The following is a 57,671-nucleotide window of genomic DNA, read 5'->3' as shown; positions in this document are numbered from 1 at the left end:
GGCTCGACCCGTCCGATTGGGCCGGTGCGCGCCGTGACCGCGCTGATCACCTCGGGCGGCAGGTCGGACCAGTGGCTGCGCATGGATCAATCCCCGTGGTGGGTGTCAGGCGTTCATCGGTGGCTGCGCGCAGTTCTCCGGGCAGCAGGACTCTCCGTCCATCCACCATTCCAGATCGACGCGGTACCCGGTGGCGCGCATCGCCGCCAGGCCGCGCTCGGACGCCCGCCCGGAACGGATGTCCTCGTCCATGATCGGCAGGTGGTGCATGAACCGGCCCGCGACCATGTCGCACACGGCCGCGAAGGTGCGAGTACGCATCATGGAGCGGTGCCAGATCTTGTCGACGGCGGGCGAGGGCGCGAACTTCACCCAGGCGCGGGCGTCGCCGCCGACTTCGGTCATGGTGTCTCCCCACGCCTTCATGAAGACCAGGAACTGCTCGACGCCGCGCTCGGCGTAGGGGCGGGTGACCTTGTCGAAGACCACCACGTCGTTCACCATCTGGTCGAACAGTTCGGGTGTGACGAGACCGCGTGGATCTTTGGCCGCGACGGCCAGGCCGAGAGCGAGAGTCATGTGCACCTCCGACGCGCGTTGTGGATCGGTTCTCGGCCCAGGCGCGCGCCTGCTGACCTGGGCCGAGGGCTTGGTTGGGAGGGGGAAGGGGCGGGATGCGCCCCGTCTCTTGCCGCCGAAGCCGGACGGCTGTACCTCTGGCTCCGCCGCGGAATCGGGTAGGGGGTGGATTCCGGTGATCTTGCCTGCGGTCTCTCAAGCGCGGATCACCGTCTCCTGACGGGCCACGTTGGTGATCTCTAGAGCTGTGGCCACTGCAGCGGTCGTGATGCCCTCATCGGCGTAGCTTCTGCAGTATTCGTCGGGTCCGGTACGCCAGGCCCGGCCCCAGCGCGTAGCCCGCAATGGCCCCGAAGAGAAGGCACACCGTTCCGAAGAGGACGAGCAGGAGCGTGATGTCGGCCAACTTGCTGCCCATCACGGACGGATGCTGTGGTGCGCCCCGACCGCGTGCGCGATCGTGTCGGCGGCAGCGGTCGGGGTGTTGGCGGCGCTGATCGTCCTGCCGGTGGCGGCCCAGGTGAACACCCATGCGCCAGCGATGAAGTCGGCGCCGATCTCGGTGAACTTGCCGGGCGACTCGGTGTTGATCACGTAGAGGACGGGCGTGCCGTCGCGCGCGACGATGCCGCACGATATTCCGCCGTGCTTGCGGACGGCCTCATCGAGGGCGGTCAGGAACGGGCGTCGTCCGCTCGTGGCCGTCAGGTGGTCGGTGGCCATCTTCGTGCTGCCTCCCGTCGAGGGCGTGCCTGGACTGCGATGGGGATGGGGCGGGCTTGGAGCCTGCTATGGGTGCATGCGGCACCAGACCCACTTGCCGCCGGCCGGGTCGGCGGTGACGCCGCATTTGGCGGACATGGCCTGGACGATGTGGAGGCCCCAGCCGCCGTTGTCGTCGAACGCCTCCGCGGACAGGTCGAGGTCGTCGAGGGTGAGTTCCTTGAGCGGCTTGGCCTTGGGCAGTTCGTGGTCGGCGTCCCAGACGGCGATGATGATCCCGTAGGCGTCCCGGCTGAGCTGGAGATGGATCTCCTTGTCCGGCGTCTGGCGGGCCGCGTTCGTGACGAGCTCCGACACGATGAGAAGTGCGCTGTCGAGAATGTGCGAGTAGTCCCATTTGCGGATTTGTGCGTCCGTGAAGGTGCGCGCTAGCCCGACTGCGGAAGGTGTGCCCGTAAGGGGCATGATCGGCTCTGCGGCCGCCGTCATCGCCATCGTCCTGTCCTTGCCTGGGATTCCGATTTCCTGTGACAAGGTTCACCGCAACGTTCTATGTTTTGCCTGTAGCCAGCCGATCTGTATACAGGGAGAGCGTCATGCCGATCGTTCGCGATCCACTCAATCCGAAGCTCTCCATGTGGCACTTTCTGGCCTTCTACCTGCGCTTTTGGCGTGAGAAGGCCGGGCTCTCGCTCACCCAATGTGGAGAGATCATGGGCGTGACGCGAGGTGCTGTATCCCACTTCGAGGCAGGGAGGCGCCGCCCGCACGACGACCACATGCGGGCGCTCGACAAGCACTATGGAACTGGTTGGCTTTTTCAGCTATTGCTCTGGTTTGCCCGAATGGCCCACGATCCCAACTGGGGAAGGCAGTTGGTCAAGTACGAGCAGGAGGCGAAGCTGATCAAGGCCTACCACGGTCAGGTGATTCCGCTTGCTCTCCAGACAGAGGACTACATGTGGGCATACGTCCAGGTGGGGAACCGGAAGGACTTCGAGGCGGAGATGGCCGAGCGTGTTGCTCGGAGGAAGTCCTTCTTTGACAGGGGGATGGACGTCGAGATGTGGGCCACGCTGGATGAGAGCGTCCTGGCACGTGAGGTTGGTAGTCCGAAGATCATGAAGGCGCAGTTGGAACACCTGCTTGCCATGGCCGACCTGCCCCAGGTGAGTCTCCGCATCGTCCCGTTCAGGTCGGGGGCGCACGTGGGAGTTGACGGATCGCTGCAGGTCCTCAGCCTGGAGAGCCGAGACATCGCCTATTCGGGTGCCCAGAACGGCGGGCGCCTGATCGAATCGCCTGGCGAGGTTCGGGAGCTGTCGGTTATGTTCGATCGTATCGGCGTGAAGGCCGCTTCTGAGGCCGCCTCGCGCGAGATCATCAACAGGTACCTGGAGCTGTTCTCATGATGGTGCAGTGGCGTAAGAGTTCTTACAGCGGCGGGGCGAATGATCAGCACTGCGTTGAGCTGGGACAACTTTCGCCGGGGGTTGGCGTGCGTGACAGCAAGGACCCGGGTGGAGGACACCTCATCTTGTCCGTCGTCCAGTTCGCCGGCCTGATCGAGCAGGTCAAGCGGCATTCTGCCCGCTGACCGTCCAGTCTTGGCTCCGGCCCGTCTCTTTCGTCCTCGCGCATGCGCGCGAAGCGCGGAATGCCTCCGATCCCGGACGGGCCCCTTGACCGACTACGCAGCGTCCCCTCGTCTCGGTACGTGTCGGACCTCCACACGGGAGGTTCGGACGCCTGTGCTCCGCCTGCCCATCACCCGGTCGTCATCCGGTGCGTCGGGTTGACGCTCCGCACGGCGGGCTGTCGCGCGCCGTCACCTGACTCCTGCGGGCCAGTTGCCCGAACTGGCGGGCACCTGGTCGTGCCCCTGTTCACTCATCCTCACGGGCCACCACGATTACGGCCCGCCTCTCCCTGCACCCGAATGCCCTTCCACGGGCGTGCCCGTTAGTAACGTCTAACTTGAGATAGCAGTTGGCGCTCGTGGTTTCGGATGCGAGGATTTCTACGGTGACCTCAATGGGAGCGGAGCAGATCATGACGAGGCCATGGGAGGCCGATCACGGCGCGGGGTTCCGGAGAAGGCTGGGCAAGCGGGCGGCTGAGGTAGGGGGCAGCCGCACCACGGGCGATTGTCCCGAAATCTGGGAACTGGACAACGGGGACATCGCCGTTATCGGCCGTGATGCCACCGGCGCTTACGCTGATCGCCTCCCGCCCGGTGTCACCATCGGGCCGGACGAGCGCCTTGTCGTCATCTCTGGGCGCATGCTTTCCGCAGCCAAGCCGGACATTCGCGATGCTTGACGGCGTCCGCGACGTTCCGGGGGAAAGGCTCGGGCATACGGATTACCACGCGGATCTCGCCCGCGAGTTGGGAACTCTGCGTGGGGTGCTCTGGAAACTCGAACGCTCCCAGGTGTTCCGCGAGCCGCGCGACGCCAGTTGGCAGGCGTTCATGGCGGGGGACTGGCACGGCGCTCTCGACCTCCTGGAGAAGGACCGCGAAGCCATCCGCGCCGAGGCTCGCGAGAACGCCGCCCAAGGGCTGGAGATTCGCCGCGTCCGCGTGGCCGAACTACCGGTCGGCCCCTACCTCCAGTGGGAATTGCACGCACTGAAACTTCTCGCGGACGAGGGCTTTGGGTTGACCGTCCTCACATCCGACCAGGTCGCCGTGCTGGAAACCCGCGCCCAACTGCCCGAAGTGGTGGTCGTCGGAGACCGGGTCCTCTACGAGGTCCAGTACGAGCCCGACTGGACGCCCTGCGGAGCCCGCCGCATCAGCGGCCCCGACGTGATTGCCGCGGCAGCGTCCGAGATCAACGCCCTCTACGAACGCGGCGAACCCTTTCTGGACTTCTTCGCACGAGAGGTCGTCCCGCTGCCGGCCCCGGCCGTCTGAGTTGACGTCCAGGAATGCCATCACCCCGCCCCGGCCGTCGCACGGCGAGGACGCTCACCATCATCTTCGGCGTGCTGGTAGTCGTTGGCGCCATCGGCGCATCCCCGTGGTTCCTGCGTGCGTTCGACGGGTCGACCACCCGGTGGGAACGGCTGAGCTTCATCGGCCAAACCTATGGGGCGGCCTCCGCACTGCTGGCCGTCCTCGCCCTGATCGGCATCGTCGCGACCCTCGCCCTCCAGGCCCATGACACGAGGATCGCCCGCGAGGAGGCCCGCCGCTCCGCGATCGCCGAGCTGCTGAAAATGGCCATGGACGACCCGGACTTGGACGAAGCATGGGGTCCCGTCCCAGAAGGCGAAGACCGCAGGAGCCGCCGGCAACTCCTCTACATCAACATGATCATCTCCGAGTGGCAGATGTCATTCCAGACCGGCGCCCTCAACGACAGACGCCTGCGCGCCGTGTCCCGGGAGATGTTCAGCGGACGCCCCGGCCGCACCTACTGGCAGTCCGCCCGCGAACTTCGTCTTGCCACGCCCCAGAACAAACGGATGCACCGCTTCCACCAGATCCTGGACGAGGAATACCGGCGGGCACCCGAACCTCCGCCCGAACGTCCAAGCCCCCGCCGCCGGTGGCGCCGAGCCGTCCTCGCCGCGGTGGCGGCCGCCCTGCTGACCGTCCCCTTGGCCGTCCGCACACTCCGCCGCCGAGTCACCCGCCGATAGCAACCGCCCTTGCTGCTAGGCCGCACACCCGTCCATGAGGCTCTGACCAGGGACCCGCCCGAACACGGAACTGGCCCGCCGCGCCGGGATGCGTCAGCCCGCCGTGTCCCGCATCGAATCGGGTGGTGGAGGGGTTCCGGCCCTGGCCGTGCTCAGCCGTGGGCATGCCCTCGGCCTGCGATTCCGGGTTATCGCCGGTGAGGGTGACACTGGCGCGGCGGAGACCGGACTCCTCGCCACCGTATGAGGACCCGGCCTGGCCGCTCGATCACCAGTTACAGGTGTCCAGGGTGCACACTCGCCCGCTCAGCGAGGGAGACCGGGCCGGTTGCGATGCGGCTTGGCTCACGAGCAGCGGTAGGGCCGCTGCTGGCGGTTGATAGATCAGGTAGTGCGAGTGTCGGTGCCGCGCAGGATGTGCTGGTCGCCGGACACAGCGGAGATCTGGATCGGGCCGCCGAGGGCTTTGCGGCGTTCGGCGAGCCGGTGGCCGTCGATGTAGGACTGGTGGCGTCCGTTGCACAGAGTTGTCAGGTCTGTGGGGTCTGAGGTGAGGATGGTGCCCGGGCCGGGGGCGGTGAGTGCGGTCGCGCGGAATGGCTTGGTCAGGCGCCCGCTGTCGAGGACGAGGGTGCCGCCAGGCGTGGCGGGAGCCGGGTCACGTGACGTCCGACCTGCCCTGTTCTCTGCGCGCCTGGTGGAGTTGGTCGCGCAGCGCTTGGATTTCCTCGGCCTTGAGGGGGCCGTGCTCGGCCTCGGCGGCGGTGATGAGTTCGTTGAGGTTGTCGCGTTCGGTCTGGCGGGTGTCGGCGGCCGCTGCGGGCTTTGGCCATGTCGCGCGGTTCGTGATCGAGGACTGCCCGGGTAGCTCGCTCATGCCGTTCATCCTGCCTCAAAATCGCCACCGACGTGGTGGATGGTGGGACGGGGGACGGCGGCGAAAGGGGAGAGGGCGAACCAGGTCGGGAGGGTGCGGCGGAGGTGGGCGGCCACGGATGTGACCAAGGCTCATCCCTGGGGTGGTGGGTAACGGTGGATCTCCGCTCGGTGCCCGGCCGAGCCGGCGAATTTGGCGTCGTCGGTGAGCAGGGGGACCCCTAGCAGTTCGGCAAGGGCGACGTACATGCCGTCGTAGGCGGTGAGGTTGTTGCGCAACTCCAGCACCCGCCGCTGCAGGGGCAGCATGGGATGGCGGACGATTTTGAGTTGGGCGTAACGCTCCAGCATGATCTGTGCCCGTGCTTCGGAGATGTGCACCTCCGGCTTACTAGTGATCACGTGCCCGCGTACCACGGAGGCGATTTCCACGTCGATCAGTGCGGGGGCGTGCAACTTGCGGGCCAGTCGCTGTCGGAGGAGGTCGTCACCTTTGACGTTGGCCAGCAGACGGAACACGATCGAGGCGTCGACGACCAGGCTCACCGGCGCCCCTCGCGCATGGTCTGGCGGACGAAGTCGGGGTCATAGGGCGCTGGTTCATCGGCTGCGATCTTTGCCATCACTTCATCAAGCGTCGGTGTGGCGGCCTCCTCGTTCAGGAGATCTCGCACGTAGGCCGTCAGTGACTTGCCCTCTTGCTCGGCCCGCGCCTTCAACGTCCGCTCGGTCTCATCGGGGACGTCCCGGATCTGCATGACTCCCATGCATGCATTCTAGCATGCAGACTGCATGCAGTGATGAAGGTGAAGTGTCATGGAGACACGGTGGAGGACGGCGGCGGCGGTCGGCGCTCGAAGGGGCGGACGTGGTGGCCAGCGACCTCACGCCGGAGCTGCTCCGCGCGGGGGAGGTGGGCGCGGCGGGGCGCGGTGCTGACGTGGCGGGGAGGCCGATGTCGAGGCGCTGCCGTTCGGGGACGGGGAGTTCGACGCGGTGCTGTCGCGCGTCGGGGTCACGTTCGCGCCGGATCATAAGGCGTCGGCCGGCGAGATGCTGCGGGTCTGCCAGCCGGGTGGGGCGGTCGGCTGATCAACCGGACACCGGAGGGCTTCATCGGGGGAGATGTTCGCCGTGATGAAGCCCTACGCCCCGCTACCTCGAACGGGGGTGCAGCCGCCGCCGCTGTGGGGACGTCCCGAGCACGTGCGGGAGCTGTTTTGCGGTTCGAGAGGCGGATGGTGAGGGTCGAGCGTTTCGGGAAGCTGGAGGAGTTCCGCGACTACTTCAAGGCCCGCAACGGCCCGGCCGTCGCCGTCTACTGACACATCGCCGACGCCCCGGAGAAGGTGGCCTCGCTGAAGTCTGCGCTGCCGATCTGCCCGCCGGGGCGATGTGGGGACGTCCGGGTTGGTCATGGAGTGGGAGTACCTGCTCGTTACCGCGCGGAAGCGCTGAGAAGCAGGAGTCCCCCGGTGCTCGAAGGCGCCGGGGGACTCCTGTTCTGGACGTCAGCCGCAGCTGGTGACCGATACCTCGTGGTTGGCGGGGAGGGCGGCGCGGTGGGCCTCGATCTTGGTGTTCAGGTTGGCGAGGGTGCGCGTGTAGTCGCGGCTGGCCAGCCAGAACTTGTAGATGATGACCAGTTCGAAGGCGAGCAGCCCGGCGGCGCTGACCGCGACGACGGGGATGATGGCGCCGGAGACGATCGCGGCGGCGATCGGGGCGATGATGAAGACGCCCATCTGGAACTCGATGCCGCTGATCAGGTGCGGGCGGATGCGGCCCGCCATCAGGACGTTGCGGATCCGCGCGTACCAGGGGAAGCGCTGGTTGAAGCCCTGCTGGAGGGTCGCGATGGTCGGGTCGTCGGCGACGACCCGGTCCTCCATGTCGGCGTCCGGGTCCTCGGCGAGGGCCTCGGCGGAACGGAGCTCCCCGCCGGTGTCGGACGGCTCGCCGTTGGCGCGGCGGGCGGCCTGTTCGAGTTCCTCGGCCTCCACGCGGGCCGCGTTCAGCGTCGAGCGCATCTGGGACCGGACCTTGTAGATCTCCAGCGCGTCCATGTAGCGGAGCATGTCGAGGAACACGACCGCAACGGCCGTCCAGATGTAGGCGACGTTGTCGGTGGCGGCGTACTGGCCGGCCATCAGGGCGATCGCGCAGGCCAGGACGCGGACGCGGTCGAAGATGTAGTCGAGCCAGGCGCCGAAGACCGAGCCGGTGCCCTTCAGGCGGGCGATCTTGCCGTCCATGCAGTCGAGCGTGAACGACAGGTGGTAGAGCAGCGCTCCGACGAGCAGCCACGGCCAGGACGCGACCGCGAAGCAGGCGCCGGCGGCGAGGCCGAGGATCAGGGCTCCGACGGTGAGCTGGTTCGGGGTCACGCGCGTCCGGTTGGCCGTGAACCTCACCAGCCGGGACGCGAGCGGATCGACCAGCAGGACGGTCCACCAGGCGTCACGCGCCTTGTACGTCCGTTGCCGAACGTCGTCGAGCGTGAAGTTCGCCATGGAGTTCCTTTCATCGTGAGGAGCGGTCCGATGTTATCGGCTGTCCGGTTCCGGTCTCCGGGAATGCGCCGCATCCGTGCCTCCGGACCGGACGTTGGAGATCATCATCCTCCGTCCGCTGGGCAGAGAGTGCGCGGCCGACGCGGGCAATGGCAAGGGCAAGCGCAAGGACGCCTGATCAGCCCGTCCGGCTGAAACCGAACCGCCGTTTGATCATGCCGGACAGCCGTCCCGGGACGACCTGAACCGCCAGGTTCCCGCCTCCCGTCCGATAGAACGAGGCGCGACCCACACCAGGCACCGCCGGGGACGAATCGGCCATCGGCACCCGGATGCGGGACGTTTCGCCGCCCACGGTCAGCTCCATCCAAATATCCCACCGCCCGGCGCCCAGCCTGCGCGGGTCGATGACGGCGGTGAACTCCAGCCGATCGGCCCGAGCGGACGTCTCCACCTCGCCGCGCCGCGAATCGTCCCCGCCCCGCCGGTCCAGCCCGATCGCGACCTGCACCAGCGCGGCCGCGGAAGGGGTCGCCGCCACATGACCGCTGACCCGCAGGCGGCCCGACTCGTCCCACCCGATGCCGTCGAACCTCAGCAGCCGCCGGAGACCGGCAGGCCCAGGCAGCAAAGTGAACGACAGATTCCCGTACTCGCGCGTGAAGAACGGCATCACAACCGCCGCGCCACCCAGCCCAGACGCAACGAACCGGGCGGCCGGGGTGGAGTCGATCCCCGGGAGGCGGTTCGCGCCGAGCCGCGCCTCCTTCACCAGATAGTCGCTGGCCACCTCGACATGCAGATCCCAAGTGCCGGACGGCAACGAGCCGGCGGCGATGCCCACGGTGAAGCCGGTCCCCCGCTCCACCTCAAGCCGATGCTCGTCACCCGACTTCTTCGACCGCAGCAGCACGGCGGCGACGCTCTGCTCGGACGCGTCCACCATCCCCAACTGCGCGGTTCCGGCGACCCGTAACCGGTCGCCGTCCCAGTCCAGCGCGGTGACGCGGCGCTGGACGCGCAGCCGGTCGGTGACGTCGAAGTACGCGTCGGGCACGGCGGCCGACGGATCACGAAACCCGGGGAACAGACTGAACGCACGGTCCTTGTCGACGATGACCGGCACGGGATCCGGCCCCAGCGCAGCCTCGATGATCTCCACCAGCAGCCGCCGATGGCCCCCCAGCACGCAGTGGGCGAGCAGTCGGTGCCGAGGCGGCATCCGCATCAGCACCGAGGAGGTCAAGTACTCCTCGCACAACGGCCGGACAGCCTCCCGCGTCTCCTCCCGCTCATCCTCGGACGCCGCGAGAAACCGCCCGTTGAACCGGTGCAGGACGTCCCGCTGGAAGTGCCGGACGAGCATCCGATCACGCACCTCGCCCGGCTCCCGATGCGACACCACCTGCTCCAGCAGCGGCCGGGCGGCCTCCGCGAAGTACGCGCCGGCGGGCGCGCCCCCACCCTGCATGATGCTGCTGCCGTCATCACGTTCGACCAGGTAGTAGCAGTCGTAATCGGCAAGCACGGAGACACCGGAGGCATGCAGAAACGCATGAGCGGCGAACACCTTGTCCTCACCCGAAAGCACGCCCTCCGGGAACCGGACCTTGTGCTCCACCACCATGTCCCGCCGGAACAACTTGTGCGCGGTCAGCGACCGGCCATAGACATCGGTCTTCGGGTCGTCCACCGAGATGCGCGGGATCGTCGTGTCGAACCGTGCGACACCCCGCCCGATCCCCACATAGTTGCCGATCACCACGTCCGTCCGCTGGTCATCGGCCATGGCGCACATCCGCTCCAGCGCCTCCGGCCCAAGGTGATCGTCGGCGTCCAGGAAGAACAGGTACTCCCCGGTGGCGCGCTCGATGCCCGTGTTGCGCGGCCCGCCCGGCCCACCCGAATTCGGCTGCCGCACGACAACGACGTCCGCCCGCCCTGCGGCGATCCGCTCCAACACCTCGCCGCCGCCATCGGTAGAGCCGTCGTCCACCGCGATGACCTCGACCCAACCACCACCGGCGAGCGTCTGCTCGAACACCGACCGCAAAGCCCGCCCCACCGACGAACGGCAGTTGTAGACCGGCACGATGACGCTGACCTTGGGCGAAGTCATCAGCGCCCTCAATCAGCCGGAGTGAAGAGGCGATCGACGGCCCGGGACGCGGCCTTGCCGTCGTCGAGCGGGCAGAACCGGCCGACGAAAGCCTCATACCGCGACTTGTGACCGGCGCAGACATCCTCAACATCCCGGATCGCGTCGATGAGATCGTCGGACGTCTCCACCAGCGGCCCCGGCGCCTCCGCCTCGAAGTCGAAGTAGAAGCCGCGGAGCCGGTCCCGGTAGTCGGCCAGGTCGTAGGTGAAGAACAGCATGGGACGCCCCGTGTTGGCGTAGTCGAACATCACCGACGAGTAGTCGCTGATCATCACATCCGAGATCAGGTACAGCTCGGTGATGTCGGGGTACTGGGATACGTCCCGGACGAACCCGTGCTCGTCCTCCTTGACCCCGTCCACGACGTTCGTGTGCAGCCGTATCAGCAGCACATGGTCGTCGCCCAGCGCAGCCCGCGCCCGCTCCACGTCGAGCCGCATGTCGAACTTGTAGCGGCCCCGGCTGTAGTACTGGTCGTCGCGCCACGTCGGCGCGTACAGCACCACCCGCTTGCCCTCCGGGATGCCGAGCCGCGCCCTGACCTGCTTCGCAACAGCGCCGGCCTCCGGGCTGTGCATCAGATCGTTGCGCGGATACCCCACTTCGAGCATCTCGCCCTTGAACGCGAACGCCCGCCGGAAGATCTCCGTGCTGAACGGGTTCGGCGACAGCAGATGGCTCCACTCCGGCAGGACCGGCCCGCCGCCGGTCTTCGCGTGCAGCGCCTTCTTCATCCCCGGCGCGTACGCGAAGTGCACCTCCTTGATGTCGCTGCCGATCTTCTTCAGCGGCGTGCCGTGCCACGTCTGCAGGACGACCTGGTCGGGGTGCCGCCGGAACGCGTCCCCGAGCCGGTGGTTCGTCACGATGTACCGGGACGTGGCGAGGGCCTCGTTCCACTCCCGGCCGTTCAGACGCACCGCCCTCAACCCGCTCGGCAGCTCCACCTGCGCGTCGTTGACGACCCACAACTGCTCCAGGTCCGCGCCGCGCCGCCGCAACTCCTGCTGGATGGACTTCGGGCTGTCGGAGTACTGCCGCCCGCTGAAGCACGAGAACAGCACGGCGTCGCGCAGCCCGTCCCGGTCGACGCGGCGGCGGGCCTCCTCCCGGTACTTCGTCCCGGCGCTCTTCTCCTCCGGGGTGACGTCGCCGGTCACCGACACGGCGAGGCGCCCGTCGCGGGCCTCCAGCGCGTAGCCGCGCCGTGCGACCTCCCGCGGTTCCGGCAGCGCCTGCTGCGCGTGCGCGGCCAGCGCCACGGCCAGCGCCCGCTCGCCCGGCGGACGGAACAGCGCGTCCCAGCGGCCCGGACGCAGCGGCAGCACACCCGCGACACCGGGCACCGCCGTGACCGGGACCTCCGCGCGCAGCACACCGGACGACGGGTCGGCGACCAGGTCGAACGCGTGCTCTTTACTGCGCCCCCGGCTGCGCAGCACCAGTTGCCCGCCGCCGTGGACGGGATGGGTCGCGGTCACCGACAACGACCCGTCCGGACGCCACGTGCAGTCGTCCACCGACAGCCGCGTCGTCGAGCGCCGAATCCGCAGGTAGCCGCTCGGGCCGCGCCCGGCGACGACCTCCAGCGCACCGAACATCCGGTCGACGTCGGCGACGCCTTCGGCGAGCACCAGCCGCCGCCCGCCGGCCGACACCGTCCAGTCGCGGGTGTCGTCGCTCTGCTCCGGCGGCATCGGCGGGCCTTCGAGGGCCATCGGCTCGACCCGCGCACTGAACCCGCCAGCCCCGCCGGACACACCGGCCGGCCCGCCGCCGGACCCGCCCGACCTGCTGGCCGACCCGCCCGACCCGCTGGTGACGGGTACCGTGAGGTGGTCGTCGCCGAGGGTGAGGACCAGCTCGTCCGGGGCCTCGCCCGTGCCCTCGATGACGAGCGCGTCGCCCTCCCAGCGCAGCGCGGTCGCCCGCCTGACGACCTTCTCGACCGTGATGACGAAGCGGCCGTCCTCGACTCGCGGGACGATCCGCACATCATCGGCGACGTACCGGTACGGGGGATGGGCACCGCTCCCCGAACCGCCGCCCCGCAGAGCCCCCCGCCGGAACACGCCCGCGTTCAGTACGGACGCGTCGACCGTCCAGTCGCCCTCGACCCAGGCCCCGTGGTGGCGGAGCCGTCCGGTGTCGAAGGCGACCTCGAACCCGGACCAGCCCGACTTCTTCCCCGGCGCGGGCGTCTGCCTCGCCCGCGCGACGATCTTCCGCCCGCCGGACCGCAACGTCATCGCCTTCACCGACGTCCAGCGGCGCCGCATGCTGACCGAGTTGATGTACGCCTCGCCGCTGACCAGCAGCGTCCCGTCCGACCAGCTCACCGCGTGTACCCGGCCCCGCAGCCGTACCTCGCTCCGCGCCCGGTAGACCTCGCGCGGGACGCCGACCGCGGCGTCCTTCCAGTACGGGTACACGACGTAGCGCCGCAGCGGGTCGCGGACGATCGACGGCGACGCCTTCCCGCGCTCGTACCGGACGACCTTCACCAGCTCCCTGGTGTGCCCGGCCGAAGCGAGATGCCATTTCAGCCGGGTCAGCGCGGGCGCCGCCGCCAGCACCTTCGCGGGTACCTCGGCGGCGTACGCGGCGGCCTGCGCGACGACCTGGTCGCGTTCCTCGGCGGGCACGTCGGGCAGCGCGTCCAGGAACACCTGCAGCTCGCCGGTCACGGCGAGGAACTGCAGGTGCCGCCGCGCGTCGGCGTGGCCGTGCTCGCCGAGCCAGGACGTGGCGAGGGTGACGGCGCCGAACCCGTCGGCGATCTCCTGCGCCTCCGTCGTCGTCCCGAACCGGGGCCCGCGGCGGTGCAGGACGACGTCGGGCAGCACGTCGACGCCCTCCGCCAGGTGCAGCGCCTGGACCGCCACCGGCAGGTCGTCGTGCCAGCCGACGTCGGGGAACTCCAGCTTGCGCGCCATCCAGAACGAGCGGCGGAACAGCTTCCCCGATACGCGGCGATCGCCGACGAGTTCCGGGCTGCGCCGGACGTCGGTGCCGGTCGCGGGCCCGGTGACCGCCGGGCGCGGCTTCCACCGCGACACCTGGCCGTCCCACCTGCGGACGGCCTCCCGGCCGAGCGCGATGTCCGACCCGGACCGCTCCAGCGAAGCCAGCAGGGTCGCGGCAGCGGAGGCCGGCAGCTCGTCGCCGCCGTTGACGAACAGCAGGAACTCGCCGCGGCTCTCCGCGACCCCGGCCTCGCGGGCCGCGCCCCGGCTGAGCGCGCCCCGCCGGACGATCCGGAACCGCTCGTCGGGGACGGTGGTCTCGGCGGCGGCACCGGCGCCGTCGTCCATCACCAGCACGTCGAGGCCGGTGTGCGTTTGCGCCGCGAGAGAGGCGAGGGTGTCGCCGAGCGACTCCCCGGCCCCGTGCGCGAGCACGATGACGCTGATCCCGCTGGCGGACAAGCGGCCCACTCCTTCGATCGCTTCGGGCCGGTCCGGCGGCGCCGCCGGGCCGGGGTGGACGGGACGGCGGTTCACTGCGGCGGATTCGGGATCTTCTCGCCGAGGAACACGCGGCGGACGGCGCGTTCGGCGGCCTCCCCGTCGTCCCACGGGCAGAACCGGCTCCGGAAGATCGCGAGGCTCTTCGCGGCCGCGTCGCCCCACGGCGCCCGGGAGGCGAACGCGTCGACCAGTTCCTCCTCGGTCGTCGCGACGACGCCCGGCGCGGTCTCCGTCAGGTCGAAGTTGACGCCGCGGGTGAGCCGGTAGGTCTCCCAGTCGTTGGCGTAGACGACGATCGGCCGGTCGAGGTTGGCGTAGTCGAACATGACCGACGAGTAGTCGGTGAGCAGCGCGTCCGAGGCGATCATGAGGTCCTCGACCGAGGGGTGCGCGGACACGTCGATGACCCGGCCCTCCGGCCAGCCGAGGTCCGCCGCCATGTTCCTGATCCGGTAGTAGTAGTGGGCGCGCAGCAGCAGGACGTGCCCCTCGCCGAGCTGCTCCATCACCCGCCCGATGTCGAACATCGGGCTGTAGCGGCGCTGGTAGTCGCGGTGGGTCGGGGCGTACAGGATCGCGGTCGCGCCGCCGGGCACGCCGAGGTTGGCGCGCAGCCGGGCCCGCTCGTCCTCGGTGGCGTGCACGAGGCGGTCGTTGCGCGGGTAGCCGATCTCCAGCATCTCGTAGTCGCACGGGAACCCGCGCTCCCACGCCTCGGTCGACAGCGGGTTGGACGACAGGAGGTAGTCCCACCGGTCCGACCGGGCGATGAGGGTCGTGAAGTCCATGTCGGCGGCGCCGACCGGGAACTCCATCTGGTCGAGGCCCATCTTCTTCAGCGGCGTCCCGTGCTGCGTCATCATGTGGACCTGCCCGGGCCGCTTCACGTAGTGGTCGGGGAAGTTGACGTTGTTGACGAAGTACTTGGCGCGGGCGAGCGTCCGGTAGTACTCGGCGCCGCCCGCGACGACGTAGTCGACGCCGTCCGGCATGGTCCCGCGCGCGGCCGGCTTGACCACCCACACCGGCTCGATGTGCGGGGCCAGCTCCCGGACCTTCTCGTAGATGGCGGCCGGGTTGCAGGCGTACCCGCGGTACCAGTAGGCGGCGAAGACGGCGAGGTTCTCGTCGATCGAGAGGCGCCGCTGCATCTGGTAGTAGCGGTCCTTCGCCAGCTCCTTCGACAGGAGCACGCCGCGCTTGCCGACGCGCGCGGCCTTGCGGCTCCCGCGCCGCCGCGCCTTGTTCCTCGCCTCGGCGGCGCGGGCGTGCAGGAACCCCTTGTAGTCGTTCGCCTTGATCAGCCGGTGCTTCTCGGCGAGGTAGGGCTGGTCCTCGCGCTCGGGCGGGACGTGCCCGACCGGCTCGTACCGCTGGTAGGTCCGCGACATCTCCGCGAAGAAGCGCGGGTTGTCCGACTCGTGGACGCGGTCGCCGCGCTCGATGATGACGAGCAGGTGCCAGATCGCCCGGTCGAACATCAGCGGGCGGAACCGGTCGGCCTTCGCCCCCATAAGGTCCATGAACTCGAAGATGCGGTCGTACTGCGCGAACGCGTCGAAGTGCTTGGCGCCGGTGGTCCTGGTGATCGCGCCGCGGCGGCGCTGCCGGTAGATGTAGCAGACCCGGTCGAGCAGGCTGATCCGCTCGGCCGCCATCAGGATCGGGTAGGTGACGTTGACGTCCTCGTAGTAGCCGCCGCTGAACCGCAGCCCGAGGTCGAGCAGGAACTCCCGGCGGATGGCCCGGTTCCACGCCGTCATCATCATCTCCAGGACGCTCTGCCGCTCGGCGAGGGAGAAGACGTCCGGGGCGGGCGGCTCGCGGAACAGGTGGTTGATGATGCTGCGCTTGACCCTGCCGTTCCAGTAGGCCCGCGCGTAGTCGAAGAGCAGCACGTCCGGGCGGGTCTCGGCCAGCCGGTCGAGGACGGCCCGGACCGCGCCCTCGGTCGCGTAGTCGTCGCTGTCGAAGAACCAGACGTAGTCGCCGGTCGCCATGTCGAGGCCGATGTTGCGGGCGTGGCCCAGCCCGACGTTCCGGGGGAGGTGGCGCACCCGGACGCGCGGGTCGTGCGCGGCGAACTCGTCGAGGATCTCGCCGCAGCCGTCCGGCGAGGCGTCGTCGACCGCGATGACCTCGAGGTTCGGCAGGTCCGGGTCGAGGATCGAGTCCAGGCATTGCCGGATGTAGCCCTGCACTTTGTGCACGGGCACGATGATGCTCAAGGAGATGTCGCGATCAGTAGTACTCACACGTTGGCCAATCAGCTTCTCGGTGAATCCGGACCGTTTCCGCGGACCCTGTTCAGATCCTTTTTCCGCTGTGCGGCGGCTTAAGCAGCCAGCGGCCCTCGGGCTCCACGGCCCGGTGCGCGAGGCGCTGGACGGGGACGGTGGCGAGCAGGACGCCGAGCGCGAGGGCGCCGGCCGTCACCAGCACCAGTCCGGGCGGCGTCCGCAGGAACGGCGCGTCGAGGGCGCCGCCGTAGTCGAGCCCCTTCACCACGAGGCCGTGCAGCAGGTAGACGTACATCGTCCGGGTGCCGAGCGCGGTGTACCAGGCGCGCTCACGCGGCACGGCCGCGAGGAACGCGGTGCCGAGGACGACGGCGATCCCGAGCGCGAGGAGGCGGTACGCCATGCCCTCCTCGGCGCTGAAGTGCATGTGCTCGTAGCCGCGGTTCCACAGCAGGACGCCGCGCTCGACCTGCGGCACGACGGTGCCGAGCTGCCAGACGTAGGCCACCGGCAGCGCCGCGAGGAGCACGGCGGCCCCGGCCCAGCGCGCCCGGCCGATGCCGCGCAGCCGGGCGACGCGGTCGCGCGGGACCACCAGGCCGAGGACGAAGAACGGGAGCAGCCCGGCGGCCCGGCACAGCGTCGGGTCGGCGGCGAAGCTCCAGCTGCCGGCGACCAGGCACAGCGCCACCGACACCGCGACCGGGTGCCGCAGGTGCGCCCACAGCGGGGCGCTCAGCCGCCACAGCACCAGCGCGACGAGGAACCACATCAGGAACTGCGGACGGAAAAGCTCCGGCAACCGGAACTCATTTCCCCGGATGAAGACCAGCTGCAGCCGGTAAAGCACATCGAAGATGACATAGGGGACGACCAAGGTCGGGAAAACGACCCGGAATTTCTTCGTGTGGTTCATGAAGCCGCGGGAGAAGTAGCCGCAGACGAACACGAACACCGGCATGTGGAATCCGTAGACGAGCGTGTAGGCCGCGTTCACCGCGCGGCTGTCGTCGCGGAACACCTCCCAGAAGTGCCCGAGCACCACCAGCAGGATCAGGAAGAACTTGACGTTGTCGAGGTAGGCGTCCCGCCCGCCTGTTCGCGCGTCCGCTGTGCCCGCAGGGCGGGCGGCCGCCAGCACCGGGACGGTGGCGGACGCGGACGGGCGTGCGGAAGACAGGATGTCCGGCATGTCTGAAATAACCACTTTCAGTGTGCAAGCGATCACGTAGAGTGCATGGTGGACTCTAGCGACGATCGCCCGCGTCCGGGCTCAGATCCGGAAGACTGGGCCCGATCAGGAAGGCGAGGGCCCGATCAGGAGGACGGGCTTCGCCGGGCCCTGCCGCCCGGCCGCCGCAGCGGGGTGAACGCCCACGTCATCGTCGGCTCCAGCGCCCAGCGCATCGACCGGACGACCGGCCCCGTGCACAGCAGCGTCCCGACCGCGGCCGCGCCGCCGACGACGATGGCGACGCCCGGCGGGGTGTGCATCCAGTCCGCGCCCCACCAGCCGGTGAAGTCCAGCAGCCGGGTCGCGAACCCGTGCAGCAGGTAGGCGTAGAGCGTGTAGGCGCCGAACCGGGTGAACCAGTGGTGCCCGCGCGGGACCAGGGTGAGGAACGCCGCGACGAACACGGCCGCCACGACGAACATGGCGAGTCGCATCAGGGTGCCGGTGACGTTGTCGACGCCGAGCTGGAAGTTCGGGTGCTTCCAGTAGATCCAGTCCCGCGACATGTGGTCCATGACGAGGTAGGTCCCGCCGAGGCCGGCGGCGAGCACCGCCGCCCCGATCGGCCGCGCGGCCGGCCGCTTCAGCAGCTCGAAGTGCTCGGGGCGCAGCGTCAGCCCGAGCACGTAGAACGGCAGCAGCCCGATGACCCGGTGGATGTCGAACGTCCCGCCGAGGTCGCTCATGTACGACAGCAGCGCGAACACCAGCGCCACCCCGAGCGGCCAGCGGATCTGCTGCCAGACCGGGGTGGACAGCCGCCACATGAACAGCGCGGCGAGGAACCACGTCAGGTAGTACGGGTTCAGCAGGCTGATCTCCAGCTCGTTGCGGCCGGCCAGCCAGTCGTACAGCGAATAGGCCAGCTCGAACACCACGTACGGGACGCCGACGTTGGTGATGAGCTTGCGCGCCTTGCCGCCCGCGAACGTCCACTTCCGCGAGAAGTAGCCGGTGATCACGATGAACACCGGCATGTGGAACATGTAGATGAAGACGTACAGGCCCTTGGCGACCGGGACGTCCAGCAGGTTCGCCAGGGAGTGGCCGGCCACCACCAGCAGGATCGCGAAGTACTTGGCGTTGTCGAAGAAGGGGTCGCGCCGCTTGCGCGGCCGGTCCGCCGATGCCGGTTCGAACGGTGCCGGTTCGGCGGCCGTGCCGTCAGTACCGGGTGCTCCGGGGTCGGGGTGATCCGCCGTGTCGGTCGGATGGGCGGCGTGCGCCGCGGTGCCGGCTCCAGAGTGCCCGGTGCTGTACGTCATAGGCTTCCCGAGGTCAGATCCCCTTGCAGATGTTGTCGCTGGCGCGGATCTCGCCCTGCTGCTTCGGGATCCCGGCGCCGGCGCTCTTCAGGACCGTCCAGTCCTTGCCGACGACGAGGTCGACGACGCCCGGCGTGGCGCCCTTCCCGCGCACCGCGGGCTGCGGCTTGCTCGGGATCAGGTCGGCCAGTGTCTGCGCCTGCTGGTCGGCACCGGTACCGTACAGCACCTTGGTGGCCGGGGTGGCCGAAGGCGCGTTTCCGCCGACCGTCACCTGGAAGCCCTGCGACTCCAGGTCGTCGGCGACGCGCCCGGCCTGCCCGTCCACACCGCTGCCGTTGTAGACCCGCACCCGCACCTGGCTCGGCGGGATCTTCACCGCGCCGGCCTTCGGCTCCTTGGGGACGGTCTTGTCGTTGCGGACGGCGGCGAAGAACGGCTGCGCCGCGTCGGTGAGCGCGACCCGGTTGATGTCGGCCGGGTCGGGGCCGGACGGGACGGTCACGAACCGCAGCTTGCCCGAGGTCATGCCCTGCATCTCCTGGGCGATGTCCATCATGACCTGCGGCGTCAGCTCCTTGTCGGTGGTGAGCGACTTGGTGACCGCGTTCATCAGCGAGTACATCTTCTTGGGGTTGCTGAGCACCCCCGCGCTCATCGCCTTGCTGGCGAGGGCGCCCATGAACTTCTGCTGCCGCTTGATCCGGTCGGTGTCGGAGCCGTCGCCGAGGCCGTGCCGGACGCGCACGTACGCCAGCGCCGTCTCACCCGAGATCTTGTGCTCGCCCTTGCCCAGCTTGAGCCCGGACTTGGGGTCGTTCACGGCCTTCGGCAGGCACACCGGGACGCCGCCGACCGCCTTCGTGATCGTCTTGAACCCGGTGAAGTCGACCTGCATGAAGTGGTCGACGCGGATGTTGGAGATGCTCTCGATCGTCTTGATGACGCAGGCCGCGCCGCCGTTGGTGAACGCCGAGTTGATCTGCGCGCGGGAGTGCGCCGGGATCGTCCCGCCCTTGCGGTTCTTGCAGGACGGCATCGGGATCATCAGGTCGCGGGGGAAGCTGATCCCCATGGCCTGGCCGCCGCCCGGCGACAGGTGCAGCAGGATCATCGTGTCCGAGCGGGGCAGCTCGTTCTTCAGCGAGCGCCCGTACTTGCCGTTGGACCCGGCGCGGGTGTCGGACCCGAGCAGCAGGATGTTCATCGCGCTGTTCAGCTTCTTCGGCCGGTTCGGGCCGAGCTGCGCGTTGACGTCCTCGTGGGAGATGTTCCCGAACGCCTTGCGGTACAGGCCGTAGGCGGTGAGGGAGCCGACCACCATGACCGCCGACAGCCCAATGCACACCCAGCCGAGGATGCGCCAGCCGCGTCGCGGCGCCGGCTGCGGGTCGGCGTCGTCGACGTACTCCATGTACATCGGGTTGCTGTTCATCGGCTCCGGTGTCCGGGGTCTCAGCGGTACTTGGGGGCGTGGGGGGCGTCCCCCACACGGTGCTCGCCCGCTTTCAGGGTCGGGTCGGTGGACGGGGCAAGGAGAGCGTAGGTCAGGCGGGCCGGTACGGGGGCCCGGATGCGCCATCCGGTCCGGGCGGACCGGCCACCACCGTCACATGCTCCACGGTCAGACGTCGATCTAGTGTGGCTTTGTCGAAGTTTCGTTGGATTATGACGGAAGCACCCGATGCTAGTGGTGCAAGAAGACCCGCCAGTACCCCGTCGAGTGTGGCGAACGGCATGTCAACCAGGAGCCGGTCGCGCACGTCGAGCTCCCATTTCTCGACGGCTTCACGGGCGGCCGCCACCAGCTCCGCAGCACTCAATGTGGTGTTTGTCACATTGAGTGCGGGCGCCTCCGGCGTCACTCCCGGTACCGGCTCGAACCGGTCTCCGTAACCGCGGACCTCGTCGGCGTAGTCGGTCACGCCGGCCGGGCAGTCGGCGAGCGTGCCGCCGAGCGCGTGCAGCGACAGCCCGACGATCTCCTCGGCCTCCGCGTCGTCGATCACGTCGTCCAGCACCTCCTGAGCCGCCGCCAGGATGTACGGCCCGGACGAGCCGACCGGTTCGCCGCCGCGGCCCTTCACGGCCTGCGGGTCGACCGGTTCGGCGACGAGCCCCGCGGACCAGCAGGCCATCAGCCACACCGCCGTCTGCCAGTGCGGCGGCAGGACGAGCACGACCCGGGTGCCCGGCTCGGCGCCGAGGCCGTCGACCAGGAAGTTCGCCGTCTTGGCGACCCAGTTGTCGAACGTCCGCGCGGACAGCTCGACCCGCTCGCCCGACGCGTCGTCGTAGAAGGTGACGAACGGGTTGGACGGGTCGTCCGCCACCCGCCGCCGCAGCAGCTCCGCGGGCGTCGCCCCGCTCGGGCCGTGTGCGCTCATGGAGCCGAGCCTATGCCCGCATGATCGTCCGGGAGCCACCACCCGGCCGGTGCCGCTACGCTCCGCACGGGTGGATGACCACCCCATGAACCAGACGCGGGCGGACGCGCATCGCCCCGGCGGGCACGGGACCGACGAACACGGGGCGGGATGATGGACGCTGGTCGGCTGCTCGCCCGCGCCACCGTGGCCCCCGCCCTGCTCGTCGTGGCGTGGCTGGCCGTCGCGCTGCCGCTGCTGCTGGCGGGCGTGTTCCGCCCGGCCCTCACGATCGCGCTGTTCGTGCCGGTCGCGGCGGTGGTGCTGTGGCTCGGCCTGCGGTCCCGGCCACGCGATGTGCCGCCCGCGGCGCAGTGGTGGGCGACCGGGAGCGTCCTCGCGATCACCGCCGCGTTCCTGGTGCTCCAGGTGGTCATGTGCTCGGAGCAGATCGTCGTCCGCCGCGACCCGGCGTCGTATGTCCAGTTCGCGAGCTGGCTCGCCGAGCACGGGTCGCTGCCCATCCCGCGCATGACGGACGCGTTCGGGGGGCCCGACGCGATCCTCCGGTTCGAGAGCCCCGCCTTCTACGCCGACGGCGGCGCGATCGTCCCGCAGTTCATGGCGGGTATGCCGCTGGTCCTCGCGCTCGGCGGCTGGATCGGCGGCACCCACGGGATCCTGCTGATGGCGCCGCTGCTCGGCGCGTGCTGCGTGCTCGCGTTCGCCGGGCTCGTCGCGCGGCTGGTCGGCCCGCGCTGGGCGCCCGCCGGGGCGCTGCTGCTCGCGCTGACGCTGCCGATGCTCTACGTCTCGCGCAGCACGTTCAGCGAGCTGCCCGCGATCGTCCTGCTGCTGGGCGGGCTGTCGCTGATGCACGACGCGCGCCGCGAGGACGGGCGGCGGGCCGGTCTGAAGGCGCTCCTGGCGGGCCTCGCGCTCGGGCTGATCGTGCTCGTCCGCATCGACGGGCTGCGCGACGTCCTGCCGGTGCTCGCGTTCGCGGGCCTGCTCATCGGGCTGCGGCGCGGCGCCGGGTACTGGGCGGCCGGCGGGCTGCTGCTCGGGGCGGGCGCCGGGCTGGTCGAGGGCTTCACGCTGTCCCGGCCCTACCTGCGGTATCTCGACGCGTCGCTGAAGCCGCTGCTGGCGATCAGCGCGGCCGTCCTCGTCGCCACCGTCGCCATGGCCGTCCTGCTGCGCGCGGACCGGCCGGGGACGCGGCTGCGCGCGCTCGGTTCGGCGGTCGCGCGCGGCCCGCTGCCCGGCGCCGCCGCCGGACTGACCGTGGTGGTGATGGTCGGCTTCGCGATCCGGCCGCTGGTGCAGACCGTCCGGCGGGTGCCGGCGACGCAGGACGACGAGCTGAACGTCCGGTTCATCGAGATGGTGCAGCGGATCCAGCACCTGCCGGTGGACGGCACCCGGCAGTACTCGGAGCTGTCCCTGTACTGGGTCGCCTGGTACATCGGCGTCCCCGCGCTGCTGTTCGCGACGCTGGGCGCGGCGCTGGTGGCGCGGCGGCTGCTGCGCGGGCAGTCCCCGGAGTGGCTGCTTCCCTACGCGATGATCGTGTGGACGACGACGCAGGTGCTGGTCCGGCCGGGGATCACGCCGGACCATCCGTGGGCGTCCCGGCGCCTGATCGGCCTCGTCATCCCCGGCCTGCTCCTGTTCACCGTGTTCGCGTCGGCGTGGACGGTGCGGCGCGTCCGCCGGCTCGGATACGGGCCGAAGCTGGTGAACCGGGGCGCGGTCGTCGGCGTCCTGCTGATGCTGGTCCCGATCGTGCTGACGTCCGGCGGGTTCCTCGTGACCCGGACGGAGCAGCACGAGGTGGGCGCGGTGCGGGGCCTGTGCGACGCGCTGCCGGAGCGGAGTTCGGTCGTGGTCGTCGAGCAGTCGACGGCCGACCGGTTCCTGCAGGTGGTGCGGGGGATGTGCGGGGTCCCGGCGGCGCGGGTGAGCGGCGGGGCCACGCCCGGTGATCTGGACCGCGTCGTCGCCGGCGTGCGGCGGGCCGGGCACCGGCCGGTGATCATGGCGGCGAAGCGGCAGCAGGTCGCGCCGTACGGGACGCCGGAACACGTCCTGCACGTGCGGACGCGGCAGGACGGCCGCACCCTCACCAAGCCGCCCGGCGGGTCGTGGGGGCTGACCATGGACGTCTGGATCGCCGCGCCGTCCGCGCCCTGACCGGCGGGTCCGGGGCGCGCCCCGACCGGCGGCCCGGGGGCCGGAGGGCGGCCCCGCATGGCCGACCAGGCTGCTGAGGGCGGCGCGGGCGAGTATCCTCGCGCTGCGTGAGCACCCAGTCTGCCGAGCCGACGTCCGAGACCGCGCCCGCCGAGCCCGCCGCGCCCGTCGAGTCCGCCGCGCCGGTCGAGCCCGCCGAATCCGCCGCGCCCGCCGAGCCGGTCGAGCCGGTCGAGTCCGCCGAGGCGCCGCCCGCGCCCGCGGCGGCGCCCCAGCCCGCGGCGCCGGACGGCGGGCCTGTCCACGTCACGATCGTCCTGCCCTGCTATAACGAGCAGGACCACGTGATCGACGAGGTCGAGCGCATCTGCAAGGCGATGGACAACAGCGGCAAGACCTACGAACTGCTGGCCGTCGACGACTGCTCCACCGACGGCACGCTCGCCCGGCTGCGCGAGGCGGAGCCGCGCTTCCCGCACATGCGGATCATGGCGTTCCAGAACAACAGCGGCTCGGGCACCGTCCGGCGCATCGGCTCCCAGCAGGCCCGCGGCGAGATCGTCGTGTGGACCGACGCCGACATGACCTACCCGAACGAGCGGATCCCCGACCTCGTCGACGTCCTGGACACCGACCCGGCCGTCGACCAGGTCGTCGGGGCGCGCACCACCGAGGAGGGGACGCACAAGATGCTGCGGGTCCCCGCCAAGTGGTTCATCCGCAAGGTCGCCGAGCGGCTCACCAACACCCGGATCCCGGACCTGAACTCGGGGCTGCGCGCGTTCCGCCGCGAGGTGTCGCTGCCGTACCTGCGGCTGCTGCCGCCCGGGTTCTCCTGCGTCACCACGATCACGATCGCGTTCCTGTCGAACCAGCACCCGGTCCGGTACATGCCGATCGACTACGCCAAGCGGGCCGGCAAGTCGAAGTTCCACTTCACCAAGGACGCCTACCGCTACATCCTGCAGGTGCTGCGGATGGTCATGTACTTCAACCCGCTCAAGGTGCTGATGCCACCCGCGCTGTGGCTGATCGTGATCGGGCTGCTCAAGGGCGTGTTCGACATGGTCGTGCACTTCGGCTACTTCGCCAACAACACCATCATGATCTTCGTGACCGGGTTGATCATCGCGTCGCTGGCGCTGCTGGCCGACCTGATCGTCCGATCGCGCGGCGACGTCTAGCGGTGGCGGACGATCCAGCGGCGGCGGACGGTCCAGCGGTGGCGGGCGGTCCAGCGGCGGCGGACGGCGGCATGCGCATCGCGATCGTCGGGCCCGCGTTCCCGTACAAGGGCGGCGGCGCCCGGCACACGACCGAGCTGGCGCACCGGCTGGCCGCCGCCGGGCACGAGGTCGCCATCGAGTCGTGGCGCGCCCAGTACCCGGGGTTCCTGTACCCGGGGCAGCAGACGATCGCCGAGCCGGAGGGCGAGCCGTTCCCCGGCACCCGGCACCGGCTCGACTGGCGGCGCCCCGACGGCTGGTACCGCACCGGCCGCGCGCTGCGCTCCCGCGACCTGGTGGTGCTGGTGGTGCTGAGCACCGTCCAGGTGCCGTCCTACCTGGGGATCCTGGCGGGCATCGGCGGTCGGACGCGGGTGGTGGCGCTGTGCCACAACGTCCTGCCGCACGAGCGCAAGCCCTACGACGAGCCGCTGATGAAGCGGCTGCTGCGGAAGGTGGACGGGGTCCTCGTCCACACCGACGCGCAGGCCGAGGTGGCGCGCGGCCTCACGTCCCGTCCGGTGCGGGTCGCGGAGATGGCCGCGCACCTGCCCGCGTCGGGAGCCGTCGCGTCGGGGGACGAGAAGGTGCGGCGGCGGCTGCTGTTCTTCGGGATCGTCCGCCCGTACAAGGGGCTGGACGTCCTGCTGCGCGCCCTCGCCGAAGGCCCGGACGACGTGGCGCTGACCGTCGCGGGCGAGTTCTGGGGCGGCCTGGACGAGACCCGCGAGCTGATCCGCTCGCTCGACCTGACGTCACGAGTGGAGTTGCGCCCCGGGTACGTTCCGGCCGCCGACGTGCCGGGCCTGTTCGCCGCCGCCGACGCGCTCGTCCTGCCGTACCGGACGGCGACCGCGTCGCAGAACGTCTGGATGGCCTACGAGCACGGCCTGCCGGTGATCGCCACCGACGTGGGCGGCTTCGCGGACCAGATCCGCGACGGCGTCGACGGGCTCGTCTGCCCGCCGGACGACGCCGCGTCCCTGGCGTCCGCGCTGCGCCGCTTCTACGCGCCGGGGGAGCCGGAGCGCCTCCGCGCCGGCGTCCGCCCGGTCGACCACGGCCCGCTGTGGGCCGCCTACCTCGACGCGCTCACAGGTGCGGTCCGCTGATCAAAGGTGCGGTTCGATGTCCTTGAGCAGGGCGCGCTTCGGCTTGGCGCCGACGATCTGCTGGACGGCTTCGCCGCCCTTGAAGAGCACCAGGGTCGGCAGCCCCATCACGCCGAACTCGTTCGGCGTCTTCGGGTTCGCGTCGTAGTCCATCTTCGCGATCTTGAGCTTGCCGTCCTTCTCCTGCGCGATCTGCTCCAGGATCGGGGCGATCATGCGGCACGGCCCGCACCAGTCGGCCCAGAAGTCGACCAGCACCGGGGTATCGCTCTTGAGGACCTCGTCCGCGAATGTCGCGTCGGTCACGGTGATCGGGGCCGTCACGGTCCCTCCTTCGTAGGCTGTGTACCCGTCACAAGTTCCTTCGACGGGGGTTCATTCCCGGCCGGCGGAACGGTACGCCCCAGCAGGAACGCGACCCCCGCGTTGATCAGGTCGGCGAGGGTCAGCAGCACCCGGGACGCGATCGCGACGACGACCGGCGCGCCCGCCGGCAGCACCGGCGTCAGCACCACCGTCAGCGCGGCCTCCCGCGCCCCGATGCCGCCCGGCGCGATGAACACGAGGAACCCGGCGACGAACGCCAGCGCGTAGGCGCCGGTCGCGACGAACGGCAGGCCCGCGCCGTCCCCGCCGACGGCCATGCACAGCAGCCAGGTGTGCACGCCGAACAGGATCCAGCCGAGGACCGTCCAGCCGATGGCGCGCAGCGTGACGCCGAGGCTCACCGGGTGCTCCAGCGGCGGGCGGCGGATCAGCCGCAGCATCGTGCCGAGCGCCCACGTCACGATCCTCGGGTGCAGCATGGCCAGCAGCACGGGGGCCAGCAGGAACAGCCACCAGTACTCGTCCCGCGCGGTCTTCGACGTCAGCGGCAGCGTCACCGCCGCGACCGCGAGCCCGCACGCCGTGGACGTCGCCACCGCCAGCAGCGTCGACCCGAAGCTGCGCTCCGGCGGCACCTCGTGCTCGCGGGTCATCTCGATCTGCGTGACGAGCGCCCACACTTTGCCGGGCACGTACTTGCCCAGCTGTGAGATCCCGGAGATCCGGAAGATGGCCCGCACGGGGAGCGGCGACCCGAGCCCGGCGAGGAACTCGCGCCAGCCGAGCATCCAGATGAAGAGGCCCGCCAGCCCGGCGGCCAGCGCCCCGGCGAGCGCCGCCCAGGACATCTGCTCGAACGCCCGCACCGTCTCGTCCCAGTTGGAGACGACGCTGTAGGCGCAGAACGCGAGTGCGAGCAGCACCAGGAACACCCGCAGCGCCCGCACGGCGACGACCTTCATCTTCACCCGCCCAGCGTAGGCGAACGCGACCTCCCACCCGGCCGGGCGGCCTAGAGTTGGGGGACGATGAAGATTTCGGATGTGGTCGCCTTCATGGGGCACCAGGTGCACGTGTGCCGGTACCGCGAGGCGGGGACGCTGCTCGACTGGATGGGCCGTGACCTGCGCGGCAGGCGGGTCCTCGACGTCGCCGGCGGCGACGGCTACTGGGCGGGGCGGGCGCGCAGGCGCGGCGCCGACGCCGTGTCGATCGACCTCGCCCGCGGCAAGATGGTCTACGGGCGGACGCTCGCGAACGCCCCCGCGCTGGTCGAGTGCGACGCGCTTCGCCTGCCGTTCGCGGACGGGTCGTTCGACGCGGTCCTGTCCGTCTGCGCGATCGAGCACTTCGACGACGGCGGCAGGTCGCTGGACGAGATGGCGCGAGTGCTGAAGCCCGGCGGTGAGATCTACATGTCCGCCGACGTGCTGAGCCGCGCCGACACATGGCCGAAGCTCCGCGACGCGCACAAGGCCAAGTACCACGTCCAGCACACCTACACGCACGACAGCCTCAGCAAGCTGATGGACGAGCGCGGCCTCGACCTGGTCAAGCACAGCTACCAGTTCCGGACGGCCGCCACCGAGCGCCTCTACCTGTCCCTTTCCACCTACGGCGGCAAGGTCGGCTTCAACGCGGCGGCCCCGCTCACCCCGCTGGTCGCCCTCGCCGACCGCAAGGCCCCGAACGAGCGCGGCAGCATCGTGCTCGTCCAGGCGCGTAAGAGGGAGTGATCGGGTAGGGGCCCATCGTGAATCGCGTGGAACGAGGTCACGCGAGCGTGCGCCCTACGGGCGTAGGCTCGTAGGTAAAGGGTGATCTACGCGACCGCGCTGGATGGGGGAATGGACCGTGGCGCCTCGAATTCTCCTCGACGCCACCGCCGTGCCCGCCGACCGCGGCGGGCTCGGCCGGTACGTGGACGGGCTGCTGGCAGCCCTGCACTCGCAGGGCGCGGACCTCGCCGTCGCCTGCCAGCGGGCGGACGAGAAACGCTACGAGACCCTCGTCCCCGGGGCGCGGGTCGTCGCCGGCCCGGCGACGCTGGCGCACCGCGCCACCCGCCTCGCCTGGGAGCAGTCCGGCCTGCCGCACCTGGCCGAACGCGTCGGCGCGGACGTCGTCCACCTGCCCGCCTACACGATGCCGGTGGGCGTCGCGCTGCCCACCGTGGTGACGATCCACGACGTGACGCTGTTCACCGAGCCCGAACTGCACGACCCGATCCGGACGTCCTACATCAAGTCGGCGACCCGCAGCGCCTCGCGCCGCGCGACCCGGCTGATCGTCCCGTCGCGCGCGACCCGCGACGAACTGGTCGGCGTGCTCGGCGCCGACCCGGCGCACATCGACGTCGCCCACCACGGCGTCGACCACAAGGTCTTCCACCGCCCGTCCGAGGCGGAGATCAAGCAGGTCTCCGACCGGCTCGGCCTGCACGGCCGCCCCTACATCGCCTACCTGGGGGCGTTGGAACCGCGCAAGAACGTCCCGAACCTGATCCGCGGCTGGGTCGAGGCGTGCGCCGGCCGCCCCGACGCGCCGGCCCTCGTCCTCGCGGGCAGCGGCGGCTGGGACGACGAGGTCGACGCGGCCCTCGCGACCGTCCCCCTGGACCTGCGCGTACTGCGCCCCGGCTACCTGCCGTGGCCGTCCCTGCCGGGCTTCTTCGGCGGCGCCCTGGTCTTCGCGGTCCCGAGCCGGGGCGAGGGGTTCGGCCTGCCCGTCCTGGAGGCCATGGCGTGCGGCGCGCCCGTCCTGACGACCCGCCGCGGCTCCCTCCCCGAGGTCGGCGGCGACGCCGTCGCCTACACCGAACCCGACCCGTCCGGCATAGCCGCCGCCCTGTCCGCCCTGATCGACGACCCGTCCCGCCGCACCGACCTGGCCGAGGCCGCCCACACCCGCTCGCAGGAGTTCTCCTGGTCAGCGTCCGCCACGGCGCACATGGCCTCCTACCAGCGCGCAGTCGACCAATACGCCGCATCCCGCACCCACTAGGCTCTCTCCTCAACCGCGCACGTGGAGAAAGGAAGCCAGTGGAAGCGATCCTCCTGGTGGGAGGCCAGGGCACCCGCCTGCGCCCTCTGACGATCTCCACCCCGAAACCCCTGCTGCCCACCGCGGGCGTGGCGTTCCTCGCCCACCAGCTGGCCCGTGCGCACGCCTCGGGCGTCGAACGCATCGTGTTCGCCACGTCCTACCGCGCCGAGATGTTCGAGGCGGCCTTCGGCTCCCACGCCTACGGTGTCGACCTCGCCTACGTCAGCGAGAAGGAGCCGCTCGGCACCGGCGGCGCCATCCGCAACGCGGCCCGCGCCCTGACCTGCGGCCCGGACGACCCGGTCCTGATCCTGAACGGCGACATCCTGTCGGGCCACGACGTCCGGACCCAGGTGAAACTGCACGAGCAGTCGAACGCCGCCGTCACCCTGCACCTGACCGAGGTGGACGACCCGTCCCGCTTCGGCTGCGTCCCCACCTCACCGGACGGCCGCGTCACCGCCTTCCTGGAGAAGACCCCGCACCCGGTCACGAACCAGATCAACGCGGGCTGCTACGTCTTCCGCCGCTCCGCCATCGACACGATCCCCGAAGAGGAGGTGGTGTCGGTCGAACGCGAGACGTTCCCGTCGTTGATCGCCTCGGGCGCCTGCCTCATGGGCCACGTCGAGTCGGCCTACTGGCTGGACGTGGGAACCCCGGAAGCCTTCGTCCAAGGTTCCCGAGACCTGGTCCTGGGCGCCCTGACGTCCCCCGCCATGCCCGGCGACCCGGGCGAGCGCCTGGCCCTCGCGGGCTCCCAGGTCGCGGCGGGCGCGGTGGTGCGCGGCGGCACCACGGTCGGCCGCAACGCCGTGGTCGAGGCGGGCGCCACCGTCGTCGGCAGCGTCCTGCTGGAGGACGCCTTCGTCGCCGAAGGCGCCACGGTCTGCGACTCGGTCCTGAGCCGAGGCGCCCGAGTGGGCCCCGGCGCCGTCCTGGACGGAGTGGTCCTGGGCGACGGCGCCGTGGTGGGCCCCGGCAACGAACTACGCCCCGGCCTGCGAATCTGGCCGGGCATCGAACTCCCCCCGACCGCGATCCGCTTCTCCACCGACACCTGACAGCATCCTTCCCGAGTCAGGTGACCGCTTCGGACACGATGCGCTCCACGGCGGCGGGCACAGGTGCTCCCGAGGTCGCCACCGCGCGGACGTTCGCGGCCGTCCCCGCCTTTCCGAGCACGACGAAGTGCGCCTTGGTGAAGCTGCGGGCGTTGGCGGTGACGGTGTCGACGGCCAGGTCCCCGGCCGCGATGATGACCCCGCAGTCCCGCTGCACGAGGCTCGCCAGGTAGGGCCGCGCGTTCGCGACCGTCGCCGGGTCCGGCACGGCGAGGTACTGGATCTTGGCGTGGGTCTTCAGCGAGGCCCGCCGCATCCCCTCCCAGACGGGCGCGGCCTCCTTGCCGGCGATGCCGTGGGAGTCGGTCAGCAGGCACGCCTTGAACGCCAGGTACTGCCGGGCACGCGGCTCGTCCGACGGTGCCGGCAGGGCCAGCCAGACACATGCCGCGACCACCGCGGCGAGCACCGCGACGAGGGCGGCCCGCCACTTCGGCGCAAGGCGTTTCCACCGGTCGAGCCCGGCCGCCGCCCCCCGGAGCGCTGCCTCGACCATCCGCGGGCGTGCCGCGTCGGTTCCGCGTCTCCGCTGGTCAGGGGGACGTGTAGGGGATGCCGGCATGGGTGCCTCGTCTCTTCCGGAGGGTCGGCCGGCCTCGGCGCGAGCCCTGCGACCCTTTCCGGATGATCGTTCTCCCCCCGCCGACGATCACGAAAACACCGCTTACCGGATCCGGCCAACGGCTCGGCCGGAGTCTTGCACAGTGCAATCAACGGGGTTACTTTCCGGTGGTTTGGAAGTTATGGGAGAAAAGTTCACATTGAGCTGGTTTGTCATGTTGTGACGCCCGGCTCCAGGAGAGGCCGGGTGGGCGGTGCCGAACGCACAGGTTCTGGGCATCGTGATCGTGGTGTTCGCGCTCGGCCTCGTCGCCGCCGCCGGCACCTACGCGGGCGGTGCGCTCTACCGCCTCACGCTGTGGTTCCGGCGCCCCCGCGCCGCCCGGCGACCGCGCTACGGGCCGGGAATGGTGCGCGGCCTGCGCCGGAGCGCGACGGCCAGGCGGACCGCGATCCTGCTGTGCGTCGCCCTGGCGCTCATGGCCACCGAGCAGCCCGCCATCGCGGCCGAGGGCATGCCAGAGGTGTCGTTCGCCGGCGTCACCGGGATGTTCGGGTGGCTGACCGGCAAACCCGCCCCGCACTTCGGGCGGCTGCCGCAGCAGAAGTCCGGGACGGCGGCCGGGCACTCGCACTCCGCGACGGCCGGCGCGACCCGGGCCGGCCAGGGCACGGGGCGCAAGCCCGGCCACGGGAAGGGCGAGCTGCCCGCCTACAAGACCGGTGGACGGAAGGTCCCACAGGGGCGCAGCGGCCAGGGCAAGGTCGGTTTCGCCGCGAGCACCAGCCGCCGGGACGCGGAGAAGTCCACGGCGACGACCGACTACTACCGCAACGCCGACGGCTCGCACACGCGCAAGTTCGCGCAGAACCCGATCAACTACCGGGACGGGAGCGGCGACTGGCAGCCGATCGACACCACCGTCCGGCAGGGCGGCGACCGGCGCTGGCATGAGCGGGCCAACGCGCTCGGGGTGAGCTTCGCGCCCAAGGCGTCCGACGCGCGGCTCGCCCAGGTGGAGGGCGACGACGGGCAGCGGCTGGCCTACGCGCTGCAGGGCGCGGCGCCCGTCGCCCCGACCGTGTCGGGCTCGGTGGTCACCTATCCGCAGGTGCTCCCGTCCACCGACCTGTCGGTGTGGCCGACCGCGACCGGCATGAAGGAGTCGATCGTCCTGCACTCGGCGGACGCGGAGAACTTCTGGGTGTTCCCGCTGAAGCTGACGGGCCTCAAAGCCCGGAAGGCCGCCGACGGGTCGATCGAGCTGGTGGACGGCTCCGGCAAGGCCGCCGGCCGCATCCCCGCCGGGTACGCCTACGACTCCAAGATCGGCAAGCGGTCGGGGGAGGGGTCGAGTACGCATGCGGTGACCTACGGCCTCACGGAGGCCGACGGGGAGCCCGCGCTGACGGTCACGCTCGACGGGAAGTGGCTGCACGCGCCCGAGCGCGTGTTCCCCGTGACCGTCGACCCGTCGTACAACAACCTGCGAAGCTGGTCGACCACCTACGCCGAATCGGGGATTGACCCCGGTGACCACTCGACGGAGCAGACCATCAAGGTCGGCTCGTGGGACGCCGGCCCGCACAGCGCGAACTCCTTCCTGAAATTCCCCCGCGCTGGCATCGACGGCTCCCAGGTCCCCATCTCTGCGGCGCAGCTCAAACTCTTCGACACCTGGGCGTCCACCTGCACGGCCGAACGGTTCGACGTCGCCGCCGTCGCCGAGGACTGGACGCCGTCCACGGTCGTCTCCTACCCGGGGCCGTCGCACGGCGGCTCGATCGGGTACGCCACCCCGAACGTTCCACACGCCTGCGCGAACACCGGCGCCGACCGGACCGTGGGCGACGAGGTCACGGTCAACCTCTCGACCGCGACGTTCAACAACTGGGCCAACGGCGGAGACGACTACGGGCTCGCCCTGTACGCCGCCACTTCCGACAGCCTGCACTGGAAGCAGTTCAACACCGCCTTCGCCCCGCTCGGCACCACCCCGACCCTGTTCCTCACCTACAGCGGCGCGTTGCTCCCGCAGGTGTATGGGCAGTTCCCACCGAGCGGCCACCATGCCGACACTCTGACGCCGCAGTTGACCGCCTGGGGCGGCCGTGACCCGAACCTGGCCGTCACACCGAAGTTCCAGTTCCGTGTCCTGGACGCCGACGGGAAAACGGTCGCGGACTCCGGGCTGGTGACCCCGCCCGAGCCGTCCTGGACGGCTACCTGGAAGGTGCCCGCCGGCAAGCTGAAATGGGGTCATACCTACTACTGGGGTGCGGTCGCGTTCGACGGCACGAACTATTCGGCGGCACCCACCCTGCACCAGTTGGTCGTCAGCGTGCCGCAGCCGACGATCACGTCGAGCCTGGCGCAGAACTCCGAGCACGACTTCGATCCCGCGATCGGGAACTACACCTCCACAGCGACGGATGCGGACATCGCCACGGTTGGCCCGAGCTTGTCGGTCGTCCGCGACTACAACTCGCGCGACCCGCGCGCAGCAGGCGGATTCGGGGCCGGCTGGGCGAGCATCTTCGACGCCAGGGCCACCGAGTGGTACACGCCGTCCGGCGCCGTCCGCAGCGTCGCGGTCACCTACCCGAACGGGGCCACCGTCGGATTCGGGAAGAACTCCGACGGCTCGTTCAGCCCGCCGTCCGGGCGGTTCGCGACGTTCACCGTCATCAGCGGCGGCTACCGGCTGACCGACAAGAACGACACCGTCTACACCTTCGGGCAGTCGCTCGGCTCCGGTGCCTACGGCATCACCTCGGTCGCCGACGCCTCGGACCGGACGGTGGACTTCACCTGGGTGTCCGGACACATCACCGCGATGACGTCGCAGGCATCCGGGCGGTCGCTGCATCTGACCTGGTCCACGCCGCAGGACGCCACGAGCCCGCATGTGGCGACGGTCGTCACCGACCCGTCCGATCCGGGTGACACGTCGACCGCGCTGACGTGGACGTACTCCTACACCGGAGACCGGCTCACCTCGGTGTGCTCACCGGAGGACACCACCCCGGACTGCACCCGGTACGGCTACCAGAGCGCGTCGCCCCACCACGAGCAGGTGCTCGACGAGGGCGCGTCGTCGTTCTGGCCGCTGACGGAGACCTCCGGGACGACGGCGGCGAGCGCCGTCCTGATCCACGAGGGCACCGACAACGGCACCTATGCCGACGTGACGCTCGGTCAGCCGGGCCCGCTCAATCCCGGAACCGCGACCGCCGCCGGATTCAACGGGACGTCGTCCAAGGTGAGCCTGCCCGACCTCAACATGGGCGTGTCCACTACCGAGTCCGTGTCGATGTGGTTCAAGACTTCGCAGGGACCGGGCGTGCTGCTCTCCTACTCCGACGAGGAGATCAAGGCCAGCAACGTCGAGGGCAACTTCACGCCCGCCGTGTACATCGGGACGGACGGCAAGCTGAAGGCCACCTTCTGGTGGGACGGGCAGAGCCCGCACCCGATCAGTACCCCCGGATCTGTCGCCGACGGTGCCTGGCACCATGTCGTGCTGTCGGGCTCATCGACCGAGCAGACGCTGTGGCTGGATGGTGCCAAGGTCGGCACCGGGCCGGGGGCATCGTCCTACGACTTCAATTTCGAACCGTCCTCGCTGAGGCACCACTACCTTGGCACCGGCTACCTCGGCGGGACATGGCCCGACCAGCCGCACTACAGCACATCGACCTACACCGTCTACGGAACCTACTTCAACGGTTCGATGGCCGACGTGGCGCTGTTCGGCAAGCCCCTCGTCCAGGCCGATGTCACCGCGCTCTACAACAGCGGGAAGCGGCCGACGAGCCTGCTCACCTCGGTCACCAAGCCGTCCGGCGACGCCTACGCCACGGTGTCCTACGACCCGCTGACCTCGACCGTCACCCACGTTACCGATGAGAACGGCGGCTCGTGGAACCTGCCCGCCCCGACCGTCACCGGCACCTCGAACGTGTACCGGGCGGCGGCACTCGGCTCGCAGCCCGCGACCTACTACCGGTTCGGTGAGGCGGCGGGCGCTGCCCAGGCCGTGGGGGAGACCAACTCCGCGACGGCGGAGTACTCGAACGTCGCGCTGGGCGCGGACGGACCGTTCGACGACGCCACGGCGGCCACCTTTAACGGCACGTCATCGCTCGTGCGGTTGCCGATCGACGACCAGGTGCAGACCTCGCCGGGCTCGATCGAGATGTGGTTCAAGGTTCCGGCCGGTAATACGGCGGGCGGCGTTCTGTTCGACGAGGAGTCCGAACCGGTCGGCCCGGTCGCGGGCAACTACGTCCCCGCGCTGTACGTCGGCACCGACGGCAAGATGCACGGCAAGTTCTGGGACACCGACGGAACGACCAAGGTCCTCGCCTCTGGGCGCAAGGTCAACGACGGCGTCTGGCACCACGTCGCCCTCGCGGCCGGGGCGAACGCGCAGACCCTGTACCTGGACGGCGTCGCGCAGGGCTCGCTGAGCGCGGCACTGGCCACGACCGGGGTCAACTACGTCTACATCGGCGCGGGCATCTCCGGCGGCAACTGGCCGTCCCATCCCACCGACACGACCGGATACTTCACCGGATCCATCGCCGAGTTCGCGTTCTACCACGCGCAGTTGTCCGGCGAGGACGTCGTCCGGCACTACACGTCGGGCCGCAACTCCCGTGGCCTTGCCCCGACCACGACCGTCAACCTCACCGACCCCGGCGGCAAGACGCTCGTCCGCCAGTACGACCCGGGCCACGGGAACCGCCCCATCTCCGAGACCGACGGCCTCGGCCACCGGACGACCTTCGGCTACGACTCCGGCGGCTACCTGCACACCGTCACCGACCCCAACGGGAACGTGAAGACCACCGGGCACGACGTGCGCGGCAACACCGTCTCCGAGACCACCTGCCAGGACCAGGCCGCGCAGAAGTGCTCCACGACGTACACGACGTACCTGCCCGACGACACGAGCACGCAGCTCAGTCCCGACCCCAAGAACGACCTGGTCGCCACCGTGCGGGACGGGCGGTCGTCGGGGCCGTCCGACGACACGTACAAGACGTCCTATACCTACGACGACGACGGTAACCGCACCGCAGTGACGACACCTCCGGTCGCCGGGTTCCCGAACGGCCGTACAACCAAGATCTCCTACACCGACGGCACCACGGTCGCCGCCGCCGACTCCGGGTTCGCGCCCACCGGGCTGCCGTACAAGACGGTGTCGCCCGGCGGAGCCGCCAACACGATCAGCTACTTCCACACCGGCGACGTCGCCTCGGTCACCGATGCCGGCGGCAAGATCACAAGGTTCACCTACGACGGCCTCGGCCGGATGCTGACCAGCACCGAGGTGTCCGACACCTATCCCGCCGGCCTGACGACGTCCTACGCCTACAACACGATGGGCCAGGTCGTCACCGAGACCGCCCCGCCCGTCACGAACCGGGTGACCGGCGCTGTCCACACGGCCCAGACGACCAGGGTCTACAACGCCAACGGCGACGTCACGTCGGAGACCGTCGCCGACACCACCGGTGGTGACGCCTCACGCACCACCCTCACCGGCTACAACGCGCACGGCCAGATCATCTCTCGCACCGACCCGCTCGGCAGAGCCACCGAGTACACCTACGACGCCTACGGCAACAAGGCGACGGAGAAGAGCCCCGGCGGCATCACCGTCGCCTACACCTTCAACCCCTCCGGGCAGGAGCTGACCCAGACCCTCAAGAACTACACCGGCGACCCGAACGCCCCGCAGGCCGCCGGAGACTTGGTGGAGTCCTCCCGTTCCTACGACCCGGCCGGACGGCTCGCCGCGCTGACCGACTCGATGGGCAACACCTCGTCCTACACCTACACCGACAACGGCCTGGTCACGGCGATCACGCGCACCGACGCGGACGGCAACTCGCCCTTCGTCGAGCGGTCCACCACCTACGACGCAGCGGGCAACCCGATCCAGCAGGTGACCAACAACGGGGCGACGGTCACCACCGCGACCCTGGACGCCGCCGACCGTCCCACCAAGACCGTCGTCGACCCGGACAAGGAACGCCGCACCACCACGACCTCCTACACCCCGGACGACCAGGTCGCGCAGCGCGTCCAGACCGACCTCGACGGCTGGTGGTACTCGACGTCCTTCACCTACGACCCGATGGGACGGATGACCAGCCGCGTCCTCGGCGGCGACCATCCCGACCATCCGGTCGCCTGGTGGAAGCTCGATCAGACGTCCGGCGAGTCCGTGCCCGACTCCTCCGGCGTCGGCAACGACGCCCACGTCGGCACTGGGGTCACCTGGGCCGACCAGGGCGCGGTGTTCCCGGGCACCGCCGGCCAGGAGATCGCCACCAACGGTCCCGTCCTGGACACTTCGCAGAGCTTCTCGGTGTCCGCCTGGGTGGATCTCGCCGCCACACCGTCGACCGGGTTCCAGACCGTGGCCAGCCAGGACGGGGAACACGCCAGCGGCTTCTTCCTCCAGTACGACGGAGCCGACGGAAAATGGGCGTTCAGCAGGGTTGCGACCGATACTGACGGCGCAGCCGGCATGCGCGCCCTGTCCACGACCAAAACGCCGTCCGCCGGCACTTGGACGCACCTCGTCGGTGTCTTCAACGCCGAAGACGGCTCGATGACCCTCTACGTCGACGGCACCGCGGACGGCACGGCCATCGACTCCACGCCGTTCAACGCGCCGGGCCCGCTGGTCATCGGCCGTGGCCAGTACAACAGCGCCGTGACGGACCTGCTCAACGGGTCGGTCTCCAACGTGCAGGTCTATGACCGCATACTCAGCGCCGACGAGGTGTCCTCGCTGTACGGCAAGGGCCGCGACGGAGGCACCGTCCACTCGTGGCACACCGCGACGACCACCTGGGAGCTCGACCAGCGCGGGCTGCCCACGAAGATGACCGACCCCAAGGTCCGCAACACCCACTACACCTACGACGAGGCGGGCCGTCTCGCGGTCACCAGCCTGCCGACCATCAACACCGAGACCGGCGGCGGCACCCCGGTGGTCGCGCATCCGATCGTGACGACCGGTTACGACACCTTTGGAGAGAAGACCGAGCTCCAGGACCCGGACGGCAACGTCAGCACCATCGCCTATGACGCCGCCAGGCAGCAGGTCAGCACCACCCTGCCCGACTACACGCCGCCGGGCGGGACGAGCCCGATCACCGCGGTCGCCACCCGGGCCTACGACCTCGACGGCAAGGTCACCGACGTCACCGACCCGCTCGGCAAGACCACGCACTTGGCCTACACCCAGCTCGGCGACGTCGCCACGGTCACCGACGCGTCCGGGGGCGTCACCAAGACGGTGTACGACACCAACGGCGACGTGCTGTCGACCACGACGCCGACCGGGGCGCAGACCCAGCAGACCTACGACCACCTGGGACGCACCCTCACCAGCACGGTGCTGGACCGCCTCCCCTCGCCGACCGCCGCCACGACGACGTACTCCTACACCGCCTCCAACGACAACCGGGGCGGGACGTGGCTGTCGGGCGAGACCACACCCGACGGCGCCACGACCTCCTACGGCTACGACCACATGGGGGAACTGGTCAAGGTCACCGACCCTGCCGGGGCCCTCACCCAGTACCGCCGCAACCTGCTCGGCCAGGTGACCAAGGAGATCCGCGACGACGGCACCGCGACCCGCTACACGCTGAACCAGTTCGGCGAGGCCACCACGACCAAGGAGCTCGACACCGACGGGAGCACGCTGGCGGTCGTGTCCGCCGCCTACGACTCGATGGGGCAGCCGGTCTCCACCACGGATGCACGCGGCCACACCACCACCTTCACCCGCGACGGCGTCGGCAACATCACCTCCGAGGTGCAGCCGGTCGACGCCACCCACTCGATCACCACGTCGTTCGGCTACGACGCGGCTGGCAACCGCACTCGCTTCACCGACGGGCGCGGCAACTCGTGGATCTACGGCTACAACACCTGGAACAAGCCGGAATCGGTTCTCGAACCGGCCACCGCCACCTACACCTCCGCCGGTGACCGCACGTCCACCGTCGCCTATGACGCCGCCGGACGTCCCGTCACCAGCACGCTGCCCGGCGGCGTGACCGTCACGACCGGCTACGACGACCTCGGCCGGGTGACCAACCAGTCGGGCACCGGAGCCGACGCGCCCACACCCGACCGGACGTTCACCTACGACCACGACGGCCGCATGCTGACCGCCGCGACCTCGGCGGCCGGGAGCGCCCCGGCCACCAGCGAGACGTTCGCCTACAACGACCGCGGCCTGCTCCTCACCGCGTCCGGTTCCGCAGGCGCCAGTTCGTTCGCCTACAACAACGACGGCCTGCCCACGTCCCGCGCCGACGCGGCCGGGACGACCACCTACTCCTACGACGTCGCCGACCGGCTGTCCACGCTCGCGGACCCGGCGACCGGCACCACCCTCACCTACGGCTACGACGACCTCTCCCAGCTCACCTCGATCGCCTACGGCTCGGGCGGCAACACCCGCGCCTACAGCTATGACCACCGGCACCGCCTCACCGGCGACACGCTGAAGACGTCCGCCGGCGCCGCCATCGCGTCGATCGCCTACGGCTACGACGAGAACGGCAACGAGACGTCCAAGACCACAACTGGATTCGGCGGCACCGTCCAGAACACCTATGCCTACGACTGGGCGAACCGCCTCACGAGCTGGGACAACGGCACCGCCGTCACGCCGTACGAATACGACGACTCCGGCAACCGCACCCGCGTGGGCGCCGACGTCTACACCTACGACGCCCGCGACCAGCTCACCTCCGACGGCACGAACACCTACGCCTACACCGCGCGCGGCACACTCTCCGCGCAGACCACGCCCGCCCAATCGCTCACCGCCACCAGCGACGCGTACGGGCAGCAGGTCACCGTCACCGCCCCCGCAGGCACCCAGACCTACGTCACCGACGCGCTCGGGCGCGTCATCACCGCCGGCTCGACGGCGAGCCCGAACCGCACGTTCGCGTATTCGGGAACGGCCAACACGCTCGCGTCCGACGGCACCAACACCTACACCTGGACTCCGGACGACTCCCTCGTAGGCATCGGCACCCCCGCCGGCGGCAGCGGTGTCCTGGCCTACCTCGACCAGCATGACGACGTCGTCGGCAACTTCACCGCGACCGGCGCCGCCCTCGCCGGCTCCGCCACCTATGACCCGCTCGGCAACGCCACCAACAGCACCACCATGTCCGGGCGGCTCGGCTACCAGTCCGGCTGGACCGACGACACCACCGGCAAGGTCAACATGGCCGCCCGCTGGTACAACCCGGCCGTCGGCCAGTTCCAGAACAAGGACACCGTCGCCCTCAACCCGATCCCCGACCCGGCACAGGCGAACCCGTTCGCCTACGTCGGCGACAACCCGCTGCTCGGCACCGACCCGACCGGTCACTGCTGGAGCGGCTTCGGCCTGGTCTGCAAGGCCGCGAGCGCGATCAACCGCCACGTCATCCAGCCGGTATGGAACGTCATCAAGTGGGGCGCCCACAAGGTGCAGCAAGGGGTCTCGTGGACGGTTCGCCATGCCGCGCACGCCATTACCGAGTCCTTCAAGTCTCTCGGACGCCAGTTGCGGGTCCTGGCCCAGGAGATCAAGGACCTGAAACATGAACTGCACCAGCAGATCGTGCGCGCGAAAGCCGCGGCGAAACGCGCCGCCCAACGAGCACGAAAAGCCGCGGCACGAGCCAAGAAACGCGCGATAGACGCCTACAACAAGGCGTACAACCTCGGGAAGTACTCCGTCAGCAAGCTCCAGAAGGCCGTCCACACCAGCGCCACGTTCGTCAAGCACCATGGCGCCGCCATCGCGTCCATCGCTCTGGCGACGGTGACCTTCATCGGCTGCGAAGCGGTCGTCGGCGTCCCCACCGCCGGCGTGGGCGCCGTCGCGGGCGCCGCCGGCTGCGGAATGCTCGCCGGCATGGTCGGCGGCGCCATCGACCAGGGCGCCAAGTGCATGAAGGGCCAGAAGGGCGCCTGCTCCGCCGGCTCGTTCGGCAAGTCGGTCCTGATCGGCGGCATAGGCGGCGCCATCGGCGGTGCGCTCGGCGGAAGCCTGGGCGGCAAGCTGGCCCAATCCGCCTTGGGCAGGATCCTTCCCCGCGTGGCCACGGACGCCCTGGAGGGCGCCGCCATCGGCGGCCTGTCCGGAGGTGCCACCGGCGCCCTCGACTACGGCCTGTCCTGCCGCGAACGCTCAGGTGGCTGCACCTGGTCCGGCGCCGCAGGCGCCGCAGGCACGGGCGCCGCCTTCGGTGCCATAGGCGGCGCCGCCCTAGGTGCCGCCGGGGGGCGCCTGGCCCGCTCCAAGTGCCACAGCTTCACCGCGGCCACCCCGGTCCTGATGGCCGACGGCTCGTCCAAAGCGATCAGCAAGATCAAGGTCGGTGACAAGGTCGTGGCCTCCGTCCCCGACGGCCGCACCGAAACCCACAAGGTCGAGCGCGTCATCGTCACCCGTACCGACCACGACTTCGTCGACCTGACCATCGCGACGAGCCACCCGGGCCGCGGCCCCCCGGCCACCCTGACGACCACCGCGACCCACCCCTTCTACGACATCACCCAGTCGGCCTTCGTAGACGCGGCCCACATCAAGCCGGGCGACAAACTCCAGCAACCCGACGGCACCACCGCCACCGTCACCAAGGCCCACCGCTACACCGCAACCCAGGTCACCTACGACCTGACCATCAACGGCCTCCACACCTACTATGTAGAAGCCGGCGCCACCCCCCTCCTCGTCCACAACTGCGAGTTCAGCGACCGAGCTACCGAGATCAACGCTGTGCTGGACGACGGCACACCCGCTGGGAGGATACTTGCGAAGAACGGAACAACTGCGGTAACGAGGGCTCAGAAGCCGAACGGTGACTACGTCGATGTCGTCGCCACAAACGGAGGTGGGCTTTCCGAAGGGCAGTTGGCAAGCCTGAGAACCAATGGCAATATTCCGGAGGTCGCCGCAGCGAACGACCCAAGTCTGCATGCGGAGTTGAACGCCCAGCAGTACATCGATGCTCAGGGCTGGAGCAAGGTAGCCGGTGGAACCAACAGGAACACATGTCCATGGTGTGAGAACGGGATTCGCGACGCAGGTGGTCGCCTCACTGGCCCCAGTCTGTGGCGTCAACGTATCCAGTTCATGCTCAACGGCCAACTGCGGACGAGGTATCCGTTCGGGCAGAGGTCGTACGAATATGGATCTGATGGCTGAGTCATGAAACGTTTGAACGAGAGCTTGTCCGATCAGGCCAAACGACAGTTGTCCTATGCTCGTTTAGCCGGGTACGCGACGATCGCTGTCAATTGGCCCGAAGAGGAATCACCGGGCGGTTGGCTGCCGAGAATTGACGGGGCTCTCCGAGTGGTGTTGACCGAGGTGGCCGGTGGCGAGTGGTCGTCAGAGGATACTCGTTTTCTGGCCGAGGTGGAGTCGCGAACGATCGAATACCTCGATGATTTCGATGAAGAGCCGATCGGTATCATGTATTATTCCTACTTCGCCGTTCTGCTCGTTCTGATGGGGCTGCCGGTCCTGGCAGGGGGTGACCCTGGCGCGAAGATAGTCAACTCACTCTGGGAGTACTCAACGAGATTCGCAAGCCACGTCGATTGGGAACTCCTCAAGAGTCGGATCTTGACAGAGGAGCCGGACACCTTCCAGAAACATGAGGAACGGCTCTGGTTGCAGGCCTCTCGTCTTAATGACGATTCGGTTAATGAATTCGATGCGCTCGTCATGGCCTCGCGCAAGTTGGCCGTCGATTCTCTTCAGGTGCTGTCTCTTGCTTTTCGGGATGAGGCCACGGCGGATTATATCGTCGTTTCTGAAGATGCCGGGCAGGCTCCGCCTATAGAAGCGACACAGCAAGAATCTCAAGGGTTGAGAATGATGCATGGTAGCTCGATCTACACGAATCGAATGGACGATGCGTATCGCATATACTTCGAACGGCCGACGTATCTCTACGTTTGGGGATCAGGGGAGGCCCTGGCTGATTTTCTTCAAAAAAACGCGAACGTACGGACTCTTGTCGACTCGCGAAGGCCGGATGGGATGGTCGTCGATGGCGCGTCGTTCATAGTAAATCCCGTCGATTCGACTTCGTCCTGGTGAATGCCATTGGGCGCTCACACCCAGCGAGTCGCAGTTCGTGTCACAAGAGGACGGCAGCCTGCTGGACGGTGTCGCGGTCACGAAGGGCGCCAAGTGCGTGGAGGGCTAGAAGGGCGCCTGCTCGGCGGGCTCGTTCGGCAAGTCGGTCCTGATCGGCGCCATAGGCGGCGCCGCCCTAAGGTCGGTGACAAGGTCGTGGCCTCGGTCCCCGACGGCCACACCGAAACCCACAAGGTCGAGCGCGTCATCGTCACCCGCACCGACCACGACTTCGTCGACCTGACCATCGCGACGAGCCACCCGGGCCGCGGCCCCCCGGCCACCCTCACCACCACCGCGACCCACCCCTTCTACGACATCACGCAGTCGGCCTTCGTAGACGCGGCCCACATCAAGCCGGGCGACGAGCTCCAGCAGCCCGACGGCACCACCGCCACCGTGCAGAAGGTCCACCGCTACACCGCAACACAGGTCACCTACGACCTGACCATCAGCGGCCTCCACACCTACTATGTAGTCGCCGGCACCACCCCCGTCCTCGTCCACAACTGCAACGTCGTGCTCGGGCAGAAGGCGACTGGCACTGATCGATTGGCGCAATCATTGCGCACCGGTGGCCGGAAGGTCGACGATTACGTCTACGCTGAGGACGGCACGTGGCAGAAGCCGGTGATGAGCGCAATTCGGGATCCGCGTGTCAAACTGCACATCAACCTACCTGACAGAGACTTCATCGGCGCAGCACAGCGTGGTCTCAATAATGCCGGCGGGGCTACAGACATGGAGATGGGTTGGGTGGCGCGAGCGGTGACCAACGGCGAGCGGAGTTGGGATTCGATCACCTGGTACAAGTCCAATGGTGATGGCTTCGATGCATTCAGCCTGCCGGAGCCGGACTGGGGTCAAAGCTTCACCAGGAATATGGGCCCAAAGAGGGGACCTGTCACTGCTCCCCCAAGGGGATTCATCAACGATGGTGATCCATACTGCTCTTGTGGTGGCTGATGGAGGACCTCTATGGCCGACGATGCGTTCCGTGTGATCCAAAACCGCTATCCGGAACTCGTGGAGCACGGCGGGCTTGGTGGGGCCTTGCAATGGGTCGCACAAATGCACGGTATCGTCCTGGGATCGCTCGCATCACCCTATAAGGGAGGGGTGGGCGAACTCGTCACCGCAAGCATCGATGGAGTAAGAGGCATCGTCATAGTAAGTGCCGACCTTGATGAACGATACTTTCATGTCTCCATCAGGCGAAAAACTGTGCTGATCGCAACCGGTGAGACCAGCGAACTGCTCAAGGTCGTGAAGTTGGCCGAGGCGTGGGAGAGGGGAGCTTCGCACGCTGACCTGAGATTCGCTTTCCCATTCTTGGAAATCACGGCGCTGGCCCGGGTGTTGGCGAGTCCGGATCCGGTGGCGGCCCAGTGGGAGTGGTTGCGGGAAGCTCCCGAGATGGCTGTGGACCGGGACATGGTGGATCCTGCTTACGAGAACTCGGTGCTTCGTTCATGCTTTCCAGATCTCAGCCATCGAGTCCTCAGCTTGTCGAGTTCCTTCTGCGACCGGCGAGACGAGGTGCGCATCTCATCCCAAGATGATGGCCGAAGTTTTACCGTAGAGCAGGCGGGGTGGGATGGGCGGATGGAATGTACGTCCATTGCTGAAGCCGTTATCGTGGCCGCTGAATTCGTGAGTTCAATGCGCACGAACTGAGCTTCAATCCTGTCGTCAAATTGACGTGCTCTTGTTTTGGCTATTCGAGGACGACGGTAGTCGGGTCGCCTGGAGTATCAGGACCGTTATGTAGTCGCCGGCACCACCCCCGTCCTCGTCCACAACTGCCCGCCGTATCCCAACTGGGAATACGATGATGCGAAGCCCCTCGACATCGCAGACAAGGAGGCTTCTGGATTCAGCCCTCCACCCCTGGTTCCGCGGAGTTCGATCGCCAGATAGCCCAAGACGGCAGAGTGCTTTTCGGAGTGCGGACCGATGGAAGTCTAGTTACGCTCCCGAAGTACTCGGTACCTGGCCACCAAGACTCTATGCCGCTCAGTCATGGTGCTCTCAACGGAATGGTGAGCAAGTAAGAGGACTTGCTGGACGCGGCAGGTGGAGCCACGATACGGAAGGTTTCTGGTGGATATGTAGGGGAGTATCTAAGTAACTTCAGTGGGCACTTCTGGCCAGAAGCGTCCTCCTTCGCGCTGGCGCGTGCGAAATTCGCCGAGCACGGCATCCTGTTGCCGGATTCGGTCGTAAAGCTGTTTACTTTCGGATCGCGGTAGTCGTAGTCGAGCACTCCCGATGAGGTCCTATGAAGAGTCCCACCTCCATTGCCGAATGGGGCGTGGAGTTCGAGGCACTGCTGGACGCCGCGCTTGCCATTTTCTGCCAGCGATGGAACCCGCCGAGCGCCCCAGAGAAGATCGCCGTAGACCCGGTTCATAATCTTGCTTGGAGGTGTAATCGGAAGCGAACCTCCCTGGTGGCCAGCCTTGGCGAAAGACCTGAACTGGTTCGCGCGAACGAGGCTCTTCTGCTCCGGGTTGCCGTACATGATCTAAACCCGAGCTTCAATCGCTATCTGATCGACTCCATCGCAAAAGCGACCGGCCTGAACGGTGTCCATAATGCGATAATCGACTACCTGGAGAACGGTACGATCGTAGAGAAGTTCGGTGCGGTGAGGGCTTGGTATTCGGCGCAGCCTGGATTGCATTACCCTACCGTGCATGCCTATGACGAGGGGACACCTTCGGTGGCGAGCTCCGTGGCTTACGGTGATTGGATGGAGCTATGGCCACAATATAAGGAGGCTTGCCGGCGCGCCGTGCAGTCTTGCGTGAATCCAGAGGTGCGAGATCGGCTAGTCGAAGACATGAACGCTTTCGCCGAGATCAGGGAGATCGGCACTCAGTAGGCCTCCGGTCCTGCGCCGAAATGGCGACCGGCGGCGAGTTCTTTGGGGGCTTCGGCCCACCCGTAGGGCTTCTGCCCTTCGATGAGGCGTGCGGGATAGCCGGTGCGGGCGCCGGGCGAGGACGGCTCAGTTATCACAGCCAAATTCGACTCCGCGTTCGGCGACGAGGCCATCGATCGGAAGCTTGGATTGACGAGATTCGGCAAGGACGAAGCAGAGCGGCAAGCGGCTGTCGCCAAGCATCCTGGATTCCAGGCGGTATATGAGCTGCCTTCTCAGAAGAAGGTTGACCAGGCTAACGCGCTCCTCGCCGAGTGGGGAGTAACGGGAATTCTGGCCCGAGTGGGGGATTGGTGATCCGTGGTGGCAGAATACATCCTGAAGGCGCTCCTTTCGGTCGTGGCGATGCTTGAGGATGCAACGAAGTTCGGAATGGATTCTCATGCCGCGGTGAACGCCCTGGAGAACGTAGGATTCGAGCTCGATCAGATGAACGATGCTGAGCGCCGGGAATTCGCTGAGATTCTCCAGCGTATTGCGGCTTCGGCCGACCCCGCTCAGAGAGAGTGGGTGCGCAATGTTCCGCGAAACCTCGGAATCGACTCTTGAAAGCCCTGGGATGGTAAACGCTGCCAGCGCGCCGATCAGGACCTCATGACCTGACCATAGCGACCAGCCGCGATCTCTCGGCCGCGCCGGCCGCCGCAGGCACCCACTCGTCTACGACATCGCGTAGTCGGCCTTCACGCGCGCGGCCCGGTGCGCGGGGATATCGCGGGGAGTTCCACGGTGATGTGGAGGCCGCCTGTTGGGCGGGGGGTGAGGGTTAGGGTGCCGTCGTGGGCGTGGGCGATTGTTTTGACGATCGCCAGGCCGAGACCGACGCCGGCTTGGTCGGTGTGCATGCGTTCGGTGCCGCGCTGGAAGGGTTCAGTGAGCGTCGCGGCGAGGTGCGGGGTGACCTTCTCGCCCGTGTTCTCGACGGTCAGGACGACGGTCGTAGGGCGGACGCCTGTCTTTACCCACACGGTGCCCTGACCGGGCAGGTTGTGGACGATCGCGTTGTGTACGAGGTTCGTGGTCAGCTGCAGGAGGAGCGCGTGTGAGCCGATGGCGGGGGCGAAGTCGCCGGAGGACTCGAGGGTGACGCCGTGCTTTTCCGCCAGAGGCAGGAGCGTCTCCGTGGCCTCCTCCGCGAGAAGGGAGAGGTCGACGTTCTCCCGGGTGAAGGACCGCTGGTTGGCGCGGCTGAGCAGGAGCAATGCCTCGGTGAGGTCGATCGCCCGGGTGTTGACGGTGTGGAGGCGTTCGATGATCTCGCCGGTGTCGCGTGCCGGATCGGTGCGGGCCACGTCGAGAAGCGTCTTCGAGATCGCCAGTGGGGTGCGCAGTTCGTGTGAGGCGTTGGCCGCGAACCTCTGCTGTTCGGCGGCGAATCTCTGCTGTTCGGCGACGTGTGCTTCGAGCCGCGCGAGCATCATGTCGAAGGCGTCGGCGAGTTCGCGGAACTCGTCCTTGCGGCCAGGCAGCAGGATCCGTTGGGAGAGCGCTCCGGTCGAGGCCATGCGTGTGGCGTCCGTGATCCGGGACAAAGGGGCGAGCATGCGGTCGGCGAGGATCCATCCGCCCAGGAGGCCGAACACCAGCAGGAACGCCATCACGATGACCACGACCGGGACGAACGAACGCAGGATGAGGCGGCGGTTGATGAAGAAGTGACCGTCGGAGTAGACCGCGCCACGGGGCAGGCCCCACAGGAAGAAGGCCCCCACGGCGGTGAGTATCAAGGCACCGGCGAGCATGAGGAACCCGGCGTAGCTGAGGGTGAGTTTGAGGCGGACGCTCATGCCGGGCGCCCTATCCACGCTCCGCTCCTTCACGTCCGGGGCCCGGCGGTGTGTCGATGCGGTAGCCGACGCCCGGCACGGTGGCGATGATCGAGGGTTCGCCGAGACGCTTGCGCAGTGCCGAGACGGTGATGCGAACGGCGTTGGTGAACGGGTCGGCGTTCTCGTCCCATGCCCGTTCCAGGAGTTCCTCCGCGCTGACGACCCCGCCTTCGGCGGCGACGAGCACTTCGAGGACGGCGAACTGCTTCCTGGTCAGCGCGACGTAGCGGCCGTCCCGGTAGACCTCCCTGCGGAACGGATCCACGCGCAGACCTGCGATCTCCCGCACGGGCGGCCTGCTGTGGGCGCGCCTGCGGTCGAGTGCCCTGAGCCTGAGCGCGAGTTCCTGCAGTTCGAAGGGCTTCGTCAGGTAGTCGTCGGCGCCGAGCTCGAACCCGGAGGCCTTGTCGTCGAGACGGTCGGCCGCGGTGAGCATGATGATCGGCATGCCGCTGCCGGAGGCCACGATGTGCGCGGCGATCTCGTCACCGGACGGCCCGGGGACATCGCGGTCGAGGATCGCGATGTCGTACGCGTTGACGCTCAGCAGTTCCAGCGCGGTGTCGCCGTCACCCGCGATGTCGGCCGCGATCGCCTCCAGGCGGAGGCCATCGCGGATGGCCTCCGCCATGTAGGGCTCGTCCTCAACGATCAGCACACGCATGCTCTCGAGGTTACGAGCCGACGCATATTGTCGGCGTATCGAAATCCCCATACGCGCTGGCAACGCGTGGTCGCCTTGGCTGGCGGCATGACTCGAACCCCACCAACGGCGCGGATGACGGCTCGCCGGATTCGCCGGCTCCTCGTCGCAGCCCTGATATCTTCGATGACCGGTTCCCCGCCGTCCGCAACCTTGATCCGGGGCTGCTCAGGGCCCTTCGCCAGGCCGCGACGGACGCCGCGGACGATGACGGTGTCACGTTCTACGTCAACAGCGGCTGGCGTTCCCCGGAGTACCAGAACCGGCTGCTGCGCGACGCGGTCTCCAAGTACGGGTCCGAAAAGGAGGCCGCCCGATGGGTGGCCACCGCGGCCACGCCCCTTCATGTGTCCGGGGACGCGGTCGACATTGGCCGCCCCGCTGCGGCGTCGTGGCTGTCTCGACATGGTGCCGAGTACGGGCTGTGCCAGATCTACAGGAATGAACCCTGGCACTACGAGATGCGTCCCGAAGCGATCGATCGCGGCTGCCCGCCTATGTACGCCGACCCCACTCAGGACCCGAGGATGCAGCAGTGACCGGTAGTGAACGAACTCAGACGACGATGGCGCAGGCGGACACTGCGGACACGGGGGACGCGACGGACACGGCGGAGACCGGACGAGTCGGCGCCGGGACCCGCCGCACGGCCATCCGCCGGGTGATTCGTGTCGCCTCGCAGCCGGGGCCTTGGAAGCGCGGCCGGGTCCTCGCGGCGCTGGCGCTGCTGCTCGGCCTGTTCATGCTGCTGCACGCGAACATCCCGAACCGGGTCGGCAACCTCGGCAGCCTTGTGGAGACGTTCCTGCCGTGGTTCGGCCTGCTCATCCCGGCACTGCTGGCCGGGGCGCTGTGGCGCCGGTCCGCCTCCGCCGTGGCCGCGTTGCTGGTGCCGGTCGTGGTGTGGCTGCACCTTTTCGGCGGGCTGCTCGGCGACAAGTCCGACTCGGGGGGCGATCTCACCGTGGCCAGCCACAATGTCCGCGCCGACAATCCCGACCCGTCCGGCACCGCCCGCGCCTTGGCCGCGTCCGGCGCGGACGTGCTGGCACTGGAGGAACTGGCCGAGCAGGCACGGGGTACGTATGAGAAGGAGTTGGCGAAGGCGTACCCGTACCACGCGGTACTGGGCACGGTCGGGCTGTGGAGCAGGCTCCCGCTGTCCGACACCCGGCCGGTCGACATCCAGACGGACTACGGGCCGTTGGCGGCCACCAAGCCGGCCGACGTGAAGGCGGGCTATCTCCGGGCGCTGCGCACCACGGTGGCCACCGACCGCGGCCCGCTGGCGGTGTACGTGGCCCATCTGGGGTCCGCGCGTGTGAATCCCAGGGCGGGCTTTTGGACGGTCCACCGCGAAGGAACGCGCAGGCACTCGGCAAGGCCATCGCCGCCGAGAAGAACAAACGGGTGGTGCTGCTCGGCGACTTGAACGGCACCATGGACGACCGCGCGTTCGCCGGCCTCACCTCGCAGATGCGCTCGACCCAGGAGACGGCCGGTGGCGGCTTCGGTTTCACCTGGCCGGCGACGTTTCCGGTGGCGCGCATCGATCAGATTTTGGTCAAAGGCGTCGAGCCGGTGAATTCGTGGACGCTGCCCGCCACCGGCAGCGACCACCTTCCCGTCGCAGCCGCTATCAACTTCTAACAGTCAGGGATCTCGTTGTTCCAGCAAGGTCAGCAGCCGGGTCGCCTGGCCCGCCATGACATTCGCGCGGATCTGCGGATCGCCCCTGTCGTTGCCCATGATCCGCAGCAGCCAGAACGCGGCGAGAAGGCGCCGGCAGTTCTTGAGCTTGCCGACTTCCGCTGAGTCCAGGTCGAAACGTTCCAGGACGTCCTCCATGCCGGGGCCGTTCGCCGTCCGTACCGAAATGTGCTCGGCCAGTTCGGCCAGCTCGTAAGGACGGTCGCTGCGGCCGGAGTACTCGAAGTCCACGAGGCGGACTTCGGTGCCGTCCCAGAGGAAGTTGGCCAGGTTTCCGTCGCCGGTGCCGAACACGGGCTGTCCCGGACGTCCGAGCATGGCCTCAAGCGCGGGCTGCCGGAGCCAGACTTCCGCCCCGCGGAGCGCCTCGGTCACCGTCGGGTCGTTGGCAGGACGCTGAACTGCCGCGCACCACGTGCGAACCTGTTTCAGGAGTTCGAGCGAATGCCCTGCGCGGGCCGGCAATTCCGTCAGCGTGCGCAAGGGGATCGCTTCCTGGACGCGCGCGACCGCGTCGGCCACCGCCACGGCCAAGTCCGCAACGGGCCCGTGCTCTAGAGGAGTGCCGCTCAAGCGGGACATCACCACGGTCGGCGGCTCCGCGTCCAGGTCGGCACTGATCGGCGCGGGTGCGATACCTGGGGCATGCGCATGCAGCAGAGTCAAAGCCCGCCATTCGCGGTGAGGCTCGTCATTGCCGCGCGAGCGGTAGCGCTTGATCACCACATCGGGCCGCATTTCGACGGCGTGTGTGCTCGACGGCGCGTCCACCAATAGCTCCTAATCTTGGGCTTCTGCCGCAGCCCCCCGGCCACTCTCACCACCACCGACACCCGCCCCTCGCCGCAGCAGGGCGCCGGTCCGGCTGCCGGCTCGGGCCGTTGTACGCGGAACGCGGTCGCGGGCCGGCACGTCCAAGATCGGGATCAGCCGGACCGGACGAGGGTGGGCGATGAGCTTCGATCTGTGGGTGTGGCGCGAGGAGCAGCCGGTCACGGCCGACGCGGCCTTGCTCAAGTACAGATGGTTGACCTCGGAGGAGGAATGGTCCGGACCCGAGCCGGAGATGGTCCACGACGAACGTATCAGCGCGTTCCACGCGGAGATCCTGAGCGTGTATCCCGCTCTGGAGGACGTCGCCGAAGGGGACTCTCCCTGGAGCATGACACCGTCTCTGGAACCCAGCGGCTGCGTGGCCATGTGCATGGGCTACGCCGAGTCCGGGGAGGCCGCGCCCGTCATCGTCGAGACGGCCATGCGGCACGGGCTGGTCTGCTTCGATCCCCAGGTCGTCCGCGTCCACAACCCGCCGGAGATCGTCAACAGCGACGGCCTGCACCTGGTCTTCTTCGACGGCGGGACCGTCAACGAGCCCAGTTCGCAGGACCTGCCCCGGCTCCTGCGCTTGATCACCGACCGGAACTGGTTCGCCTACCTCGACGCCCGGCCCGGCTGGTACGTCCAGGCCGGGCTCGGTGAGCGGGCCGGCGGGGCACCGGAGGGGATGTACGGCGTGGAATACCGGGAAGGGTCGGCCGACCGCCATTTCCGCTACGTGACCGGCGACTTCGGTGAGATGGTGAACGCCTTCCAGGGTTTCGTCGACGGCCGTGACGACTGGAAGGCCGACTTCACCAGGCATGACCCCTCCTGAGAACGGGCGCTCCGGCCCATCCGCCCAGCTGGCCGAACGGTTGAGGGGTCAGCAGGTCGTCAGTAGCCGGCTGCGGAGTTTGCTCGTTGCTGGGCGGCGGTAGGGCCTGCCACTACCGTGTTCGCCTTATAAGGGAGATTATGACGGATCTTTCCTTCAGTGACCGGACCGACTTCGACAATGCCGAGCGTGGGCTGATCGCCTCCATGTCCCCGGGGGTCGTGCGGGACCACTCCGGCACGGTCGTCTGGGACGGCGACGCGTTCGCGTTCCTCGACGGTCCGGCGCCCGAGGCCGCGAACCCGTCGCTGTGGCGGCAGTCGCAGTTGTGCGCCAAGCAGGGCCTGTTCCAGGTGACCGACGGGATCTACCAGGTCCGGGGCCTGGACCTGTCGAACATGACGCTCGTGGAGGGCGAGCGGGGCGTCATCGTCATCGACCCGCTCGTGTCGGCGGAGACCGCGGCGGCGGCGCTCGACCTCTACCGCGAGCACCGGGGTGACCGTCCGGTGACCGCGATGATCTACACGCACTCCCATGTGGACCATTTCGGCGGCGCCGAGGGCGTCATTCCGCCCGGGAATCCCGACGGGATCCCGATCCTCGCTCCCGCCGGGTTCCTGGAGCACGCCGTCTCCGAGAACGTGTACGCGGGGGTCGCGATGGCGCGCCGGGCCGTCTACCACACCGGCTTCATGCTGCCAGTGGGCCCTGAGGGGATGATCGGGACGGGCCTGGGGCAGACGGCCTCCACAGGGAGGGTCGGCCTCATCCCGCCGAACCGTGACATCACCAGGTCGGGGCAGGAGGAGCGGCTCGACGGGGTGCGGATCGTCTTCCAGCTCACCCCGGGCACCGAGGCTCCGGCCGAGATGAACTTCCACTTCCCCGACCACCGCGCCCTGTGCCTGGCGGAGAACGCCACCCACAACCTGCACAACCTGCTGACACTGCGCGGCGCCCTGGTGCGCGACGCCCGGGTGTGGTCGCGGTACCTGGACGAGGCCATCGAGCTGTTCGCCGAGGGGACCGATGCGGCGTTCGCCTCGCACCACTGGCCGACCTGGGGCCGGGAGGAGATCGTCGCGTTCCTGTCCGGCCAGCGCGACCTGTACGCCTACCTGCACGACCAGACGCTGCGCCTCACCAACCAGGGGTACACGGGCATCGAGATCGCCGAGATGATGGAGTTGCCGCCCGCGCTGGAGACGGCGTGGCATGCCCGCGGCTACTACGGCTCGGTGTCCCACAACGTCAAGGCCGTCTACCAGCGGTACATGGGCTGGTTCGACGGCAACCCGGCCCACCTCTGGGAGCATCCTCCGGTGGAGGAGGCCAAGCGGTACGTGGAGTGCATGGGCGGCACCTCCAAGGTCCTGGCGCTCGCCCGCGACTACAGCGAGCGCGGCGACCTGCGCTTCGCCGCGACGCTGCTCAACCACGCGGTCTTCGCCGACCCCGGCAACGACTACGCCAGGAACGCCCTCGCCGAGGTCTACCAGGCGCTCGGGCAGGGCGCGGAGAACGGCACCTGGCGCAACTTCTACCTGACCGGCGCGATGGAATTGCGCGAAGGCGTCAAACCCGTGCCGATGAGCATCTCCGGCGGCATGGCCGCGGGCCTGTCGGTCGAGCAGGTCTTCGACTCGCTCGCCATCCGCGTCAACGGCCCCAAGGCATGGGACGAGCATCTCACGATCGATTGGGACTTCTCCGACACCGGCGAGAAGTACCGGATGACGCTGACCAACGGCACGCTGATCCACCGCGCCCGGACGGGCGGGACGCGCGGGAACGCCGACGTGCGGTTGACGCTCACCCGTCCGGGGCTCATCGCGCTCTTCGAGGGCAAGGGCATGGACGGGATCGAGTCCGACGGCGACGCCGACAAGCTACGCCGCCTCATGGGCGTCATGGACCGGCCGGAGGAGAACTTCCCCATCGTCACGCCTTGACGTTCCGGGCCGCTTCCGCGCGGGAGGCGGCCCTCCCGCTCACCCCGTGATGGACGTGATGCCCTTTCCGACGAGCACGACGCCCAGGACGAGCAGGACGACGAACATGACGGTGGCGTTCTCGCGCACCAGCCAGTCCTTGGCCGACAGCAGCGGGGCCTGCACCTTGTCGCGCAGCGCCAGGCCGGCCAGGGCCGGTCCGGCCACCGTGACACTGCCCAGCACCACGAACACCGCGATCGCCCCGGCCGCGCCCCCTCATGGCCGGCCCCCGCCGGATCGGCCACCAGCACCACGACCGCGGTCGCGGCGGCCAGGCCGACGATCCAGCCGAGCGCCAGACCGGGCGCCGTCCGGTTCGCCGCCGGGGACATCAGCATCAGCACCACCGCGATGATCGGGATCGGGCTCAGCGCCGCACCGATCGCCGACGGGAGCAGTTCACCGATCGCCTGCCCGAAACCCATGTCCCCTCCCCCTGACGCCGGGTGCTCCCCGGCGTACCGCTCCCGCCGGGCCCGGCCGCGAGATGCCGCCCCGCCCCCGCAGACCCGGCATTCCCCACGGTGACCGGTACGAACGAACATGGTTCCTTCATGGCACTGAGGGCGTGGAGGCCGGCGGGTCCGGTTTGCCCGGCGATGGCACACTGGGGCGCGGCAGCGCGATGTGCGGACGGTCGAGTGGATGGTGGGTGGTCGGTGGCTCTGGTGCCGTCCGGTACCCCTGCGCCCCGTGCGGCCGGGGAGAAGACCGCTGGGCGTCTCCCCGGTCGGGTTCGGGAGTGGCGGCCGCCGTGGCCGCTTGATCTTCACGGCACGGTCTCGCCGCATCAGCGGGGGGCGCATGATCCGGCGTTTCGGGTTGAGCGGGACGGATCTGTCTGGCGTGCGTCCTTTACGCCTGAGGGGCCGGGGACGTTGCGGCTCCGGTGGGGCGGGGACGCCGTCGAGGCGACGGGGTGGGGGCCCGGGGCCGAGTGGCTGCTGGACGGGGTGCCCGAGCTGCTCGGTGCCGGTGATGAGCCGGACGGGTTCGTCGCGCGGCACGACGTCGTCCGGGACCAGGTCGTGAAGCGGCCCGGGTTGCGCATCGGGAAGTCGCGGCGGGTCTTCGAGGCGCTCGTGCCGGCGGTCATGGAGCAGAAGGTGCTCGCGCAGGAGGCGTGGCGCGGGTGGGGGTACCTACTGCGCCGGTTCGGGGAGCCGGCGCCGGGGGCGCCGCACCTGCGGGTTCCGCCGCCGCCGCAGGTCTGGGTCCGGATTCCCTCGTGGGAGTGGCACCGGTCCGGGCTGGAGGCCGTCCGGGCGCGGACGATCATCGGGGCCGCGCGGGTCGCGCAGCGGCTGGAGGAGGACGCCGGGGAGGCGCGGCTCAGGTCGCTGCCCGGCATCGGGGTCTGGACGGCGGCCGAGATCCGGCAGCGGGCGGTCGGCGATCCCGACGCCGTCTCCGTGGGCGACTACAACCTGCCCGGCCTGGTCGGCTGGGCGCTGGCTGGCCGCAAGGTCGACGACGCCGGGATGCTGGAACTGCTGGAGCCCTATGCCGGTCATCGGTACCGGGTCACCCGGCTGCTGGAATCGTCCGGGAGGCGCCCGCCGAGGCGCGGCCCCCGTTTGGCCGTCCGGGACTACCGGTCGTTCTGACCGGGTCGACGGCCGCGCGGCGGCGCAGCCAGAAGTTGTTCGGGGTCCAGTCGAGGCCGTCCCGGCTGTCGGCGCCGAACAGGGGGCCGAGGACGGCGAGGGCGATGAAGACGCCGAGCACGTACAGCATGGTCTTGCTCCTTTGGGATCGCTGAGGGGCGTTCCCGCGCGGGGCGATCGGTGGAGCCGGGGTGTCCGCCTCGTTCCGTCGCACTTACAGTTTGACTCCGTCCACCGTTCAGGTCCAGCGACCATTCCTGGAGGGATTGTGTAAGAATCTCTTCACCATGTTGGATCTCGGACGGCTGCGGGTGCTCCGCGAACTCAAGCTGCGCGGGACGCTCGGAGCCGTGGCCGACGTCCTCGGCTACACGCCGTCCGCGGTGTCGCAGCAACTCGCCCAGCTGCAGAAGGACGTCGGCGTCCCGGTGGTGGAGCGGGTCGGGCGGCGGCTGCGGCTGACCACGGCGGGGGAGGTGCTCGCCGAGCACGCCGAGACGCTGCTGGCGCAGGCCAGGCGGGCCGAGGAGGCGACGGTCGCGGCGAGCGGGCGGGTCGCCGGGGTCGTGCGGCTCGTGGGCTTCCAGACGGCGTTGCTGCACGTGCTGGCGCCCGCGCTGCCGCGGCTGGCCGAGAAGTATCCGGATCTCGTGGTCGACGTGCTGGACGAGGAGTTCCACCGGGTCCTGCAGGCGCTGGTGCTGCAGGAGATCGACGTGGTGCTGACCGACGAGTACTCGCATCTGCCGCGTCCGCGGAGGCCCGAGCTGACGTCCGAGGTGCTCGTCACGGAGATGATGCGGGTCGCGCTGCCCGAGGACCATCCGCTGGCGCTCAGCGGCGCCCCGGTGCGGCTGGCCGATCTGGCCGAGTGCCCCTGGGTGACCGGGCATGTCGGGACGAACCACGCCGATCTGCTGGAGCGGACGTGCGTGGAGCTGGGCGGTTTCCGGCCCCAGGTCCGGTACCGGTCGAACGACCTGCTGATCATCTTCGCGATGGTCGCGTCCGGCGGGGCGGTGTGCCTGATCCCCGACCTGGCGCTCGCCGAGCGGGAGGAGGGCATCGTCGTCCGGGACGTGGCCGACGCCCCGGTCGACCGCCGCATGGTGCTGTGGACGCGGGTGGGCGCCGAGGTGCGCCCTTCGGTGCAGGCCGTCCTCGCCGAGCTGCGCAAGTCGGCGGACGCGCTGGTCGAGCGGCGGCCCAGCTGCCTGCGCGGCGCCCCCTGATCAGGCCTTCCAGGACGTGAGCGCCTCGTCGATCTCCTTGCGGGTCGGGAGTCTGAGCGACTTCGGCGCCTTCTCCGGACGGTCGTACTCGCGTGCGTATGCGGCGGCCAGGGTGCCGTCCGGTGCGCGGAATCCCGCACGCTGAAGGATGTCGCGGGCTGAACGCGTACCCAGTGCCGCTTGGAACGCCTCCGCCGCGTCACGTCGGCGCGGGTCTTTCGTGGTCACGGCGTAGGGGTGGTCGAGCATGAGCGTGCCTTCGTCCGGCATGAGGCTCACGACCGGGTTCGGACGGTGGGCTTCGTTGTAGGCGACCACTGCCTGCTCTGTGGCGACCGCCAGTGGACGGTCGAACCGTTCGGCGCCGACCAGCTCCGCCAGGGTCGCCGTTGAACCGCTGCCCTTGCGGAGCGCTTCGGCCACGTCGGCGTCCTTGTCGACCTGCTCGACGGCGAGCACGGCGATCGTGCCGGTCATTCCGGTGCTCGGGTTGGCCGCGATCCGGTCCAAGGGGATTCCGCGTGCCTTGCCCTTGCGGAGAAGCTTCCAGCTGATGTCGACGTCCGCGTCCTTGAGTTCGTCCTCCACCGGACGGGGCGTGGCCAGTACGACCGGCGTTGAGGCCACCGACGGGGCCATCTGCGGGACGGACGTGTCCCCGCGCTCGCGGACGATGCTCAGCCACAGCGACGACTCCGGCACCCACGCGTCCACGTCACCGGATTCGTAGGCGGCGGGCACGACCGGCCGGACGCGCGCGTGGACGCAGCGCCCGCCCACCCGGTGCCTCTCCACGTTGAAGCGGGACGCCACGTCGCTCAGCGCGGGCGCGATCTCCGGCTGCGCCGCGACGGTGATCCGCACCGGCGCGCCCGAGCAGGCCGGTGTCGAGAACAGGCCGGACGCCCACGCGCCGCCGCCGGCGCCCGACAGCAGCAGCGCCGCGGCGGCCCAGACCGCCGGGCGCCCCCACAGCGGGCGTCCCTCTCCGTCCACACCCCTGTCATACCGGACCGTGCGTTCACTTGCGGCGTGTTGTTTTTTTTGTGGGGGCAGAAACAAAACAAACCCCCCGGGCACGGGGGGGTGGGGGGTTGGGGGGGGGGGGGGGATTGGGGGTTGT

The 57,671-nt window shown here is 69.1% G+C and carries 47 protein-coding genes and 2 pseudogenes (1 of these 49 running past the window's edge); 24 read left to right on the top strand and 25 right to left on the bottom strand.

The features are described from left to right. The 5 genes from ABZ806_RS25155 to ABZ806_RS25135 all read right to left on the bottom strand — a co-directional run. Positions 1-83, bottom strand: partial view of a phosphotransferase gene (locus ABZ806_RS25155; RefSeq protein ID WP_500219824.1) — the beginning only. It extends 730 nt beyond the left edge of the window; the window shows 83 of its 813 coding nt (coding positions 1-83); its start codon is at positions 81-83; its stop codon lies off the left edge, out of view. Between the two features lie 22 nt (positions 84-105). Beyond that, complete coding sequence (locus tag ABZ806_RS25150) at positions 106-579, bottom strand: UCP032817 domain-containing protein (protein WP_500219823.1); 474 nt, start codon at positions 577-579, stop codon at positions 106-108. Between the two features lie 274 nt (positions 580-853). Next, positions 854-1,000, bottom strand: coding sequence for a hypothetical protein (locus tag ABZ806_RS25145; protein WP_500219822.1), 147 nt, complete (start codon positions 998-1,000; stop codon positions 854-856). Further along, a complete protein-coding gene (locus tag ABZ806_RS25140) occupies positions 997-1,302 on the bottom strand; it encodes a hypothetical protein (RefSeq protein WP_500219821.1) in 306 nt (101 codons plus the stop codon). Before ABZ806_RS25140 ends, ABZ806_RS25145 begins: the two co-directional genes overlap by 4 nt. Before the next feature lie 66 nt (positions 1,303-1,368). Then, positions 1,369-1,767, bottom strand: a complete 399-nt coding sequence (locus tag ABZ806_RS25135) for an ATP-binding protein (RefSeq protein ID WP_500219841.1) — start codon at positions 1,765-1,767, stop codon at positions 1,369-1,371. 131 nt (positions 1,768-1,898) lie between these two features. Here ABZ806_RS25135 and ABZ806_RS25130 point away from each other — a divergent pair, with 131 nt between their 5' ends. From ABZ806_RS25130 to ABZ806_RS25110, 5 genes are all read left to right on the top strand, one after another. Next, entirely contained in the window at positions 1,899-2,714 is an 816-nt protein-coding gene (locus ABZ806_RS25130; protein ID WP_500219820.1) for a helix-turn-helix domain-containing protein, read from the top strand. Then, a complete protein-coding gene (locus ABZ806_RS25125) occupies positions 2,711-2,899 on the top strand; it encodes a DUF397 domain-containing protein (RefSeq protein WP_500219819.1) in 189 nt (62 codons plus the stop codon). The genes ABZ806_RS25130 and ABZ806_RS25125 overlap by 4 nt, the downstream gene beginning before the upstream one ends. 455 nt (positions 2,900-3,354) lie before the next feature. After that, positions 3,355-3,624: a hypothetical protein gene (locus ABZ806_RS25120; protein ID WP_500219840.1), complete on the top strand. Its 270-nt coding sequence runs from the start codon at positions 3,355-3,357 to the stop codon at positions 3,622-3,624. Beyond that, positions 3,617-4,222 carry a DUF6879 family protein gene (locus tag ABZ806_RS25115; RefSeq protein ID WP_500219818.1) on the top strand — a complete coding sequence of 202 codons (606 nt, stop codon included), beginning with the start codon at positions 3,617-3,619 and terminating at the stop codon, positions 4,220-4,222. The genes ABZ806_RS25120 and ABZ806_RS25115 overlap by 8 nt, the downstream gene beginning before the upstream one ends. Before the next feature lie 71 nt (positions 4,223-4,293). Continuing rightward, positions 4,294-4,953 carry a DUF6082 family protein gene (locus ABZ806_RS25110; protein ID WP_500219817.1) on the top strand — a complete coding sequence of 220 codons (660 nt, stop codon included), beginning with the start codon at positions 4,294-4,296 and terminating at the stop codon, positions 4,951-4,953. A 658-nt stretch (positions 4,954-5,611) separates the two neighbouring features. Here the strand turns inward: ABZ806_RS25110 and ABZ806_RS25105 are convergent. From ABZ806_RS25105 to ABZ806_RS25095, 3 genes are all read right to left on the bottom strand, one after another. After that, positions 5,612-5,830 (bottom strand): hypothetical protein, encoded by a 219-nt coding sequence (locus ABZ806_RS25105; protein WP_500219816.1) that lies wholly within the window; start codon positions 5,828-5,830, stop codon positions 5,612-5,614. Between the two features lie 131 nt (positions 5,831-5,961). Next, a complete protein-coding gene (locus tag ABZ806_RS25100; protein WP_500219815.1) occupies positions 5,962-6,375 on the bottom strand; it encodes a type II toxin-antitoxin system VapC family toxin in 414 nt (137 codons plus the stop codon). Beyond that, positions 6,372-6,596, bottom strand: coding sequence for a FitA-like ribbon-helix-helix domain-containing protein (locus ABZ806_RS25095; RefSeq protein ID WP_500219814.1), 225 nt, complete (start codon positions 6,594-6,596; stop codon positions 6,372-6,374). Before ABZ806_RS25095 ends, ABZ806_RS25100 begins: the two co-directional genes overlap by 4 nt. 193 nt (positions 6,597-6,789) lie before the next feature. Between ABZ806_RS25095 and ABZ806_RS25090 the strand changes: the two are divergent. After that, positions 6,790-6,921 (top strand): annotated as a pseudogene (locus ABZ806_RS25090) (class I SAM-dependent methyltransferase); the annotation flags it as partial. Positions 6,922-7,340: 419 nt separating this feature from the next. Here the strand turns inward: ABZ806_RS25090 and ABZ806_RS25085 are convergent. From ABZ806_RS25085 to ABZ806_RS25050, 8 genes are all read right to left on the bottom strand, one after another. Next, the gene (locus ABZ806_RS25085; protein ID WP_500219813.1) at positions 7,341-8,342 is read right to left on the bottom strand and encodes a CDP-alcohol phosphatidyltransferase family protein; all 1,002 of its coding nucleotides are present in this window, start codon (positions 8,340-8,342) and stop codon (positions 7,341-7,343) included. Between the two features lie 178 nt (positions 8,343-8,520). Beyond that, positions 8,521-10,461, bottom strand: coding sequence for a glycosyltransferase family 2 protein (locus ABZ806_RS25080; RefSeq protein ID WP_500219812.1), 1,941 nt, complete (start codon positions 10,459-10,461; stop codon positions 8,521-8,523). An 8-nt stretch (positions 10,462-10,469) separates the two neighbouring features. Further along, positions 10,470-13,931 carry a bifunctional glycosyltransferase/CDP-glycerol:glycerophosphate glycerophosphotransferase gene (locus tag ABZ806_RS25075; RefSeq protein WP_500219811.1) on the bottom strand — a complete coding sequence of 1,154 codons (3,462 nt, stop codon included), beginning with the start codon at positions 13,929-13,931 and terminating at the stop codon, positions 10,470-10,472. A 71-nt stretch (positions 13,932-14,002) separates the two neighbouring features. Next, positions 14,003-16,189, bottom strand: a complete 2,187-nt coding sequence (locus ABZ806_RS25070; RefSeq protein WP_500219839.1) for a bifunctional glycosyltransferase/CDP-glycerol:glycerophosphate glycerophosphotransferase — start codon at positions 16,187-16,189, stop codon at positions 14,003-14,005. Positions 16,190-16,280: 91 nt separating this feature from the next. Continuing rightward, positions 16,281-17,405: an acyltransferase family protein gene (locus ABZ806_RS25065; RefSeq protein WP_500219810.1), complete on the bottom strand. Its 1,125-nt coding sequence runs from the start codon at positions 17,403-17,405 to the stop codon at positions 16,281-16,283. 125 nt (positions 17,406-17,530) lie between these two features. After that, entirely contained in the window at positions 17,531-18,712 is a 1,182-nt protein-coding gene (locus ABZ806_RS25060) for an acyltransferase family protein (protein ID WP_500219809.1), read from the bottom strand. 13 nt (positions 18,713-18,725) lie between these two features. Beyond that, positions 18,726-20,147: an LCP family protein gene (locus ABZ806_RS25055; protein ID WP_500219808.1), complete on the bottom strand. Its 1,422-nt coding sequence runs from the start codon at positions 20,145-20,147 to the stop codon at positions 18,726-18,728. A 112-nt stretch (positions 20,148-20,259) separates the two neighbouring features. Further along, the gene (locus ABZ806_RS25050; protein ID WP_500219807.1) at positions 20,260-21,099 is read right to left on the bottom strand and encodes a TIGR03089 family protein; all 840 of its coding nucleotides are present in this window, start codon (positions 21,097-21,099) and stop codon (positions 20,260-20,262) included. 150 nt (positions 21,100-21,249) lie between these two features. On the opposite strand from ABZ806_RS25050, the gene ABZ806_RS25045 reads away from it, so the two are divergent. The 3 genes from ABZ806_RS25045 (at position 21,250) to ABZ806_RS25035 (ending at position 25,612) form a co-directional block, all read left to right on the top strand. Next, positions 21,250-23,274: a hypothetical protein gene (locus ABZ806_RS25045; protein ID WP_500219806.1), complete on the top strand. Its 2,025-nt coding sequence runs from the start codon at positions 21,250-21,252 to the stop codon at positions 23,272-23,274. Positions 23,275-23,585: 311 nt separating this feature from the next. Beyond that, the gene (locus ABZ806_RS25040; protein ID WP_500219838.1) at positions 23,586-24,458 is read left to right on the top strand and encodes a glycosyltransferase family 2 protein; all 873 of its coding nucleotides are present in this window, start codon (positions 23,586-23,588) and stop codon (positions 24,456-24,458) included. A 71-nt stretch (positions 24,459-24,529) separates the two neighbouring features. After that, positions 24,530-25,612 carry a glycosyltransferase family 4 protein gene (locus ABZ806_RS25035; RefSeq protein WP_500219837.1) on the top strand — a complete coding sequence of 361 codons (1,083 nt, stop codon included), beginning with the start codon at positions 24,530-24,532 and terminating at the stop codon, positions 25,610-25,612. On the opposite strand, the gene trxA is transcribed toward ABZ806_RS25035, so the two are convergent. After that, a complete protein-coding gene (gene trxA, locus ABZ806_RS25030; protein ID WP_500219805.1) occupies positions 25,613-25,936 on the bottom strand; it encodes a thioredoxin in 324 nt (107 codons plus the stop codon). It abuts the gene before it with no gap. After that, positions 25,933-26,901: a lysylphosphatidylglycerol synthase transmembrane domain-containing protein gene (locus ABZ806_RS25025; RefSeq protein WP_500219836.1), complete on the bottom strand. Its 969-nt coding sequence runs from the start codon at positions 26,899-26,901 to the stop codon at positions 25,933-25,935. Before ABZ806_RS25025 ends, trxA begins: the two co-directional genes overlap by 4 nt. Before the next feature lie 66 nt (positions 26,902-26,967). Between ABZ806_RS25025 and ABZ806_RS25020 the strand changes: the two genes are divergently transcribed. The 3 genes from ABZ806_RS25020 (at position 26,968) to manB (ending at position 30,048) form a co-directional block, all read left to right on the top strand. Further along, positions 26,968-27,675, top strand: a complete 708-nt coding sequence (locus tag ABZ806_RS25020; protein WP_500219804.1) for a class I SAM-dependent methyltransferase — start codon at positions 26,968-26,970, stop codon at positions 27,673-27,675. A gap of 118 nt (positions 27,676-27,793) precedes the next feature. Continuing rightward, entirely contained in the window at positions 27,794-28,942 is a 1,149-nt protein-coding gene (locus ABZ806_RS25015) for a glycosyltransferase family 4 protein (RefSeq protein WP_500219803.1), read from the top strand. Between the two features lie 38 nt (positions 28,943-28,980). Further along, positions 28,981-30,048 (top strand): mannose-1-phosphate guanylyltransferase, encoded by a 1,068-nt coding sequence (gene manB / locus ABZ806_RS25010; RefSeq protein WP_500219802.1) that lies wholly within the window; start codon positions 28,981-28,983, stop codon positions 30,046-30,048. A gap of 16 nt (positions 30,049-30,064) precedes the next feature. Here manB and ABZ806_RS25005 read toward each other — a convergent pair whose 3' ends face one another. Further along, entirely contained in the window at positions 30,065-30,604 is a 540-nt protein-coding gene (locus ABZ806_RS25005; protein ID WP_500219801.1) for a type 1 periplasmic-binding domain-containing protein, read from the bottom strand. A gap of 319 nt (positions 30,605-30,923) precedes the next feature. Between ABZ806_RS25005 and ABZ806_RS25000 the strand changes: the two genes are divergently transcribed. The 5 genes from ABZ806_RS25000 to ABZ806_RS24980 all read left to right on the top strand — a co-directional run bounded on the left by ABZ806_RS25000 (position 30,924) and on the right by ABZ806_RS24980 (position 45,756). Continuing rightward, positions 30,924-41,927, top strand: coding sequence for a LamG-like jellyroll fold domain-containing protein (locus ABZ806_RS25000; protein WP_500219800.1), 11,004 nt, complete (start codon positions 30,924-30,926; stop codon positions 41,925-41,927). Between the two features lie 3 nt (positions 41,928-41,930). Then, positions 41,931-42,830, top strand: coding sequence for a hypothetical protein (locus ABZ806_RS24995; RefSeq protein WP_500219799.1), 900 nt, complete (start codon positions 41,931-41,933; stop codon positions 42,828-42,830). Next, a complete protein-coding gene (locus tag ABZ806_RS24990) occupies positions 42,831-43,835 on the top strand; it encodes a polymorphic toxin-type HINT domain-containing protein (RefSeq protein ID WP_500219798.1) in 1,005 nt (334 codons plus the stop codon). A gap of 12 nt (positions 43,836-43,847) precedes the next feature. Continuing rightward, complete coding sequence (locus ABZ806_RS24985) at positions 43,848-44,546, top strand: DUF6193 family natural product biosynthesis protein (RefSeq protein WP_500219797.1); 699 nt, start codon at positions 43,848-43,850, stop codon at positions 44,544-44,546. A gap of 604 nt (positions 44,547-45,150) precedes the next feature. Further along, on the top strand, positions 45,151-45,756 hold the full coding sequence (locus tag ABZ806_RS24980; RefSeq protein WP_500219796.1) for a hypothetical protein: 606 nt from the start codon (positions 45,151-45,153) through the stop codon (positions 45,754-45,756). On the opposite strand, the gene ABZ806_RS24975 is transcribed toward ABZ806_RS24980, so the two are convergent. Then, complete coding sequence (locus ABZ806_RS24975; protein ID WP_500219795.1) at positions 45,750-45,962, bottom strand: hypothetical protein; 213 nt, start codon at positions 45,960-45,962, stop codon at positions 45,750-45,752. The two genes, ABZ806_RS24980 and ABZ806_RS24975, sit on opposite strands and share 7 nt — an antisense overlap. A 157-nt stretch (positions 45,963-46,119) precedes the next feature. Here ABZ806_RS24975 and ABZ806_RS24970 point away from each other — a divergent pair, with 157 nt between their 5' ends. Next, the gene (locus tag ABZ806_RS24970; RefSeq protein WP_500219794.1) at positions 46,120-46,365 is read left to right on the top strand and encodes a hypothetical protein; all 246 of its coding nucleotides are present in this window, start codon (positions 46,120-46,122) and stop codon (positions 46,363-46,365) included. Between the two features lie 134 nt (positions 46,366-46,499). On the opposite strand, the gene ABZ806_RS24965 is transcribed toward ABZ806_RS24970, so the two are convergent. Further along, the gene (locus ABZ806_RS24965; RefSeq protein ID WP_500219793.1) at positions 46,500-47,621 is read right to left on the bottom strand and encodes a sensor histidine kinase; all 1,122 of its coding nucleotides are present in this window, start codon (positions 47,619-47,621) and stop codon (positions 46,500-46,502) included. Next, positions 47,614-48,309 carry a response regulator transcription factor gene (locus ABZ806_RS24960; protein ID WP_500219792.1) on the bottom strand — a complete coding sequence of 232 codons (696 nt, stop codon included), beginning with the start codon at positions 48,307-48,309 and terminating at the stop codon, positions 47,614-47,616. Before ABZ806_RS24960 ends, ABZ806_RS24965 begins: the two co-directional genes overlap by 8 nt. Positions 48,310-48,335: 26 nt before the next feature. Here ABZ806_RS24960 and ABZ806_RS24955 point away from each other — a divergent pair, with 26 nt between their 5' ends. After that, a complete protein-coding gene (locus tag ABZ806_RS24955; protein WP_500219835.1) occupies positions 48,336-48,887 on the top strand; it encodes a M15 family metallopeptidase in 552 nt (183 codons plus the stop codon). Positions 48,888-48,913: 26 nt separating this feature from the next. Beyond that, a pseudogene (locus ABZ806_RS24950) lies at positions 48,914-49,998 on the top strand (endonuclease/exonuclease/phosphatase family protein). Positions 49,999-50,001: 3 nt separating this feature from the next. On the opposite strand, the gene ABZ806_RS24945 reads toward ABZ806_RS24950, so the two are convergent. Beyond that, positions 50,002-50,829, bottom strand: a complete 828-nt coding sequence (locus ABZ806_RS24945) for a phosphotransferase (protein WP_500219791.1) — start codon at positions 50,827-50,829, stop codon at positions 50,002-50,004. A 181-nt stretch (positions 50,830-51,010) separates the two neighbouring features. Here ABZ806_RS24945 and ABZ806_RS24940 point away from each other — a divergent pair, with 181 nt between their 5' ends. Next, the gene (locus ABZ806_RS24940) at positions 51,011-51,712 is read left to right on the top strand and encodes a hypothetical protein (RefSeq protein WP_500219790.1); all 702 of its coding nucleotides are present in this window, start codon (positions 51,011-51,013) and stop codon (positions 51,710-51,712) included. Between the two features lie 140 nt (positions 51,713-51,852). Then, positions 51,853-53,667, top strand: a complete 1,815-nt coding sequence (locus ABZ806_RS24935) for an alkyl/aryl-sulfatase (protein WP_500219789.1) — start codon at positions 51,853-51,855, stop codon at positions 53,665-53,667. A gap of 39 nt (positions 53,668-53,706) precedes the next feature. On the opposite strand, the gene ABZ806_RS24930 is transcribed toward ABZ806_RS24935, so the two are convergent. Further along, entirely contained in the window at positions 53,707-53,907 is a 201-nt protein-coding gene (locus ABZ806_RS24930; RefSeq protein ID WP_500219834.1) for a GAP family protein, read from the bottom strand. Positions 53,908-54,587: 680 nt separating this feature from the next. On the opposite strand from ABZ806_RS24930, the gene ABZ806_RS24925 reads away from it, so the two are divergent. Continuing rightward, on the top strand, positions 54,588-55,316 hold the full coding sequence (locus tag ABZ806_RS24925) for a DNA-3-methyladenine glycosylase family protein (protein WP_500219788.1): 729 nt from the start codon (positions 54,588-54,590) through the stop codon (positions 55,314-55,316). 287 nt (positions 55,317-55,603) lie between these two features. Continuing rightward, positions 55,604-56,548, top strand: a complete 945-nt coding sequence (locus ABZ806_RS24920; protein ID WP_500219787.1) for a LysR family transcriptional regulator — start codon at positions 55,604-55,606, stop codon at positions 56,546-56,548. Here ABZ806_RS24920 and ABZ806_RS24915 read toward each other — a convergent pair whose 3' ends face one another. Then, entirely contained in the window at positions 56,549-57,544 is a 996-nt protein-coding gene (locus ABZ806_RS24915; protein WP_500219786.1) for a substrate-binding domain-containing protein, read from the bottom strand. It lies immediately after the preceding gene. Positions 57,545-57,671: the final 127 nt, after the last annotated feature.

Origin of the sequence: Spirillospora sp. NPDC047418, from assembly GCF_040643275.1 — a bacterium.
In the GTDB taxonomy this organism is placed as follows: Bacteria; Actinomycetota; Actinomycetes; order Streptosporangiales; family Streptosporangiaceae; genus Spirillospora.
The sequence above is the reverse complement of the archived record's forward strand: the minus strand, read 5'-3'. Positions and strand labels throughout refer to the sequence as shown.

Bases quoted from the DNA above. Each gene is read 5' to 3' on its own strand.
- ABZ806_RS25150 (WP_500219823.1), bottom strand. From the start codon at position 579: ATGACTCTCGCTCTCGGCCTGGCCGTCGCGGCCAAAGATCCACGCGGT.
- ABZ806_RS25140 (WP_500219821.1), bottom strand. From the start codon at position 1,302: ATGGCCACCGACCACCTGACGGCCACGAGCGGACGACGCCCGTTCCTG.
- ABZ806_RS25135 (WP_500219841.1), bottom strand. From the start codon at position 1,767: ATGCCCCTTACGGGCACACCTTCCGCAGTCGGGCTAGCGCGCACCTTC.
- ABZ806_RS25130 (WP_500219820.1), top strand. From the start codon at position 1,899: ATGCCGATCGTTCGCGATCCACTCAATCCGAAGCTCTCCATGTGGCAC.
- ABZ806_RS25125 (WP_500219819.1), top strand. From the start codon at position 2,711: ATGATGGTGCAGTGGCGTAAGAGTTCTTACAGCGGCGGGGCGAATGAT.
- ABZ806_RS25120 (WP_500219840.1), top strand. From the start codon at position 3,355: ATGACGAGGCCATGGGAGGCCGATCACGGCGCGGGGTTCCGGAGAAGG.
- ABZ806_RS25115 (WP_500219818.1), top strand. From the start codon at position 3,617: ATGCTTGACGGCGTCCGCGACGTTCCGGGGGAAAGGCTCGGGCATACG.
- ABZ806_RS25105 (WP_500219816.1), bottom strand. From the start codon at position 5,830: ATGAGCGAGCTACCCGGGCAGTCCTCGATCACGAACCGCGCGACATGG.
- ABZ806_RS25095 (WP_500219814.1), bottom strand. From the start codon at position 6,596: ATGGGAGTCATGCAGATCCGGGACGTCCCCGATGAGACCGAGCGGACG.
- ABZ806_RS25085 (WP_500219813.1), bottom strand. From the start codon at position 8,342: ATGGCGAACTTCACGCTCGACGACGTTCGGCAACGGACGTACAAGGCG.
- ABZ806_RS25080 (WP_500219812.1), bottom strand. From the start codon at position 10,461: ATGACTTCGCCCAAGGTCAGCGTCATCGTGCCGGTCTACAACTGCCGT.
- ABZ806_RS25065 (WP_500219810.1), bottom strand. From the start codon at position 17,405: ATGCCGGACATCCTGTCTTCCGCACGCCCGTCCGCGTCCGCCACCGTC.
- ABZ806_RS25060 (WP_500219809.1), bottom strand. From the start codon at position 18,712: ATGACGTACAGCACCGGGCACTCTGGAGCCGGCACCGCGGCGCACGCC.
- ABZ806_RS25055 (WP_500219808.1), bottom strand. From the start codon at position 20,147: ATGAACAGCAACCCGATGTACATGGAGTACGTCGACGACGCCGACCCG.
- ABZ806_RS25050 (WP_500219807.1), bottom strand. From the start codon at position 21,099: ATGAGCGCACACGGCCCGAGCGGGGCGACGCCCGCGGAGCTGCTGCGG.
- ABZ806_RS25045 (WP_500219806.1), top strand. From the start codon at position 21,250: ATGATGGACGCTGGTCGGCTGCTCGCCCGCGCCACCGTGGCCCCCGCC.
- ABZ806_RS25035 (WP_500219837.1), top strand. From the start codon at position 24,530: ATGCGCATCGCGATCGTCGGGCCCGCGTTCCCGTACAAGGGCGGCGGC.
- ABZ806_RS25025 (WP_500219836.1), bottom strand. From the start codon at position 26,901: ATGAAGGTCGTCGCCGTGCGGGCGCTGCGGGTGTTCCTGGTGCTGCTC.
- ABZ806_RS25020 (WP_500219804.1), top strand. From the start codon at position 26,968: ATGAAGATTTCGGATGTGGTCGCCTTCATGGGGCACCAGGTGCACGTG.
- ABZ806_RS25005 (WP_500219801.1), bottom strand. From the start codon at position 30,604: ATGGTCGAGGCAGCGCTCCGGGGGGCGGCGGCCGGGCTCGACCGGTGG.
- ABZ806_RS24995 (WP_500219799.1), top strand. From the start codon at position 41,931: ATGAAACGTTTGAACGAGAGCTTGTCCGATCAGGCCAAACGACAGTTG.
- ABZ806_RS24990 (WP_500219798.1), top strand. From the start codon at position 42,831: ATGCCATTGGGCGCTCACACCCAGCGAGTCGCAGTTCGTGTCACAAGA.
- ABZ806_RS24985 (WP_500219797.1), top strand. From the start codon at position 43,848: ATGGCCGACGATGCGTTCCGTGTGATCCAAAACCGCTATCCGGAACTC.
- ABZ806_RS24980 (WP_500219796.1), top strand. From the start codon at position 45,151: ATGAAGAGTCCCACCTCCATTGCCGAATGGGGCGTGGAGTTCGAGGCA.
- ABZ806_RS24960 (WP_500219792.1), bottom strand. From the start codon at position 48,309: ATGCGTGTGCTGATCGTTGAGGACGAGCCCTACATGGCGGAGGCCATC.
- ABZ806_RS24940 (WP_500219790.1), top strand. From the start codon at position 51,011: ATGAGCTTCGATCTGTGGGTGTGGCGCGAGGAGCAGCCGGTCACGGCC.
- ABZ806_RS24935 (WP_500219789.1), top strand. From the start codon at position 51,853: ATGACGGATCTTTCCTTCAGTGACCGGACCGACTTCGACAATGCCGAG.
- ABZ806_RS24920 (WP_500219787.1), top strand. From the start codon at position 55,604: ATGTTGGATCTCGGACGGCTGCGGGTGCTCCGCGAACTCAAGCTGCGC.